The sequence below is a fragment of the Pseudomonadota bacterium genome (assembly GCA_027624955.1).
Lineage (GTDB): Bacteria > Pseudomonadota > Alphaproteobacteria > UBA828 > UBA828 > PTKB01.
The window spans coordinates 115,344-163,173 of sequence record JAQBTG010000002.1; the positions used below are offsets into that span (position 1 = coordinate 115,344).

The 47,830-nt window shown below is 59.2% G+C and carries 56 protein-coding genes and 1 pseudogene (1 of these 57 running past the window's edge); 34 read left to right on the plus strand and 23 right to left on the minus strand.

Annotation, left to right across the window (positions count from 1 at the left end):
* Nucleotides 1-848, plus strand: partial view of an FAD binding domain-containing protein gene (locus O3A94_01375; GenBank protein MDA1354900.1) — the 3' portion only. 370 nt of this gene lie to the left of the window's left edge; 848 of the gene's 1,218 nt are visible here — the last part of the coding sequence; its start codon lies off the left edge, out of view; its stop codon occupies nucleotides 846-848.
* A 104-nt stretch (nucleotides 849-952) separates the two neighbouring features.
* Nucleotides 953-1,957, plus strand: coding sequence for an isopenicillin N synthase family oxygenase (locus tag O3A94_01380; protein ID MDA1354901.1), 1,005 nt, complete (start codon nucleotides 953-955; stop codon nucleotides 1,955-1,957).
* A gap of 6 nt (nucleotides 1,958-1,963) precedes the next feature.
* Here O3A94_01380 and O3A94_01385 read toward each other — a convergent pair whose 3' ends face one another.
* Nucleotides 1,964-2,434, minus strand: a complete 471-nt coding sequence (locus tag O3A94_01385) for an isoprenylcysteine carboxylmethyltransferase family protein (GenBank protein MDA1354902.1) — start codon at nucleotides 2,432-2,434, stop codon at nucleotides 1,964-1,966.
* Between the two features lie 39 nt (nucleotides 2,435-2,473).
* Complete coding sequence (locus O3A94_01390) at nucleotides 2,474-2,944, minus strand: Spy/CpxP family protein refolding chaperone (GenBank protein MDA1354903.1); 471 nt, start codon at nucleotides 2,942-2,944, stop codon at nucleotides 2,474-2,476.
* Nucleotides 2,945-3,054: 110 nt separating this feature from the next.
* On the opposite strand from O3A94_01390, the gene O3A94_01395 reads away from it, so the two are divergent.
* The 3 genes from O3A94_01395 (at nucleotide 3,055) to O3A94_01405 (ending at nucleotide 5,976) form a co-directional block, all read left to right on the plus strand.
* Nucleotides 3,055-3,570 (plus strand): MarR family transcriptional regulator, encoded by a 516-nt coding sequence (locus tag O3A94_01395; GenBank protein MDA1354904.1) that lies wholly within the window; start codon nucleotides 3,055-3,057, stop codon nucleotides 3,568-3,570.
* An 87-nt stretch (nucleotides 3,571-3,657) separates the two neighbouring features.
* Nucleotides 3,658-5,094: an amidase gene (locus O3A94_01400; GenBank protein MDA1354905.1), complete on the plus strand. Its 1,437-nt coding sequence runs from the start codon at nucleotides 3,658-3,660 to the stop codon at nucleotides 5,092-5,094.
* 99 nt (nucleotides 5,095-5,193) lie between these two features.
* Entirely contained in the window at nucleotides 5,194-5,976 is a 783-nt protein-coding gene (locus O3A94_01405; protein MDA1354906.1) for a PhzF family phenazine biosynthesis protein, read from the plus strand.
* A 9-nt stretch (nucleotides 5,977-5,985) separates the two neighbouring features.
* Here the strand turns inward: O3A94_01405 and O3A94_01410 are convergent, their stop codons facing one another.
* Nucleotides 5,986-6,828 (minus strand): carbohydrate ABC transporter permease, encoded by an 843-nt coding sequence (locus O3A94_01410; GenBank protein ID MDA1354907.1) that lies wholly within the window; start codon nucleotides 6,826-6,828, stop codon nucleotides 5,986-5,988.
* Nucleotides 6,829-6,989: 161 nt separating this feature from the next.
* Between O3A94_01410 and O3A94_01415 the strand changes: the two genes are divergently transcribed.
* The 3 genes from O3A94_01415 to O3A94_01425 all read left to right on the plus strand — a co-directional run bounded on the left by O3A94_01415 (nucleotide 6,990) and on the right by O3A94_01425 (nucleotide 9,461).
* Nucleotides 6,990-7,544 carry a cupin domain-containing protein gene (locus O3A94_01415; protein ID MDA1354908.1) on the plus strand — a complete coding sequence of 185 codons (555 nt, stop codon included), beginning with the start codon at nucleotides 6,990-6,992 and terminating at the stop codon, nucleotides 7,542-7,544.
* Between the two features lie 129 nt (nucleotides 7,545-7,673).
* Nucleotides 7,674-7,949 carry an usg protein gene (locus O3A94_01420; GenBank protein ID MDA1354909.1) on the plus strand — a complete coding sequence of 92 codons (276 nt, stop codon included), beginning with the start codon at nucleotides 7,674-7,676 and terminating at the stop codon, nucleotides 7,947-7,949.
* Nucleotides 7,950-8,057: 108 nt separating this feature from the next.
* Nucleotides 8,058-9,461, plus strand: a complete 1,404-nt coding sequence (locus O3A94_01425; protein ID MDA1354910.1) for an FAD-binding oxidoreductase — start codon at nucleotides 8,058-8,060, stop codon at nucleotides 9,459-9,461.
* 111 nt (nucleotides 9,462-9,572) lie between these two features.
* On the opposite strand, the gene groL is transcribed toward O3A94_01425, so the two are convergent.
* The 5 genes from groL to O3A94_01450 form a co-directional block, all read right to left on the minus strand.
* Nucleotides 9,573-11,225 (minus strand): chaperonin GroEL, encoded by a 1,653-nt coding sequence (groL, locus tag O3A94_01430; GenBank protein ID MDA1354911.1) that lies wholly within the window; start codon nucleotides 11,223-11,225, stop codon nucleotides 9,573-9,575.
* A gap of 122 nt (nucleotides 11,226-11,347) precedes the next feature.
* The gene (locus tag O3A94_01435; protein MDA1354912.1) at nucleotides 11,348-11,665 is read right to left on the minus strand and encodes a co-chaperone GroES; all 318 of its coding nucleotides are present in this window, start codon (nucleotides 11,663-11,665) and stop codon (nucleotides 11,348-11,350) included.
* A 244-nt stretch (nucleotides 11,666-11,909) separates the two neighbouring features.
* On the minus strand, nucleotides 11,910-13,172 hold the full coding sequence (locus tag O3A94_01440) for an adenylate/guanylate cyclase domain-containing protein (GenBank protein MDA1354913.1): 1,263 nt from the start codon (nucleotides 13,170-13,172) through the stop codon (nucleotides 11,910-11,912).
* A gap of 66 nt (nucleotides 13,173-13,238) precedes the next feature.
* On the minus strand, nucleotides 13,239-13,703 hold the full coding sequence (locus O3A94_01445; GenBank protein MDA1354914.1) for a nucleoside deaminase: 465 nt from the start codon (nucleotides 13,701-13,703) through the stop codon (nucleotides 13,239-13,241).
* 36 nt (nucleotides 13,704-13,739) lie between these two features.
* Nucleotides 13,740-14,099, minus strand: a complete 360-nt coding sequence (locus O3A94_01450) for a rhodanese-like domain-containing protein (GenBank protein MDA1354915.1) — start codon at nucleotides 14,097-14,099, stop codon at nucleotides 13,740-13,742.
* Between the two features lie 243 nt (nucleotides 14,100-14,342).
* Here O3A94_01450 and O3A94_01455 point away from each other — a divergent pair, with 243 nt between their 5' ends.
* Nucleotides 14,343-14,831 (plus strand): PilZ domain-containing protein, encoded by a 489-nt coding sequence (locus O3A94_01455; protein ID MDA1354916.1) that lies wholly within the window; start codon nucleotides 14,343-14,345, stop codon nucleotides 14,829-14,831.
* Here O3A94_01455 and O3A94_01460 read toward each other — a convergent pair.
* On the minus strand, nucleotides 14,788-15,948 hold the full coding sequence (locus O3A94_01460; GenBank protein ID MDA1354917.1) for a class I SAM-dependent methyltransferase: 1,161 nt from the start codon (nucleotides 15,946-15,948) through the stop codon (nucleotides 14,788-14,790). The genes O3A94_01455 and O3A94_01460 overlap by 44 nt on opposite strands.
* A gap of 258 nt (nucleotides 15,949-16,206) precedes the next feature.
* Between O3A94_01460 and O3A94_01465 the strand changes: the two genes are divergently transcribed.
* Nucleotides 16,207-17,370, plus strand: coding sequence for a sphingomyelin phosphodiesterase (locus O3A94_01465; GenBank protein MDA1354918.1), 1,164 nt, complete (start codon nucleotides 16,207-16,209; stop codon nucleotides 17,368-17,370).
* 45 nt (nucleotides 17,371-17,415) lie between these two features.
* Here O3A94_01465 and O3A94_01470 read toward each other — a convergent pair whose 3' ends face one another.
* Nucleotides 17,416-17,703, minus strand: coding sequence for a hypothetical protein (locus O3A94_01470; GenBank protein ID MDA1354919.1), 288 nt, complete (start codon nucleotides 17,701-17,703; stop codon nucleotides 17,416-17,418).
* Between the two features lie 282 nt (nucleotides 17,704-17,985).
* On the opposite strand from O3A94_01470, the gene O3A94_01475 reads away from it, so the two are divergent.
* Nucleotides 17,986-18,606 (plus strand): cytochrome b/b6 domain-containing protein, encoded by a 621-nt coding sequence (locus O3A94_01475; GenBank protein MDA1354920.1) that lies wholly within the window; start codon nucleotides 17,986-17,988, stop codon nucleotides 18,604-18,606.
* A gap of 134 nt (nucleotides 18,607-18,740) precedes the next feature.
* On the opposite strand, the gene O3A94_01480 is transcribed toward O3A94_01475, so the two are convergent.
* A complete protein-coding gene (locus O3A94_01480) occupies nucleotides 18,741-20,087 on the minus strand; it encodes an aspartate aminotransferase family protein (protein ID MDA1354921.1) in 1,347 nt (448 codons plus the stop codon).
* Between the two features lie 155 nt (nucleotides 20,088-20,242).
* On the opposite strand from O3A94_01480, the gene O3A94_01485 reads away from it, so the two are divergent.
* Complete coding sequence (locus O3A94_01485) at nucleotides 20,243-21,082, plus strand: NAD(P)-dependent oxidoreductase (GenBank protein ID MDA1354922.1); 840 nt, start codon at nucleotides 20,243-20,245, stop codon at nucleotides 21,080-21,082.
* Here O3A94_01485 and O3A94_01490 read toward each other — a convergent pair.
* Complete coding sequence (locus tag O3A94_01490; GenBank protein ID MDA1354923.1) at nucleotides 21,079-22,071, minus strand: LLM class flavin-dependent oxidoreductase; 993 nt, start codon at nucleotides 22,069-22,071, stop codon at nucleotides 21,079-21,081. The genes O3A94_01485 and O3A94_01490 overlap by 4 nt on opposite strands.
* Before the next feature lie 116 nt (nucleotides 22,072-22,187).
* Here O3A94_01490 and O3A94_01495 point away from each other — a divergent pair, with 116 nt between their 5' ends.
* On the plus strand, nucleotides 22,188-22,568 hold the full coding sequence (locus O3A94_01495; GenBank protein ID MDA1354924.1) for a hypothetical protein: 381 nt from the start codon (nucleotides 22,188-22,190) through the stop codon (nucleotides 22,566-22,568).
* A 71-nt stretch (nucleotides 22,569-22,639) separates the two neighbouring features.
* Nucleotides 22,640-23,239, plus strand: a complete 600-nt coding sequence (locus tag O3A94_01500) for a DUF4197 domain-containing protein (GenBank protein ID MDA1354925.1) — start codon at nucleotides 22,640-22,642, stop codon at nucleotides 23,237-23,239.
* A gap of 25 nt (nucleotides 23,240-23,264) precedes the next feature.
* Here O3A94_01500 and O3A94_01505 read toward each other — a convergent pair whose 3' ends face one another.
* Together O3A94_01505 and O3A94_01510 are read right to left on the minus strand one after the other, a co-directional pair.
* The gene (locus tag O3A94_01505; GenBank protein MDA1354926.1) at nucleotides 23,265-23,909 is read right to left on the minus strand and encodes a nitroreductase family protein; all 645 of its coding nucleotides are present in this window, start codon (nucleotides 23,907-23,909) and stop codon (nucleotides 23,265-23,267) included.
* Between the two features lie 19 nt (nucleotides 23,910-23,928).
* Complete coding sequence (locus tag O3A94_01510; GenBank protein MDA1354927.1) at nucleotides 23,929-24,840, minus strand: phytanoyl-CoA dioxygenase family protein; 912 nt, start codon at nucleotides 24,838-24,840, stop codon at nucleotides 23,929-23,931.
* Nucleotides 24,841-24,955: 115 nt separating this feature from the next.
* Between O3A94_01510 and O3A94_01515 the strand changes: the two genes are divergently transcribed.
* The 4 genes from O3A94_01515 (at nucleotide 24,956) to O3A94_01530 (ending at nucleotide 27,851) form a co-directional block, all read left to right on the plus strand.
* The gene (locus tag O3A94_01515; GenBank protein ID MDA1354928.1) at nucleotides 24,956-25,432 is read left to right on the plus strand and encodes a pyridoxamine 5'-phosphate oxidase family protein; all 477 of its coding nucleotides are present in this window, start codon (nucleotides 24,956-24,958) and stop codon (nucleotides 25,430-25,432) included.
* Nucleotides 25,433-25,505: 73 nt separating this feature from the next.
* Complete coding sequence (locus O3A94_01520; protein ID MDA1354929.1) at nucleotides 25,506-26,132, plus strand: LysE family translocator; 627 nt, start codon at nucleotides 25,506-25,508, stop codon at nucleotides 26,130-26,132.
* An 85-nt stretch (nucleotides 26,133-26,217) separates the two neighbouring features.
* The gene (locus tag O3A94_01525) at nucleotides 26,218-27,516 is read left to right on the plus strand and encodes a sulfite oxidase (GenBank protein ID MDA1354930.1); all 1,299 of its coding nucleotides are present in this window, start codon (nucleotides 26,218-26,220) and stop codon (nucleotides 27,514-27,516) included.
* On the plus strand, nucleotides 27,516-27,851 hold the full coding sequence (locus O3A94_01530) for an aldehyde dehydrogenase (protein ID MDA1354931.1): 336 nt from the start codon (nucleotides 27,516-27,518) through the stop codon (nucleotides 27,849-27,851). Before O3A94_01525 ends, O3A94_01530 begins: the two co-directional genes overlap by 1 nt.
* 407 nt (nucleotides 27,852-28,258) lie before the next feature.
* Here the strand turns inward: O3A94_01530 and O3A94_01535 are convergent, their stop codons facing one another.
* Nucleotides 28,259-28,666 carry a hypothetical protein gene (locus tag O3A94_01535; protein MDA1354932.1) on the minus strand — a complete coding sequence of 136 codons (408 nt, stop codon included), beginning with the start codon at nucleotides 28,664-28,666 and terminating at the stop codon, nucleotides 28,259-28,261.
* Nucleotides 28,667-29,045: 379 nt separating this feature from the next.
* Here O3A94_01535 and O3A94_01540 point away from each other — a divergent pair, with 379 nt between their 5' ends.
* The 6 genes from O3A94_01540 (at nucleotide 29,046) to O3A94_01565 (ending at nucleotide 35,438) form a co-directional block, all read left to right on the plus strand.
* Nucleotides 29,046-29,930: a DMT family transporter gene (locus O3A94_01540; protein MDA1354933.1), complete on the plus strand. Its 885-nt coding sequence runs from the start codon at nucleotides 29,046-29,048 to the stop codon at nucleotides 29,928-29,930.
* Between the two features lie 186 nt (nucleotides 29,931-30,116).
* Nucleotides 30,117-30,665 carry an MCP four helix bundle domain-containing protein gene (locus O3A94_01545; protein MDA1354934.1) on the plus strand — a complete coding sequence of 183 codons (549 nt, stop codon included), beginning with the start codon at nucleotides 30,117-30,119 and terminating at the stop codon, nucleotides 30,663-30,665.
* On the plus strand, nucleotides 30,662-32,242 hold the full coding sequence (locus O3A94_01550; protein ID MDA1354935.1) for a methyl-accepting chemotaxis protein: 1,581 nt from the start codon (nucleotides 30,662-30,664) through the stop codon (nucleotides 32,240-32,242). The genes O3A94_01545 and O3A94_01550 overlap by 4 nt, the downstream gene beginning before the upstream one ends.
* 157 nt (nucleotides 32,243-32,399) lie before the next feature.
* On the plus strand, nucleotides 32,400-33,668 hold the full coding sequence (locus O3A94_01555; GenBank protein ID MDA1354936.1) for an aromatic ring-hydroxylating dioxygenase subunit alpha: 1,269 nt from the start codon (nucleotides 32,400-32,402) through the stop codon (nucleotides 33,666-33,668).
* 10 nt (nucleotides 33,669-33,678) lie between these two features.
* Complete coding sequence (locus O3A94_01560; GenBank protein ID MDA1354937.1) at nucleotides 33,679-34,701, plus strand: leucyl aminopeptidase; 1,023 nt, start codon at nucleotides 33,679-33,681, stop codon at nucleotides 34,699-34,701.
* 92 nt (nucleotides 34,702-34,793) lie between these two features.
* A complete protein-coding gene (locus O3A94_01565) occupies nucleotides 34,794-35,438 on the plus strand; it encodes an SDR family oxidoreductase (GenBank protein MDA1354938.1) in 645 nt (214 codons plus the stop codon).
* A gap of 6 nt (nucleotides 35,439-35,444) precedes the next feature.
* Here O3A94_01565 and O3A94_01570 read toward each other — a convergent pair whose 3' ends face one another.
* Together O3A94_01570 and O3A94_01575 are read right to left on the minus strand one after the other, a co-directional pair.
* Nucleotides 35,445-35,975, minus strand: coding sequence for a tetratricopeptide repeat protein (locus O3A94_01570; protein ID MDA1354939.1), 531 nt, complete (start codon nucleotides 35,973-35,975; stop codon nucleotides 35,445-35,447).
* Nucleotides 35,976-36,007: 32 nt separating this feature from the next.
* Nucleotides 36,008-36,583 (minus strand): tetratricopeptide repeat protein, encoded by a 576-nt coding sequence (locus tag O3A94_01575; GenBank protein MDA1354940.1) that lies wholly within the window; start codon nucleotides 36,581-36,583, stop codon nucleotides 36,008-36,010.
* Nucleotides 36,584-36,743: 160 nt separating this feature from the next.
* On the opposite strand from O3A94_01575, the gene O3A94_01580 reads away from it, so the two are divergent.
* The 6 genes and pseudogenes from O3A94_01580 (at nucleotide 36,744) to O3A94_01605 (ending at nucleotide 39,914) form a co-directional block, all read left to right on the plus strand.
* Nucleotides 36,744-37,310 (plus strand): carboxymuconolactone decarboxylase family protein, encoded by a 567-nt coding sequence (locus O3A94_01580; GenBank protein MDA1354941.1) that lies wholly within the window; start codon nucleotides 36,744-36,746, stop codon nucleotides 37,308-37,310.
* A 78-nt stretch (nucleotides 37,311-37,388) separates the two neighbouring features.
* Entirely contained in the window at nucleotides 37,389-37,637 is a 249-nt protein-coding gene (locus tag O3A94_01585) for a hypothetical protein (protein MDA1354942.1), read from the plus strand.
* Between the two features lie 15 nt (nucleotides 37,638-37,652).
* Nucleotides 37,653-38,033: pseudogene (locus tag O3A94_01590) on the plus strand (redoxin domain-containing protein).
* 163 nt (nucleotides 38,034-38,196) lie between these two features.
* Nucleotides 38,197-38,619, plus strand: coding sequence for an alternative ribosome rescue aminoacyl-tRNA hydrolase ArfB (gene arfB, locus O3A94_01595; GenBank protein MDA1354943.1), 423 nt, complete (start codon nucleotides 38,197-38,199; stop codon nucleotides 38,617-38,619).
* Nucleotides 38,620-38,716: 97 nt separating this feature from the next.
* Nucleotides 38,717-39,604, plus strand: a complete 888-nt coding sequence (locus tag O3A94_01600) for an aminotransferase class IV (protein ID MDA1354944.1) — start codon at nucleotides 38,717-38,719, stop codon at nucleotides 39,602-39,604.
* Between the two features lie 52 nt (nucleotides 39,605-39,656).
* Nucleotides 39,657-39,914 (plus strand): GIY-YIG nuclease family protein, encoded by a 258-nt coding sequence (locus tag O3A94_01605; protein ID MDA1354945.1) that lies wholly within the window; start codon nucleotides 39,657-39,659, stop codon nucleotides 39,912-39,914.
* A 44-nt stretch (nucleotides 39,915-39,958) separates the two neighbouring features.
* Here the strand turns inward: O3A94_01605 and O3A94_01610 are convergent, their stop codons facing one another.
* On the minus strand, nucleotides 39,959-40,165 hold the full coding sequence (locus O3A94_01610; protein MDA1354946.1) for a hypothetical protein: 207 nt from the start codon (nucleotides 40,163-40,165) through the stop codon (nucleotides 39,959-39,961).
* A 337-nt stretch (nucleotides 40,166-40,502) separates the two neighbouring features.
* Here O3A94_01610 and O3A94_01615 point away from each other — a divergent pair, with 337 nt between their 5' ends.
* On the plus strand, nucleotides 40,503-41,561 hold the full coding sequence (locus tag O3A94_01615) for a substrate-binding domain-containing protein (protein MDA1354947.1): 1,059 nt from the start codon (nucleotides 40,503-40,505) through the stop codon (nucleotides 41,559-41,561).
* 286 nt (nucleotides 41,562-41,847) lie between these two features.
* Nucleotides 41,848-43,128 carry a porin gene (locus O3A94_01620; GenBank protein ID MDA1354948.1) on the plus strand — a complete coding sequence of 427 codons (1,281 nt, stop codon included), beginning with the start codon at nucleotides 41,848-41,850 and terminating at the stop codon, nucleotides 43,126-43,128.
* Between the two features lie 143 nt (nucleotides 43,129-43,271).
* Here O3A94_01620 and O3A94_01625 read toward each other — a convergent pair whose 3' ends face one another.
* Together O3A94_01625 and O3A94_01630 are read right to left on the minus strand one after the other, a co-directional pair.
* Nucleotides 43,272-43,559, minus strand: coding sequence for a DUF1330 domain-containing protein (locus O3A94_01625; protein ID MDA1354949.1), 288 nt, complete (start codon nucleotides 43,557-43,559; stop codon nucleotides 43,272-43,274).
* A gap of 72 nt (nucleotides 43,560-43,631) precedes the next feature.
* Nucleotides 43,632-44,174: a TIGR02444 family protein gene (locus O3A94_01630; GenBank protein ID MDA1354950.1), complete on the minus strand. Its 543-nt coding sequence runs from the start codon at nucleotides 44,172-44,174 to the stop codon at nucleotides 43,632-43,634.
* Between the two features lie 118 nt (nucleotides 44,175-44,292).
* Between O3A94_01630 and O3A94_01635 the strand changes: the two genes are divergently transcribed.
* Nucleotides 44,293-44,682 (plus strand): nuclear transport factor 2 family protein, encoded by a 390-nt coding sequence (locus O3A94_01635; GenBank protein ID MDA1354951.1) that lies wholly within the window; start codon nucleotides 44,293-44,295, stop codon nucleotides 44,680-44,682.
* A gap of 43 nt (nucleotides 44,683-44,725) precedes the next feature.
* On the opposite strand, the gene O3A94_01640 is transcribed toward O3A94_01635, so the two are convergent.
* Together O3A94_01640 and O3A94_01645 are read right to left on the minus strand one after the other, a co-directional pair.
* Complete coding sequence (locus O3A94_01640) at nucleotides 44,726-45,043, minus strand: hypothetical protein (protein ID MDA1354952.1); 318 nt, start codon at nucleotides 45,041-45,043, stop codon at nucleotides 44,726-44,728.
* A gap of 98 nt (nucleotides 45,044-45,141) precedes the next feature.
* A complete protein-coding gene (locus O3A94_01645; protein ID MDA1354953.1) occupies nucleotides 45,142-46,047 on the minus strand; it encodes a cation diffusion facilitator family transporter in 906 nt (301 codons plus the stop codon).
* A gap of 229 nt (nucleotides 46,048-46,276) precedes the next feature.
* Here O3A94_01645 and O3A94_01650 point away from each other — a divergent pair, with 229 nt between their 5' ends.
* Complete coding sequence (locus O3A94_01650) at nucleotides 46,277-46,939, plus strand: peroxiredoxin (GenBank protein MDA1354954.1); 663 nt, start codon at nucleotides 46,277-46,279, stop codon at nucleotides 46,937-46,939.
* A 287-nt stretch (nucleotides 46,940-47,226) separates the two neighbouring features.
* On the opposite strand, the gene O3A94_01655 is transcribed toward O3A94_01650, so the two are convergent.
* Nucleotides 47,227-47,673 carry a hypothetical protein gene (locus O3A94_01655; GenBank protein ID MDA1354955.1) on the minus strand — a complete coding sequence of 149 codons (447 nt, stop codon included), beginning with the start codon at nucleotides 47,671-47,673 and terminating at the stop codon, nucleotides 47,227-47,229.
* Between the last annotated feature and the right edge of the window lie 157 nt (nucleotides 47,674-47,830).

Below are 47,830 nucleotides of genomic sequence, written 5' to 3' on the forward strand. Positions count from 1 at the left end.
CCGACGCCGGGGTGCGGGCGCTGTTTGCCAATAGCACGGTGATCGACGCGGATCTGTTGATTGGCGCCGACGGTATTTATTCCACGCTGCGCCGACAATATTGGCCGGATGCCAAGCCAGTCTATGCCGGCTATGTCGCCTGGCGCGGCATCGTGCCGGAGGCTGCGGTTTCACGTGAAACTCATGATGCGTTGTTTTCGCTCTACGCCTTCTGCCTGCCGTCCGGCGAGCATATGCTGGGCTATCCGATTACCGGCGAGGGCGGCGACGTGCGGCCTGGCCACCGGCGCTATAATATCGTCTGGTACCGCCGGGTAGAGGATAACGGTGCGCTGCGTCGCCTGATGACCGACGAAACGGGCAAGCATCATCCGTTCGGCATTCCGCCCGGTTTGATCCGCGGCGAAGCCGTGGCCGAGCTGCGCGCCGCGGCTGACGCCAATTTGGCGCCGCAGTTCCGCGAGATGGTGGAACTGATCGAGACGCCGTTTTTTCAAAGCGTGGTCGATATGGATGTGCCGGCGATGGTTTCAGGCCGCGCCCTGTTGCTTGGAGATGCGGCGTTTCTGGCGCGCCCGCATTGCGGCATGGGCGTGACCAAAGCGGCGGGCGATGCGGTGCTCCTGGCTGAGCTGCTGACGGTGTTCGCAGATGACATCAGCCACGCGCTCGAGGTGTACGACACCGAACGCTGCCGCTATGGCCGCTATCTCACCGCCCATTCGCAGCGTCTCGGCTCGCAGATGAAGCGGAGCTACGCCACTGAGGAAGAGCGCGCCGAGGCCGAATATTACCGCCGGCCCGAGACCTGCCTGCGCAATATTTCGCTACCGCCTGACCCGCCGTGACTCCAGGGCCTCACCGCCTTCGGCCTGACCACAATTAAATTCCGTGTATCGCCTTCGGCAGCGCGATATGTTATCTCTGAGCTAGAAATAAATAGGGTAGGGACATGAGCGATCAGACTGTTCCCTTGATCGATATCGCGCCGTTTCTTAAGGGAGGCGCTTCGGACAAGGCGGCTGTGGCGGCAAAACTAGACAGCGCCTGCCGCGAGATCGGTTTTTTGGTGATCGAGGGGCATGGTGTGTCACCGCAATTGATTGCCGACATGCAGGCGGTCAGCCACGAATATTTCGCCTTGCCCTATTGGGAGAAGATGGCGCATCAAATGCCGCCAGACCGCTACCGCGGCTACACGCCGCCGGGCGGCGAGACGTTGGCACTTAGCCTCGATGAAGAAACGCCGCCGGATTTGAAGGAATCCTATTCCTGCGGTCCGTTCGGCGTTGATTTTGACGAATATCATTTCGGCGCCAAAGGTGCGCGCCTGTTCGCGCCCAATATCTGGCCAGAACGCCCGCCCGCCATGCGGGCCTTGTGGGAAACATATTATGGCGAAATGGAGCGTTTGGCTGCGGACCTGATGCGCATTTTCGCCGTCGCTCTCGATCTGCCGGAGCGCTGGTTCCAGGACAAGATCAACAAGCAGATCGCTAATTTCAGCGTCATTCACTATCCCGGCCAGGACGACGCGCCTAAATCCGGGCAGCTACGCGGTGGCGCCCACACCGATTATGGCAGCCTCACCATCGTCCAAACCGACACCGATGTTGGCGGGCTGGAAGTGCTGCGCCGCGACGGCGGCTGGTCTCCGGTGCCTTGGATCGACGGCACATTTGCCGTCAATCTCGGCGATTTGATGTCGGAATGGACCAATGATATCTGGGTGTCAACGCTGCACCGCGTTGCCAATCCGCCGCGCGAAAAAGCGCATATCAGCAAAACATCGCTGCTGTTTTTCCATCAACCCAATTATGACGCAGTGGTCGAGTGTATTCCGACCTGTTGCAGCACCGAGCGTCCCGCCAGATATGACCGCACCACATCGGGCGAGCATGTCACCATGAAGGTGATGAAGCACCGCCAGCAAACGCTGGAAGATGCGGCCGAGTAGGACGGCCTATATCCAGCGCCGCGTGCGCTGCTTAAAGGCGCGGTATTCCTCGCCGAATTTGGCTTCGAGGAAAGGCTCCTCGCGGGCGATCACGCCCCAGCGGATGATTTGCTGAAACACTGCCGCGGCGGCGATTAGCCAGATATTGTCGAGAGTCACGGCGAGGCCGACGATCAGCAGCAGCATCGAGAGATAGATTGGATTGCGGGTCAGGCGATAGACGCCGCTGGTGACCAACGCCTGTGGCGTGCGGTATGTCGGCACCGGCGTCTTGGCTTTGCGAAACAGCCGGAAGGCGCTCGCAACCAGCAGCACGGAGCCGGCGATAATCGGTCCGCCGGCGACGTACTGCCAGGGTGCGGGGATGATCTCGACCGGCCAGATCTGGCCGACCACCACGCCGAGCACCGCCAGCGCCAATCCGATGACGGGTGGCGGCGCGATGGCGCCGGAGGAATCACTTTTTTGATCTGCCATGCGAGATGATCCTATGGTTTGGCGGCCAAGGCTATTCCTTTAGCGATGGCCGAAGCTGTCGAGCTTGCCTTGTTGTTCGACGTTGAGCGTGGCGTGAAACTGCTCGAACGCCGGACGCAGCGTGCGGACGGCAGTGAGGCCGGATTCCATTTGGATTTCAGCGCGCGCCAATAATCCGCCCACGCCCTGGGTCTCGGCGCTGTTCTCGATCGCAGCGCAGCTCGCGCGCATCGTGGTTTCGCTGTGTCGCCAGACGGAGGCGAGGTCGTCCCATGCCGCTAACTGGGCGCCGTCGAGATCAAGCTCGGATTTGAGATGGCCCGATAGGCGATCAAAATGCGCGCCTTGGTCTGACGAACAGAAATGCATCATGCCACCTGACATGCTGCCCGCCATGTGATGCCCGCCGTGCGCCCAGGCCGAATGGTGGCTCACTTTAAGCCCTACAAAAGTCAGCGCTAACGCCACTGCGGCGACGCCGCCGCCGATGAATAAGGTCCTGCGTCTCATCTTCATGCTCCCTTGTTAGGTTTGAAACAAAAGTGACAAGTTTGTTGTCATAATGACAATATAGGTGCCTATTATTGCTTTTCAAGGGGCGGCACGATACGGTTCGGGCGATGGCCAAGCATGACGCAAAGAGCGCTGATAGGGTGCCCTCGACACCCGAGGGGCGCGCCCTTATGGAATTGATGTGGGGGCTGGCGCAGGCATTTTTCAAGATGCGCGCTGCCGGCAAGGAGATCACCGCACCCGCCGCCGGCGGCGCAACCATCGGCGCGGTCACCCCTACGGGCGCTGGAGTGTACGGCTTGTTGCGCTCGCTGGTGGAGAACGGGCCGCAGACCGTGCCGGCGCTCGCCCGTGTGCGCCCGGTGGCGCGCCAGCATATTCAGCGCATGGCCAACGAGATGGTGGCGCTCGGGCTGGTCGAATTTATTGCCAATCCGGCGCATAAACGCTCGCGCCTGCTGGCGGTCACGCTGGCGGGCGAGGAGTTTTACGCCGGGTTGAGCACGAGCTTCGAGGAAATGGCGGAACGGCTGGCGGCAGATATGGATCTCGGCGATCTCGAAACGACTGTGGCGACTCTCCGCACTCTCGCGCGCAAGTTCACCTGCAAGGAAGATGGCTAGCCCGTAGCATGGCTTTCGCGGCAGCGCGCACGGGCGTATGTTGAGCGCCGACGTATGCGCAGCCCACACGAACAAACTGGAGATGACATGTCCTTCCCAGAATATGGCGACCTCGACGGCATCGGTCTGACTGAACTTGTCAGCAAGAAGGAAATTACGCCGAGCGAGATCATGGAAGAAGCGATCCGGCGCGCCGAGGCGCTCAATCCGGAGCTCAATTTTCTAACCAATGACGCGTTCCATGTGGGTCGGCATATGGCCGCCGATCCAGCGCTGCCGGACGGCCCCTTCAAGGGCGTGCCGTGGCTGATCAAGGAGCTAGCGACGGCCTGGGAAGGTCAGCCGATGACCAATGGCTGCCCATATATGAAGGATTTGGTGGCGCCGTTCGATTCACACACGGTAACGCTCACCAAGGCGGCGGGGTTTACGCTGCTGGGCAAAAGCAACGTGCCGGAGCTTGGCTGGGCGCTGGCCTGCGAGCCGAGGCTGTTCGGTACTGTGCGCAGCCCGTGGGATACATCGCGCACACCGGGCGGCTCTTCGGGCGGTGCGGCGGCGGCGGTAGCGGCACGCGTGTTGCCGATTGCCGAAGCCAGCGACGGCGGCGGCTCGATCCGGGTGCCGGCTTCGCACTCGGGATTGGTCGGCCTCAAACCATCGCGCGGCAGAGTATCCGGCGCGCCGGCGGCGGTTGATTTCTGGTATGGCGGCGCGGTCTTCCTGTGCCTGTCGCGGAGCGTGCGCGACACGGCCCAATATCTTGACGTGGTCAACGGCTCGCTGCCCGGCGAGCCCTATACCGCGCCCAAGCCGGCGGTGCCGTTTCTCACCGAGGCCGGTACGTCGCCCGGCAAGCTCAAAATTGCCATGGTCGCGGAATCGCCCGACGGCTGCACACCGATCGACGGCGACGTGGCCAAGGCGTTGCAGGCGACGGGAAAACTGCTGGAGGAGCTTGGCCATACGGTGGAAGCGCAGCCAATTCCTTATGATTTTTGGCCGCTGATGGACGCTTATATGCGGATCACCGCAGTGCAAACGGCGGGCTGGATCGATGCCATGGGCGCCCTTGTCGGCCGCCCGCCTAAAGATGGTGAATTGGCGCCGCTTTACGTGAGCATGGTGGAACAAGGCCGCAGCATCTCCGGCGTCGAGCATTCCAACGATGTCGAGAGAATGCGGATGATGTGCCGCGATATGGCAGGAAAAATGGCGGCCTACGATACCTGGCTCATGCCGTCGATCCCGGTGCCGGCGCGCAAACATGGCTATTACGACATGTCGCTCGACGTCGAAACCTACAACCGCACCAAAATGTTGCCCGATTGCCCTTTCACGGCGCCGATGAACGCCTCAGGCCAGCCGGCAATTTCGCTGCCGTTGCATACCACCGCCAGCGGCCTGCCGATCGGCATGCAATTTGTCGGCCGCGACTTGGGCGAAGCGATGCTGTTGCGCCTCGCCGGGCAGCTCGAACAGGCGCTGCCGTGGAAGGACCGCAAACCGGCGATGGTGGATTAACCCGCCCAACGCCACCGCGCGTTTACGCGTCGGACGGCGCCAACCCGCTAGCCTAACCGCTGGCTTGTTCTGCTGCGCAAATTACGGCATATCAGAGCCATGAAGATAACGATGTATCAGGTTGATGCCTTCGCCGACGCGGTGTTCAAGGGAAATCCGGCGGCGGTATGCCCGCTCGATGCCTGGCTCGACGATGATCTCCTGCAGGCCATCGCCGGCGAGAACAATCTGTCGGAGACCGCTTACCTGGTGGCCAAGGGCGATGCCTATGAGCTGCGCTGGTTCACCCCCGTGGCGGAGGTCGATCTCTGCGGTCACGCCACCTTGGCGTCGGCGCATGTGGTGTTCGAGCATATTGAGCGCGACGCCGGCGCGGTGAATTTCGACACCAGGAGTGGCCGGCTTTCAGTGGCGCGCGGCGCCGGCGGGTTGTTGGCGATGGATTTTCCGTCGCAGCCCGGCAGCAAATTGGCTGTGAGCGAAGACATCATTCAGGCGCTTGGCGCTGAGCCAAGTTTTCTCTATGGCGGGGCGGATTTCATGGCGGTGTTTGAGCGCCAATGCCAGATCGCCGCCATCGCGCCCGATTTTAACGCGCTTAAGAGGCTTGAGCGCCGTGGCGTCATCATCACCGCGGCAGGCGACGATGTCGATTTCGTCTCGCGCTTCTTCGCGCCGAAACACGACATTCCTGAGGACCCGGTGACCGGCTCGGCGCATTGCATGTTGACGCCCTATTGGGCGGGTCGTCTTGGCAAAACGGAGATGCGGGCGCGTCAGATATCGGCGCGCGGCGGCGACCTTACATGCGTGTTGAACGGCGAGCGAGTCGGTATCTCCGGGCGCGCCAGCGAATATATGAAGGCCGAAATTACCGTTTAGGCCCAGCGATTACTGCTTGATCGCGCCAAAAGTAAACCCCCGGCTGAGATGCCGCTGAATGGCAATTCCGAGAACCAGCGGCGGCAGCGCGGCGAGGACCGCGAGGGCGACCTGTACATGTGGGCTCGCGACCTTGTCGGCGATCTGCACCGGGATGGTGACATAGCGCCCGGCCGCCAGCGCTAGGGCAATCGCCCCCTCGCTCCAATTTAGAATGAAGATGAACAATATCGTCGCCGCCAAGCCGCCGCGCATCAGCGGCAGCGTCACCCGAAAATGCGCATGCCAGCGCGACAGGCCGTCCATCATCGCCGCATCTTCAAGCTCGCGCGGCGTCTGGTCGATGAAACTTTTCAGCATCCAGGTCGATAGCGGCACGGTGTAGGCGATGTAAACCAGCGTTAGCAGGACCGGCGTGAATGTGGCGCCGATGGTGGTGCCGAGAATGGCAAACGGCACCGCCACGGCGATTGGCGGCACCATGCGGAAGGAGAGAATCTGCAATGCCATGAAGTTTCCGCCGATGCGGTAGCGCGAGATGGCGAGGGCCGCGAGCAAGCCGATGGCAACCGAGAAAAAGGTGGCAGTGACGGCGATGATGGTCGAGGAAAGCATGGCGCGCCAAGACGAGCTTTGCGGCCAGCCCATCAAATTTACATAGTCGAAGAAGACGTCGTGGTAATTGTCGAGCGTGGGATTAGACGTCACCCAAATTGCCGGATTGGCGGAATATTCGACCCATGGCATGAAGGATTTCGACAGCAGCCAAAGAATCGGGAAAATGGCAAATACCAGTGCCGCCGCAAGGCCGAGGCGACTGAGCGGCGACAACCGCCGCGCTTCATTCAACATGATTTGGCCAACATGATTTGGACGAAGCCACCATGGCGGCTGACAATAGAGAAGTTGTGGCCCGCCTCATATCAATTATCGGCCGCACATCCTGCCCCTTCCAGCCTGCCCTGTGTTCATGCGATATTGCGCGAGGTTGAAAACAGAAAAGGATCGGCGACATGGTGGAACGGATCGACGCCAGCCCGGAATACATCGAGAGCGAGCGGGTCGGGCGCTACAAGGAGCTGAAGCTGAGCACTCGGGCCTTCGTCGACGCTCTGATACCCGGCTATGAGCGTGATATTTACAGTATTATCGGGCGCGGTGTGGTCGAGGACAAAGACCTCATCCCGCCGATCATCGACAACCGCGATTTCAATGTCGGCATCATCCGCTGCGATCCCGGCAAGGGCTCGTCGCGTCATATCCATGCGACGATCGAGTGTTTCTTTATTCTGAGTGGCACCTGGTCCATCGATTGGCAAAATTCCGACGGCACGGTGTATGAGGCGATTCTTACCCAGTACGACACGGTCTCGGTTCCGATTGGTCTCAGCCGCGGCTTCAAGAATGTCGGCGAAGAGAGCGCGATGATGCTGGCGATTATCGGCGGCACCGATCCGGGCAAGGTGCTGTGGCCACAGGAAACCATCGACCAGGCGAAGAAACTCGGCATCGAATTCGATGTGACCGGCGATCTCGTCTATCGCGGCGACGACGCGGAGTCGCCCTAGAAGCAGGTTGCGGCCAGCCCAACCTCACGCCGTCAGAAACTATGTTAGGCATTGAAATTAAACAATAATAATAGTTTGGTCGCAAATATTCATAGATTCTTAAAATGAACATGCTAGCATTTTGAGATTATGAGCCTTTCAGCGAGTGACTTCGAAAAGCAGCTCAACGACTTCCGCCTCACCACGGCGGAAATCCTCTACCACATGCCCGACGCCTACCATCTGCTGCAAACATTCGTTTGGCAGAAGCTCGACAAGGCGCCGGAGTTTCCCGCCCTGCATGATTTTCTCGAATATTGGGAACGCAATCTGGACGGCAAGCTGCATTCCGTGCGGATCGCCCATTCGCGCGTGATTCACCCCGGTGAGGTGCGCAAGGTCGACGGCGAATTCCGCCTGCACTGACTTTTATCCGAGAGACGAAATTTATCCCATCCGGCGTTTGACCGGCCGGCTAATTTCGCGCACATAAGGCCTTCAATTTTTCGTATCGGAGCGACCGAAGGAGGGCGTGTGGAGAATATTGCGGATCAGCTGGCTGCCGAACTGGGCCAGCCCGGCCTGGTGCTGAGCGAGCCTGAGGAAGTCGCGGCCTATACCACTGACTGGACGCGCAAATTTAGCGGCACGGCACCCTGTGTGCTGCGCCCGCACAACACCGAAGAAGTCGCTGCGTGCGTGCGCGCCTGCCGCAAGCTTGGCCTGGCGCTGGTGCCGCAAGGCGGCAATACCGGGCTGGTCGGCGGCTCCGTGCCGCGTGCCGGTGAAGTGGTGCTCAGCCTGTCACGCTTGAACGCGATTGAATCTTTCGATGCCGCCTCTGCCACCGTCCAGGTGGAAGCCGGCGTGGTGCTGCAGGCGTTGCATGAAGATTTGGCGGCGCGCGGCCATGTGCTGCCGGTTGATCTCGGCGCGCGCGGCACCTGTCAGATCGGCGGCATGATCGCGACCAACGCCGGCGGCATCAAAGTGCTGCGCTATGGCCATATGCGCGAGCAGGTGTTGGGCCTTGAAGTGGTGCTGGCCGACGGCACCATTCTCTGCAATCTCAATAGCCTGAAGAAGAACAATACCGGCCTCGATCTCAAGCATGTGTTTATCGGTTCGGAAGGCATGTTGGGCATTATTACCCGCGCCGTGCTGCAGGTCCGACCGGCGCCGCACGCGGTGCAGACGGCGTTGCTGGCATTGGATACGCGCGATCGTCTCCCCGAACTGCTAACTATGGTGCGCGAGCGGCTGCGCGGACTGTCATCGCTTGAGATCATCACCCGCGATTCGATTGCGCTCTATAAGGAAGTTGAGCCCGCGGCGCGTGATCCGTTCGACAAGGCCTATCCGGCTTGCGTTATCGTCGAGGAAGAAACCGGCGCCGGCGAGAATGAGCGCGACGCCTTTTTGGAGCGCTTGGCGGGCGTGATTGAAAGTGGCCTTGCCGTCGATGCCGTGGTGGCCGACAGCTATGCCCAAGCGCAACACATTTGGCGCCTGCGCGACGGCGTGACCGAGGCGATCAGCCGCGCTGGGCTTACGCATAAATTCGACGTCACGGTGCCGCCCGGCGCGCTACCTGGTTTCCTCGACCGGATGGAGCAATTGGGCGAGGAGACGGGCGATTTACGCGTTCTGCTGTTTGGCCATCTCGGCGATGGCAACGTGCATGTCAACATGATCCAAAAGCCGGGACTGTCGACGGAGGCGTTTTACGCCAAGGGCCCGGCACTGGCAGAGAGCATTTATTCCCATGTCGCTGAACTCAAGGGCAGCATCAGTGCCGAACACGGTATCGGCATTGCTAAGCGCGCCTATCTGCATTATTCGCGTACGGCGGAGGAAATTGACCTCATGCGCGGCATGAAACGGTTGTTGGACCCGGCCGGATTGCTCAATCCGGGTGTCTTGTTCGAAAACCCCTAGATTCGGCACATCCCCCAGGCACCGCACATCCGCCAAACTCCATACGACAAAGCATAAAAAAAGAGGCCGCCCGAAGGCGACCTCTTGATTTCGAAGGCGGTTGGCTTGGGATTACATTCCCATGCCACCCATGCCGCCCATGCCGCCCATGTCGGGGGCTCCGCCGCCGGCCGCGCCTTTCGGCTCCGGACGTTCGGCGATCATCGCTTCCGTGGTGATCATCAGACCAGCCACCGAAGCCGCGTCCTGAAGCGCAGTGCGCACGACCTTCGCGGGATCAATGATGCCCGATTTGATCATGTCGCAATATTGTTCCTTCTGCGCATCGAAGCCCCAGGTGTTGCTCTTCTGCTCGAGAAGTTTGCCGATCACCAGCGACCCGTCGACACCGGCATTCTCGACAATCAGACGCGCCGGGGTGCGGAGCGCTTTACGGATCACTTCGACGCCGACATCCTGATCGGCATTCTCGCCCTTCAGATTATCAAGCGCCTTGATGGCATACAGGAGCGCCATGCCGCCGCCCGGGACGATGCCTTCTTCGACAGCAGCGCGGGTGGAATTGAGCGCGTCCTCGACCAGGTCCTTGCTCTCTTTCACTTCGATCTCGGTGGCTCCGCCGACCTTGATCACGGCAACGCCGCCGGCCAGCTTGGCCAACCGCTCTTGCAGTTTTTCACGATCATAATCGGATGAGGTTTCTTCGATCTGAGCACGGATCTGGTTGCAGCGTCCGGCGATGTCGGCTTTCTTGCCAGCGCCGCTAACAATCGTGGTCTCTTCTTTGGTGATGTTGACGCGCTTGGCGGTGCCGAGCATGTCCAACGTGACGTTCTCGAGCTTGATGCCGAGATCTTCACTAATCACTTCACCACCGGTCAGGGTAGCGATGTCTTCGAGCATCGCTTTGCGGCGATCGCCGAAGCCCGGCGCCTTGACGGCGGAGACCTTGAGGCCACCACGCAGTTTGTTGACCACCAGTGTGGCAAGGGCTTCACCCTCAACTTCTTCGGCGATGATCAGCAGCGGACGGCTGGACTGAACGACGGCCTCGAGGAGCGGGATCATGGCCTGCATGTTCGAGAGTTTCTTCTCGTGCAGGAGAATATAAGGATTCTCCAGATCACAGGTCATCTTGTCGGCATTGGTGATGAAATAGGGCGACTGATACCCACGGTCGAATTGCATGCCCTCGACAACTTCAAGCTCGGTCTCCAGGCCTTTGGCCTCTTCAACCGTGATAACGCCTTCTTTGCCGACTTTCTCCATGGCTTGGGAGATCATTTGGCCAACATGGGCGGCGCCATTGGCTGAAATCGTACCAACTTGGCCAATTTCTTCACTGGTTTTGACCGGCTTGGAACGCTTCTTAATGTCGGCGACGACGGCTTTCACCGCGAGTTCGATGCCGCGCTTGAGGTCCATCGGGTTCATCCCAGCGGCGACCGACTTATGGCCTTCGCGCACGATGCACGCGGCCAAGACCGTGGCTGTCGTGGTGCCGTCTCCGGCTTCGTCATTGGTCTTGCTGGCGACTTCGCGGATGAGCTGAGCGCCCATATTCTCGAATTTGTCGCTGAGCTCGATTTCCTTGGCGACGGTTACGCCATCCTTGGTGATGCGCGGTGCGCCGAAGGATTTGTCGAGCACTACATTGCGGCCTTTGGGCCCAAGTGTCACCCCGACCGCGTTGGCCAGGATATCGACGCCGCGCAGCATGCGCGTGCGAGCATCGGAGGAAAAAATTACTTCTTTAGCAGCCATGTTACTTGCTTCCTTACTTTGTTTCGTTGCACCGAAGCGCTTGAACCTGCGCTATCGGCCTGTGGTCCTGAGCGCGGGCCAATTGGTTTTGAAGATGTCGGCTTTGCGGATAAGCGCTTGGCCTACGCGGCCTTCTTCTTGGCTGCGGCCTTGCCTTCCAGCACCGCCATGATGTCGGATTCTTTCATGATCAACAGCTCTTCGCCATCGATCGAGACTTCATTGCCTGACCATTTGCCAAACAAAACGCGGTCACCCGCCTTCACGTCCAGCGCATAAACTTTACCGTCCGTGCCGCGTGCGCCGGGGCCGACGGAAATGATTTCACCTTCTTGGGGCTTCTCTTGTGCCGAATCCGGAATGATGATGCCGCCGGCTGTCTTCTCGTTCTCGCTAATACGGCGAACAACGACCCTGTCATGCAGTGGCCGAAATTTCATAGTACCCTCCAATTGCTGCGTTCTGTGATGAATAACCGAATGTTCGAGCCTTGTTAGCACTCGTTGAGGGCGAGTGCTAGCATCGATTTGGGCAGTGATTCAAGTGTTTCAAGGGGCCGCAGTCGCGATTTCTCGCCGACTGCCGCAGACATAAGAAATAAGCTGTTGATCTGGAACGACTTATATCGAAATTCTAAGCTTTATTTCGAGCCGGCGGACGGTCGCGGCGCGGTGAACTAAGGGTTTATTTCCGGCCGGTTAGCCACCAGGTTTGCATCTCGCCCCGGCCCTTGACCGAGACCATGCCGCGCGGCTCCAGGACAAAATCTTCCCTTAATCTTTCGTGCGCCGCGTCGCTCACTTGAATTTTCCCGGCCTCGCCCAGGCTTTCCATGCGGCTCGCGACATTTACCGTGTCGCCCCACATGTCGTACAGAAAGCGGCTCTCGCCAATCACTCCGGCGATCAACGGGCCGCAATGGAAGCCGACGCGAATGGCCAAATTGCCGCCGTCAGGGAGCGCTATTCGCGGCGCCGCGCGTTGCAGGTCGAGAGCGAAATCCGCGATCGCCTCGGCATGATCGGCGCGTGGCTCGGGCAATCCGGCGGCGACGAGATAGGCGTCTCCGACGGTCTTGATCTTTTCCAGCCCGTGCTTTTTTACCAGCGCGTCGAAAGCGGCGAACGTGCGCTCCAACAGGCCCAGCACTTCTTCAGGTTGGAGTTTTGCTGACAGGCTGGTGAAGCCGACAATATCGGTGAACAGCACGCTCGCCTCGTCAAAGCGGTCGGAAATATGCTGCTCGCCGCCGCGCATGCGCTCGGCGATGGAGGCCGGCAAGATGCGCACCAACAAGTCGTGATAGCGCGTTCTCTCGGTGTCGATTTGGTTGAGGTTTAAATATTCCTGCCGGCGCAAGCGCTCCAGGCGGTAAAGCGTGAACATGCCGAGGCTATTCACCGCCATCAACTCGCCGGCCAGAATGATCAGCTCGACCAGGGTTAGCAGCTCCAAGCCGGCGATAAGGCCGAGAAGGAGCGCCGTGCCGGACCAACCGAGCAAGACTGCCTCGGCGTAGCGCAATGGCGCGATCGCGTAGACGCCAAAAAATAGCATGACGACGCCGGAAACATAGAGCGGCGGAGCGTGCGCGACTTCACAAAAAAAGGCATAAAAAATTACGTAAGAAAATGTCGCCGTGAAAAATAAGAGAGCGGAGCGCTGTGCCAGATGGGGGACGAAAGTGAACGCCAGGAGCGCGACCAACACCGCATTCGCCATCCCGAGGCGTAGTAATAGGAGATGTATCAAAATCTCCGGGTACAGCCAGACATCGACCACGGCAAAGGAACTGTTGACGGCGATGAACAGAAACAGCGTGGCCCGCGTATCGCGCAGCTCGACCGCCGCGCGAGAGGCGCGAAAGCCCACTTCTTCCGCCCGATCGCGTAAATTCGGGATGAATTTCCCGATAAGTGCGGTGTTGAGTGAGGTCTGTTTCTGCAAGCTATTCTGCCCCGAACATGTGCCGGCCAATTCGCGCGCCGCCCAACCGCAAGGGACGGGCGGGCGCTAGCTGTTCAGTGAACTGGCCCACTCCAGCAGCAGCGCGCGGCCTTCTTCTGCCATCAATTGTTGATGTGCCATCGCGCGCTCGGCGACCGGCTTGCCGACCTCGCGGCGCAAGCGGCTGGGGTCGCTGCCGAACAGGCTGGGATCCTCGGCGGAAGCGGCATAATAGAGCTTGGAAATACCGGCGAGGTACATGACGCTGGTGCACATCGGGCAGGGCTCGCAGCTCGTATAAAGTTCGGCGCCGGACAAATCCAGGGTCTTGAGGCGGCGGCAGGCGTCGCGAATGGCTTCGACCTCGCCATGCGCCGTCGGGTCGTGATCGCGGTCCATGGAGTTGCAGCCCTCGCCGATGACCTCGCCGTTCCTCAGGATCACACAGCCGAACGGCCGGCCCTCGCCGGAGAGCATCATTTGCCGCCCCAGCTCGATCGCACGGCGCATCGCTTCATCGCTGTTCATCATCGCCTCCCACTTGCGTTCCGGTCTCTGGATCGGCGGCTAAATTTGCTCGACGGCGCCGCCGCTCTCCGCCCATCCGCTGAAGCCGCCGAGGTTGCGGACATCGGTATAGCCATTTTCCAGCAGGATTTTGCCCGCCAGCGCCGCACGTCCGCCCGAGGCGCAATAGAGCAGGATTACCTTGTCCTTGTTCACAACCGTGGCAAATATATTTACGAATTGATCGAGTGGGACATGAAGCGCGCCGGCAATTTTGCCGCTTTGCGCCACCTCGCCGTCATTGCGCACATCGACCACCACAGCGTCGCCGGCAGCCATCAGTTTGGCGGCCTCTTCCGGCGCGATGGCGGGCACCATGCTCTTTGCCTCGGCCACCATTTCCATCATCGATTGATCCATTTTTATTCCTTCCCGCTGAGAACTGATTTCACGTCACGATAGCTTTTTTTCGGTGGTTTGAATTCACTTTTTGGATGCACGGCAATTCGCCAGGTTTCTAGCGTCAGCGCAGGGCCGAAATATCCCGTAACGCCACGGTGCATTAATACATTTGCTTTACGATGGGTGTTACCAAGGCTGCGTTGCGCATGTGCCGCTACCGTTCTCGGCGCGCCGGCAATCTCAGCGCCAGGGGAGTATCTGTTGATCATCCAACCCGTCAGAGGGGGTTTCGCCGAGGCCGCGAGGCAGCGCGAACACGCGCGAAACTATGACAAGAAACGCCAGCTCCGGATCAAATCGGGCCAGCGTGAGGGGCGCTCCAGCAATTGGTCGCAAGGCGGCTTTTTGTCGAGCGGATTGGACGATTACCATGCCAACGATCATGTCGAAGGCACCATGCAAGGGCCGGATGGCAGGCCGGTGGCATTCGCCGGCAGGGTTGTCCGCGTGCATGAAGACGGCATGCGTGCGGTTCAACTGGTCGGCCTTGATAGTGCCACGCTGTTGGCCATGCAGGGCGTCGACGATGATGATCCGTCGCCGCTTCCTAGCGCTTCCAAGGAAGCTGGTTCTTCGGCAAATAGCGGATCAAACGGTCGCAATTCAACAATGCAGAGCGTCGCCGATGGTTATCAGTCGCCGCTTCCTAGCGCTTCCAATCGAGCTCGTTCTTCGGCAAATAAAGTATGAGGCGGTAGCAATCGAGAGCCTTGACCATGAATTCATAGGCCGCGCCCCATAGATACAGGCGGAATTTGCGGTACTCGATTTCGCCGAAATTCTCGCAAATGAAATCCTTGCTCTCTTCCAAATTCATCGCCCATTGGCGGAAAGTCAGAAAATAGCTGTGTCGGTCGTTCTGCACTTCGAGGATCTCGAACGGCGACCGATTGAGCTTTTCCATGAAGTCGTGCAGCACGAAAAACGAATGATTGCCGGGATAGATATGGCGCACCATGAATGTTGAAAGTTCATATTTCTTACGCGCCGCGCTGGCATCAACAAATACCAGCCCGCCGGGCTTGAGCACGCTTTCGAATTTTTTCAGCACCGCTTCGTAATTGGGCAGATGTTCGATCACGCCCATGATCACGATGGCGTCGAATTTTTGCTTGGGCTTGTAGGATAAAATATCCACGAAATCGATCTGGAAATGATCGGCAAACTCACCAAGAAATTCGTTGAGATAGGTTTGCGATTCGGCTGAGATGGTGACGCCGGTGAGCTCGACGCCCTCGCGTAGCGCATGACGGGCAAAAGCACCCCAGCCAGGGCCGATCTCAAGTACGGTCTTGCGCGGGCCGAGCTCGCACATGTCCATGACGTATTTGAACTTGCGCTCGGTCGCTACCGCAAGCGTTTCATCGTCGCTTTCATAGGTGCCCTGGGTGTAGGCCGGCATCTCTTTATCGAGAAAGCTCAGGAACATTCTTGGATCGGCATCATAATGCGACGAGATCGCTTGGCGATTGGTATAGACTTGGCCGAACAATAGCGGCTGGATGAAGCGCCATGCTGCGACCATCGGGTGGCGGTCATCCATCGAGCCGCGCAGCGAGAACATCTCCAGCAAATCGCCATTGATATCGAAATCGCCTTGCAGATAGGCCTCGCCGATATTGGCTTCGTCGAGCGAGCCCATGGCTTTTACGGCGCGCTGGTTGTTGAGGACGATCTCAAATTTCGGCTCGCCATTGCCCAGCACGCGCTCCGAGCCGTCAGGCATCTTGAGCATGAAGCTCGATTCCATGTCCTTCAGGCGATTGGCGAATTTGTCGATCATACCGCTAGCTGATATTCCAAGCACCCTCTAACTCCTTCAATTATAGTGTCTTTCCGCTGCCCGGCTTAGACGGCAAACGACGACAAAACGGCGGCCCAAACGCCCAGCCAGCGACTCAATTTGTGGCAGGCCGCGCGAAGCTAGCATGTCCTCCGCGCCGATTGAAATGCCGGAAAATGCAAAAGCTGGCGACGGCACCCGAAATAGCGACAAATTTCATTTTTTGTCGAGTTTATCCGGCGCGCTGGACATCGCGGTGTCGGCGCTCCAGGCTGCCGCGCGATGACAAGGCTCTCAACCGGATTGATGCTGGCACTTGCGCTTTTGCTCGCGCTGCCCTCCAGCGTGGGAGCGGCGCGCCAATGCGCCGGGCCGGGGATCAACTATCAGCCCGAGGCCTACAGCGCCGCGGATCGGCTGAGCGTCATCGCCTATAACACCTATCTGTTGCCAATCAGCGCCCGCGATATTCCCTTCATGGGGGATAAATTCGCGGTTGCTCAGGAGGAGCGGGCAGCGCTGATCGCGCCTTTTCTCAGTCCGTTCGATGTTGCCATCCTGAGCGAAGTTTATGACGATGATGCGCGCCGCGTACTTCTTGAAGGACTGCGCGCCGAGGGGTTTCTTTACAGCACGCATATTCTCGCCAGCGCTTACCGCGACCAGGATTCCGACAGCACCAATCGCGTTCATGCCCAAGACCCGCCGATCCGCGCTTGCGCCAAAGGTGAAAGCTGCGGCTTCGGCGCGGCCGGTGAGGGCGATAGCTTCGTCGATCAGGACGGCGGCGTCATCATTGTTGCCAAATATCCGATCACCGAGGCTAAGGAACTGGTTTACGGCGATTGTGACGGTCGCGATTGCCATGCCGCCAAGGGGTTCGTCTATGCGGCAATCGAAAAATTTGGGCGGCGCTATCACGTGATTGGGACGCATGCACAATTCGGTTGGAATTCCGAGCAAAGTGCAGCGAAGCGGAAACAGTTCGGGCAGATCCGCGAGTTTGCCACGCGCAGCTCCGGCATTCCCCAATCTGAACCGATCATCGTCGGCGGCGATTTCAACATGCTGCGCCGGGAATTCGCTGAGCTGGAAGATGATTCCCTGCTCGGCGCCATCGCACCGAATTTTCTCGGCCACCGCTATACGCGAGAGATGCGCAATGATTGGGTGAGGCGCGGCAACGGCTATGTCGATTATGTCTTCGCGCTACGCGGCTTTCGCGCCCCGGCCTACAGCAGCAATTGCCCGCTGGTGTTCCGCACGCGTTTTGACTTTGAAGACGGCACGCTGTTTTCCAGCGTCAGTGGCGAAGACCTTTGCGATCTCTCCGACCATTTTTCCGTCTGGGGCTATTTCGATTTCAGCGATACGCCGACCGACGCACCGAGCGACGCTCTGGCCGCCAGCGCGCCACACTGCCCGCTACCGGAATTGTCCGAGTAAGCGGGGCTGGGGCGCCTGGCGGGAAGCCGATTTTGGCGGGCTCGCTTAGCCCAATACGGCCTTGGTGCTCTCCGCCATGATTTCGACGATGCGGTCGAGGGGGGCGTCGTTGGTGACGATGGGCGGCGCGATGTAATAGGCGTCACCGCGCACGCGGCTGAACATGCCGCGATCCATGGTTTCGGCGTTGACCTTGGCGCCGATGCCGTCGGCGGCATCGAACACTTTTTTGGTCGCCCGGTCTTTAACGAATTCCACCGCGCACATCATGCTGAGGCCACGAACTTCGCCGACATTCGGGTGATCGCCGAGCGCGGATTTGAGATTGGCCAAAAGCCGCGCGCCTCTTCGTCTGCGGCGGCATGGCGATATCGGTGCTGCTATCTGTTTCTGAAATTCGTGATCGATGTTCTGGTGGCGGGCGAAGAGTTCGGCGAAAGGGCCTCATGAAAACATGGTCTGGCTGGTAATCTTCGTTATCGCGCTGATTGTTTTTGTGGTGGAGTGCACACTTGCGAAACATACTGCCGTGCTGAAGCAAGAATAGCGGGGTCGGAGCGTGGATTTCCGGCGCATCGTGAGGTCAGTAAAAACAACGAAGGGGAGTCTGGCGCCATGACCGAACAATCGACCGGTGGTACAGCTCGACAAGTACGGGTTTGGGATATTTTCGTCCGCTTTTTTCACTGGATTTTGGTCGCGGCCTATTTCATCGCCTATCTGACCGAAGATGACTTGATGGTCGTGCATGCCTGGGCGGGATATGTGGTCGGTGGGCTGATCGTGCTGCGGATCGGGTGGGGATTTATTGGCCCGCGCCACGCGCGCTTTAGTGATTTTGTCACTGGGCCGAAGGTTGCCGGGCGCTACCTGTTGCAACTTTTCACCTTTCGCGCGCCGCGCCATCTCGGCCATAGTCCGGCCGGTGGTCTTATGGTCCTCCTGATGTTGGCCAGCCTGCTGGTTGCGGTCGGGACCGGCCTTGCCGCTTACGGTGCTGAAAACCGAGGCCCGCTAGCGCCGCTATTCGGCGAAAGTGGCAGCGCCCAGGGGGAGCATACGGGGGAAGGGGAGGACGAGGACGAAGAAGAGGAATTTTGGGAAGAGCTGCATGAAACTTTCGCCAATCTGACGCTCATCCTCATCATTGCCCATGTTGGCGGGGTCGCGCTTGCGAGCCTCGTGCATCGTGAAAATCTCGCCAAATCAATGGTTACGGGCCGCAAACGGGAGTAGTACCGCAAACGAGAAAAGCGCCAAAGAAAATTGCAAACGTCTCAACAGCAATATTTCTGCCGCATCTCGAGCCGCAATTCGCCGCCGGGCACGCGCCAAACTACCCGGCGGACGATCGCTGCCTAACCGCTAATTCAGCCCAGTACGGCCTTGGTGCTCTCCGCCATGATTTCGACGATGCGGTCGAGGGTGGCGTCGTTGGTGACGATGGGCGGTGCGATGTAATAGGCGTCACCGCGCACGCGGCTGAACATGCCGCGATCCATGGTTTCGGCGTTGACCTTGGCGCCGATGCCGTCGGCGGCATCGAACACTTCTTTGGTCGCCCGGTCTTTAACGAACTCCACCGCGCACATCATGCCGAGGCCACGGACTTCGCCGACATTCGGATGATCACCGAGCGCGGACTTGAGGTTGGCCAAAAGCCGCGCGCCTTTCTCTGCTGCCTGGGCCGGGAAATCCTCTTTCTCGATCAGGTCAAGCATGGCGCAGGCGATGGCGCAGCCGGTCGGATGGGCGCTGTAGGTATAGGCGTGCATCCAGGGCTTGCCGCTTTCGTTCATGGTGTTGGCGATTTCATCGCTGACGCCGATGCCGCCGAGCGGGAAGTAGCCCGAGGTGATGGCCTTGGCAAACTGCATCAGATCGGGCTTCACGCCCCAATGTTCGAGGCCGAACATCTTGCCGGTGCGCCCGAATCCGGTGATCACTTCATCGGATACCAGCAGAACGTCATATTTGTCGCAAATTTCGCGAATACGCGGGAAATAATCATCCTGTGGCACGATCACGCCGCCCGCGCCCTGCACCGGCTCAGCGATGAACATCGCCACCGTATCGGCGCCCTCTTCGAGAATGGCTTTCTCCAACTCATTCGCCGCCGCGATGCCTTGGCTCTCGGCGCCGTCTGGGGCTTCATAGAAATAGGGATAGGGGCTCGGAATATGCCTGAAGCCCGGGAATCTCGGCTCGAACGCCGGCCAATACATGCTGATGCCGGTGGCGCACATCGCGGCCATTGTCACGCCGTGATAGCCGAGGATGCGCGAGATTACTTTGGTCTTTTCGGGCTTGCCCTTCAGCTTCCAGTAATAGCGCGCCATCTTGATATTGCTGTCCGTCGCTTCGCCGCCGCCGGAGGTGAAAAAGAACTGATTGATGTTGGGATAGGTGATTTTGGCGATCTTCTCGCCCAGTTCGATCGCGCGCGGATTGGAACTGCCGGCATAACCCGAGGCATAGGCCATCTCCGCCAACTGCTTGCTGCCGGCTTCAACCAATTCGCTGCGCCCGTTGCCGGCGGTGTTGTTCCACAGGCCGGACAACCCATCGATGAATTTATCGCCATTCGCATCCACCAAATAGGCGCCCTCGCCGCCGACCCAAACCTTGCCGGTCGCGTGGACCGCCTTGCTGTGCAGCGGGTGGATCAGATGTTGCGCATCGCGCTCGAGCAAATCAGCTTCGGCATTGTTGGACATGGACTTATTCCCCTTTATTTGTGCGGCTTTGCCGCCATACTTGATGGTCGATTTTGCTGGCCGGGAGTGTGCGTCGCCACGCGGTAAAAGATCAAGAGGAAGTGTGCCGCATCGGCTTTTTTTAGGTTAGGTTCACTCCATGTTAGGGTCACGCAATGAATGAGAATTCCGCAAGCCTGATCGGCCCGATCGGCGTCGCCGGATGTGGGCGGATGGGCGCGCCGATGGCGCGCGCCCTGATCCGCGCCGGATTTGATGTCGCTGGATTGGATGTCCTGCCCGCCGCATCATTCGGCGATCTCGCGCCGCGGATGACCGATGCCGAAGGATTCGCCGCCGGTCGGCGTATCATATTGAGCGTGGTGCGCGATGCGGCGCAGACCGAGCAACTGCTATTCGATGATCAAGCGCTGATCACACGGCGGCCGTCGGCTATCGACACGGTGCTGATCTGCTCGACCCTGTCGCCGCGCTATATCGCGGAACTGCGCAGCCGCATTCCGGCGGAGATTGCGCTGATCGATGCGCCGATGTCGGGCGCCAGCGTCTCGGCCGAGGAGGCGCGCTTGAGTTTCATGCTCGGCGGCGACGAAAAATTGATCGACCATTTGCAGCCGCTGTTTGCTGCGATGGGGGATAAGATTCACCGCTTGGGTCCACTCGGCGCGGGCATGACGGCCAAGGTGCTCAATAATTTTTGCGCCGCTAGCTCCGTCGCGGCAACTCGCACGGTGCTGCGCTGGGCGAAGACTCTCGGCGTCGATGAGGACCGGCTGTTGGCGGTGGTGAACGACAGCTCCGGCCAAAATTGGCTGGCGTCCAATTTCAACCGCATTGAATTCTCGCGCCACGGCTACACGCCGGAAAACACCCTCGGGATTCTCGCCAAGGATCTGGACAGCATGATGGACGCGCTGCCGCCAGAGGAGGCCGAGGGCCTCCCGACCGCCTTGATATCCCTGATTCGCGATTTGAAGCCGTGGCCGACCGGCTAGTCTTTAGCGATCCCCACATCAGCGATGATTTCGAACGAGCGCAGGCGCTTGTCGTGATCGAAAATATGCGACGTCACGATCAATTCATCGGCGCCCGTGCGTTCGGCGAATTCAGCGATGCCGGCGCGCACCGTTTCGGGTGAGCCCGCTGTCGAGCAGGAGAGGACTGAGTCCAGCACGTCTAACTCCTGCGCCGAGAGTGTCTGAGTGAAATTTTTGATGGGGGGCGGCAGCGGGCCGGGGTTGCCGCGCCGGAGGCTGAGGAAACTTTGCTGCGCGGAAGAGCGCAAAAAATCCGCCTCTTCTTCGCTATCAGCGGCGAAGGCGTTGAAGCCCACCATCACATAGGGCGCGGCCAATTGTTGCGACGGCTTGAATTCGGCACGGTAAATCTCGATCGCTTGCATCAGCGCGGCGGGGGCGAAATGCGATGCGAAGGCGTAGGGCAGGCCGAGCATTGCGGCGAGCTGGGCGCCGAACAGACTTGAGCCAAGTATCCAAATAGGCACATTGAGGCCGGCGCCCGGCACCGCCTGCACGAACTGGTCGGGTTGAACGGGCCCGAAATAATGCTGCAGCTCCAACACATCGCGCGGAAAATCATTGACGTCGCCTTGCAGCGTTCGGCGCAGTGCCTGGGCGGTGCGCTGGTCAGTGCCCGGTGCCCGCCCCAAGCCAAGTTCAATGCGTCCCGGATAGAGCGCTTCGAGCGTGCCGAACTGCTCGGCGATTACCAACGGCGCGTGGTTGGGCAGCATAATGCCGCCGGAGCCCACCCGGATCGTCGAGGTGCCGCCGGCAACATGGCCGATAACAACCGCCGTCGCGGCACTGGCGATGCCGGTCATGTTGTGATGCTCGGCCAGCCAAAAGCGGTTGAAACCCCAGGCCTCAGCATGACGCGCGAGATCGAGGGTATTGGCGAAGGCGCGCGAAGCGTCGCCGCCCTCGATGATGGGAGAAAGGTCGAGAACGGAGAGCGGAATCATGCGCGGCATACTGCGCGACCCTTGGCTCCGCGCCAAGCGGAAAGTGGTGCCGCGCGCCGTATAGCCAAATTGCCAGCATTAACACTCTAGGCAGAATGAATTTTGGCGCTAAAATTATGGCTATGAAAATATTCTCGAAGTTCGTATTTCTCACCCTCTTATTCATCCTGTCCGTTGGCGCCGCCGTATCTGTTGGCGTGGCGGCCCGTGCCGCCGACGAGCCGCGTTATCAGACTTGGCAAGGTGACGATCCCGCCCGGGCGGCGCTTGTTGAGCGCCTGAACAGCCTGATCGATGACGCCGAGCGCGCGCGCTCTGCCGATCCTAACTTTCTCGCCGACCTCCGCGCCGCCATCGACGCGCAGGGTCCGACGGCGCGATCTGCGAGTGAGCCGGTGGAGAATGCAAGCTCCGCCAGCGCAGACGCGGCGCGTGCCGCGGCGCCGAAAGCGACGGCTCGTTTCTCTCGACGATCACCGATAACCTTGACGGTTTAACCAGTGGCGGCGGCGGGCTGTTAGACAGCATTACCGGCGGATCGAGCTCTGGCTCGGACGGCGGCGGTGTCCTGAGCAATGCCGACATCGGTGCCGGTCTGCGCCAGGCGCTGCAATTCGCCTCTGAGCATGTGGTTTCGCAGTTGGGCGCCGTCGATGGGTTCAACCTTGATTCGCTTATTCATATCCCGTTGCCCAAAAGCCTCGACAAAGTGCGTGACGCGCTCGAAATGGTGCGCATGGCGGGCCTGCTGGAGGATTTGGAACTCCGCCTCAACCGTGCCGCCGAGCTCGCGACACCGCGCGCCAAGGAGCTTTTTCTCGGCGCTATCGAGGATATGACGCTCGACGATGTGCGCGGAATTCTAAGCGGGCCGGACGACGCGGCGACGCAATATTTTCAACGCACGACCTCAGCCGGCCTGAGTGACGCCATGCGCCCGATTATCGACAATGCGCTCAACGAGGCGGGCGCGGTGCAGGTTTATGAGCAGACGATGGGAGAATATGATTCATTGCCGTTCATGCCCGACGTCAAAGCGGATTTGACCGCCCATGTGCTGACGCTCGGCCTGAAAGGCATCTTCCACTATATCGCCAAGGAAGAAGCCTCGATCCGCAACGAGCCGGTGAAACGCACCACTGATCTATTGCGCCGCGTCTTCGGCTAGAGGCGCCGCCTCCCACGCATCCGGCCTACCACGCGTCCCAGTGCAGGATTTCATCGAGCGGCCGACGCTTGGCCGGCTTGAAATCGGTGCCGAGCGTATAGGCAACCGGCAGCAGACCTGCTTGCCTGATATCGTCGGGAATGCCGAGCAGCGCCGCTGCTTGATCAGCGCAATTGAGATGCAAGGTGGTGTAGGTTGAGCCCAGCCCGCGCGCCCGCAAGGCCAGTTGAAAGCTCCAGACGGCGGGCAAAATTGAGCCCATCAGGCTCGGCCAATAAATCTCCGGTTTATCGATCAACTCGTCGCGCACTTTGATGCAGGGTATGACGAGGACGGGGACGTCTTCCATCCGATCGAACAGATAGCGTGCTGAATCATAGACCCGCACATCCTGCGCCGCGCCGGCCTCTTTGGCCGCGCGGTATCCGTCTTCCAAATAGGTATCGGTGCCCTTGCGGTAGATGTCGGCGAGGGCACGGCGTTTTTCACCGTCTGTGACCACGATCCAACGCCAGCCTTGGACGTTGGAGCCGCTCGGCGCCTGCATCGAAAGCTCCAGGCAGTCGCGGATGATTTCGCTCGGCACCGGGCGCTCAAGGTCGAGGCGCTTGCGCACCGATCGGGTGGTGGAAAGCAAGGCGTCGGTTACAGTGAGATCGAAGACACTCATCTCATTCCCTTTCGTGAGATCATGATTTTATTGGCACCGGGCCGGCAAAGTTGGGCCGCGAGATATATTCGACCCCCGGGTCATCGAGTTTTCCGTAGCCATCCCAAACACGAAAGCCCAGCAGTGCCAGAAGTTCAGGCGACGCGGTGGCGACAATATCGTCCGTCGCGCCGAGTGTGTAATTTTCCATCGGCCGGAATTGTGGGCCGCAATAGACATTGATGATGCCGATGCGCGGCGCATCCGTGCGGTTGGCGCCGGTCGCATGCCACATCCGGCTGTCAAATATAAGCGCCGCTCCGGCACTGGCGGCACCGGCTATGGTTTCCACCTTGTAGGGCACCGCTGGGTCGGGCTGTTCGCCCAACAGATGGCTGCCGGGAACCAGACGCGTTGCGCCGTTTTCTTGAGTGAAGGCGCTCACCATCCACATGACGCTGCAGGCGGCGGCCGGGTTGATCGGCTTGTCGGCATCGCCGCTATCGGCGCAGTGGGTAAAGCGCTGCATTTCTCCGGCGCGGTGCGCCGGGCGCTGGTTGCGCGGCGTCGGCTCGGGAAGCCACCATTGATCGCTATGCAGCGGCATCTCCTTGCCGCCCGGCTTGCACAGGATCGCATCGCTTGCCGACAGCAGATATGCCGGCCCCAACACATGGCCGACCATGTCCAATATTGCGCGGTGCTGCACGAGATCGAGAAACACCTGGCCCTTATTGATCATCATGTAAATATACTGGTTGTCGGTTTTGCCCTGCGCTTGGTCGTGGAGGCTGCGCGCCCGTTCCTCCGCAGCAAGCTGCGGCACGCGCGACTGCATGTCAGCAATGTCAGCGGCGTCCAACAGGCCGGTCAAAATGCAATAGCCGTGCTTGTCCAAATCGCCTTTGGCTTGGGCGCTGTCGGTTGTCGGTTGCGGCAGGGAAGACATCATGCGATTTATTTTACTGCATTCTCGCGCAACAGCGAAGCACTCGGGCTTTCGCTCGTTCGTGCGCGCAGCTATCATCTGGCGACCGCCGTAAGTTCTTTAGCATTGAGGAAACAGCATGAGTTCGAAGACCACCGCGACCAAAGAAAATGCGCTAAGCAAACAGGAGATCGACGAGCGGCTCGGTGCCACCGCGCTCGCCCGCATGGCGACCTATCGCCCGGACGGCATGATTCACCTGACGCCGATTTGGTATCATTGGAACGGTGAAGTCTTTCGCCTCACCATGGGAGCGGGCCGGATTCATCTGAAAAACATCGCCGCCGATAAGCGCGTATCGATATTGATCGATGAAGATCCCCGTCTTGAGCAAGGCGTCGCCGCTGGTGCCTGGGCCATCATGTGCCGCGGCAATGGCGTACTGTCCCAGGATAAGGGACTCATCCGTGAAGTGACACTGGCGGTGCTCGGCAAGGCGCTCGGCAAGGAAGACGCGGACGCTTATGTCGAACCGGTGATGGCCGAAGGCCGCACCATCATCACCATCACGCCGCAGGATTGGCTCACTTGGGATTACAACAAGGGCGATGACTAACCGGCCGACACCGGCGCGCTAATCCACCGCTAAGTTCGCGGCCTGCTGGCCGCCGGCTGGCGCAGAGGTCTCTATGGATTTGGAAATCTGGCTCGCATTTGTGTTGGCGAGCCTGGTCTTGTTGGCCATTCCAGGGCCAACGGTGATGCTTGTGGTCAGCTATGCCTTGGGGCGCGGGCGGTCTAGCGCCTGGGCCACGGTTCCGGGCGTCGCGTTGGGTGATCTTAGCGCCATGACCGCGTCGCTGTTGGGTGCCGGCGCACTTCTCGCCGCATCCGCCACTTTGTTTACGGTGTTGAAGCTGGTGGGCGCGGCCTATCTGATTTGGCTCGGCATCCAACTGTGGCGCGCCAAACCGTCGCTTGATGGGTTGGAGGGCGGCAAATTTGCCACCGCCGGTTACGGACAGATGTTCTGGAACAGCTATGTGGTGACCGCCCTCAATCCCAAAAGCATTCTATTTTTCGTCACCTTCGTACCGCAATTCATCGATCCTCAGCGCCCGCTCGTCATGCAACTCGTCATATTCGAGGCGACGTTCGTGTCCCTGGCGGCGTTCACGCTTGTCCTTTGGGCGCTGTTGGCCGGCGAAATGCACGCCCGTTTTAAGCGCGCCGCCACGATGCGCCTGATCAACCGCCTCGGCGGCAGTTTCCTGATCGCCGCCGGCGTGCTCGCCGCGACATTGCACCGGGCCTAGATCGGTCCTCGTCATCACATGGAATTGACGCCGCTCTACTGTATAATTCTGATATCCCGTAAATTTTGCAGCGAGGGTCTTGATCATGAACAAATCTGAACGCGGCTTGTTTGAACTCTATCGAGACGATCCCGAGCGCGGCGATGCGCTGGCATTTGGTCGGCGCGGTTTTCTCAAAGGTGCGGGGCTCGCCGCGATGGGCGCGGCCTTGGGCACCACGATTCCCTTTGCGCGGAACATGCCGGGCGGGCTTGTACCGGCGGCGTTCGCCGCGGAGGACGCGCCGTTCATCATCGACGGCAAGGACGGCCTGCGTCTTCTTAATGACCGGCCGCTGAATGCGGAAACGCCGGCGCATCTCTTGGATGACGCGATCACCCCCAATGCCCGGCATTTCGTGCGCAACAACGGCTTGGTGCCGGATGCCGCCCGGGCAGGAGATTCCTCAAACTGGACGCTGGCCATCGATGGCGAGGTCGACAATCCCCTGACCCTATCGCTCGCCGATTTGAAACAAAACTTCGCGCCGCAGACCTTGGCCTTGCAGATAGAGTGTGGCGGCAATGGCCGTGCCAGCTTTGATCCGCCGGCCAGAGGCAATCAATGGAGCACCGGCGCGGTCGGCTGCGCGCGCTGGACCGGCGTGCGCGTGGCCGATGTCCTGCGCGCCGCCGGAATTCGCGAAAATGCGGTCTATACGGGCTATTACGGCAATGATCTGCACCTTTCCGGCGATGCGTCGAAGGAAGTCATCTCGCGCGGCGCGCCAGTGTGGAAGATGATGAATCCGCACACCCTGCTGGCTTGGGACATGAACGGCGAGGCGCTGCCCTATTGGCATGGCTTTCCTGTGCGCATTGTCGCGCCCGGTTGGCCGGCTTCGGTTTCAGGCAAATGGGTGCGCCGCATTTGGGTGCGCGATCAGGTGCATGACGGCGCCAAGATGACCGGCAAAGCCTATCGCACGCCGGGTTATCCGGTGGCGCCGGGCGAGAAAATTCCCGACGAAGATTGGCGCATTATCGAGGCCATGCCGGTCAAATCGCTGATCACCTATCCGCAATCCGGCGCCTCACTGGGCGCCGATAACCGGGTGATGGAGGTGCGCGGCCATGCCTGGGCCGGTGACGATGCGGTGGAGCGGGTGGAAGTCAGTTATGATTTCGGCGCCACCTGGCAACGGGCCGAGCTCGATGCGCCGGTCAATCGCTATGCTTGGCAGAACTGGCGGACCCGAATCCGCTTTCCGTCCAAGGGCTATTACGAGGTGTGGGCGCGCGCCACAGATACCGGCGGGCGCATGCAGCCCTTCGCGGTTGCCTGGAACGCCAAGGGATATCTCAATAATTCCATGCATCGCGTGGCGTTGCGCGTGCCGTCGTAGTGGTGCGTGCTCACCTGGCGCTCCGGCTGCTGTTGCTCTCCGCGAGCCTCATCCTGCCGCTTTCCGCTGGAATGGCGGAAGATGGGATGGCGGAAGAGGTAGGTGAAGATTATGGCGGGCTGCCGCCCGGCACCGGGCGCGAGGTCACGTTCGACACCTGCAATGCCTGCCATTCAACAATGCTCGTGGCGCAACAGCGCCTGACGCGGGATAGCTGGGACGAGACCCTCGAATATATGGTCGAGGAACATGGCATGGATGCGTTGGCGCCGGAAGATCGCAGAGAAATTCTCGACTATCTCTCGACCAATCTTGCGGCGGATACGCCGCGTTAAGAATCCACCGCGCCGCTCTGGCTCAGCCTCGACTCGGCTGTGTGCCGTCTCCGCGACGCGAATTGCGCCAAACACGGGCCGATATGAAGCCAAATCGGACGCCCGAGAATGTCAGTTTGGCGCAGGCGGACATAGTCGCGCAGTAACCCGCCGCCGCAGGCGTGACAACGCGCGTCCGAGGGCCGCTCTGGTGAGAATTTTTGGCGCCAGCGTTCCATTCCGGCTTCGACGGCTGAAACGATGCAGCTCGCAACATTTGTTGTGACGCGGGTGGTGTCGGACATGGTGGTCTCCCCTGTGAAATCTTCCTCACAGGGTAGCCAGGGCGTAGGAAATCCGAAGTCCTGCGCATTGCCAGCTTTTGATATTTGGGAAAACTGGATGCTATGTCAGGGACTTAGAGAGGTTTAGGCGGCGCGGCGGGACCAATCGACGATGCCGAGCCAAGCCGGGCCGTTACCCTCAGAATTGAGTACGGGAACGGCTGCGACGCGGTAATGGATGCGCTGCCCGCGGCGCGCAATGGCGCCCTGGCCCAATTGCGGGCTCTGGTCGGCAATGAGACGATTGCCGAGGGATGAAAGTTTCTGCATCACCGCTGCGGCGACGCCGGGCTCATCGGTGGGCGCGCGGTAGCGCTCACCCAGCCGGTTGACTAGATGGGAGCCGACTTCGGCCACTTGGACAGTGCGCTGCTTGCGGTTCAATTCGCCATAAACGCAATATTCCCGCTCGCCATTGAGGCTTTTCAGCAAACTATCGACGGTCACGGCGTTATCGCCGCCGCCGAGGCTTTGCCATAGGTTCGTAAGCATTTCTGTCTTACGTGTGTTTTTATGTGACTTTACAGGCAAATTAGCCATCCTGCGGTTCCTCCAAATTGATCCGTGCGGGCCATCAAAGCGGAATCTGGCGCTACGCGGCTTTGAAAATATGTTAACGGGCGTTACATCAGATTTAACAGAAATAATTTATGTTAACAACGGTTACATTTAGGCGCCGTTAAGTATCACGTGTTGAGGCGCGGCGCCGGATGTGATGCGAATTGGCGCTGGCGTACTTCTAATCAGGCCGACATAATCCGCCGGCCCCATAATCCGCTGGCCACATGTCAAATTCCCTTTACGCTTGCCTTCCGGCCCACCCGTTCCGCGGCTTTATTCGCCGGTGCGGTAGCCTGTTTGGCCGTTTCTGATGGAAGGCGGTTCGGTATTATGGGGCGCCGGCGCCGCTGTTTCCTGGGGCTTTGCCGATTTTGTCGCGCGCTTCACCGGGCGCTCGGTCGGCGTGGCCGCCTCTTTTCTCGCTGTCTCAGTGCTCGGCGTGGGCGCCCTTCTGCTCTTCATGTGGCTGCGCGGCGATACCATGCTGTGGCACAACCCCGATGCGGTCAGCGTTCTCGGCCTGGGGCTGCTGGTCGGCGCCGGCGCGACCACGGCGCTGGCCACGGTGCTGCTGTATGAAGCGCTGACCAAGGGGCCGGTCTCCTTGGCTTCGCCCGTGGTCTCAAGCTATCCGGCGCTCGCCATGCCGATTTCGCTGGCGCTTGGCGCGAGTCCACATTGGTGGCATTGGCTCGCCATGTTGTTGACCCTGCTCGGCATCTGGGTTGTCGCGATGGTGGTGTCTTCGGGCGGAAGTTGGCGGGGACAATATGACGGCACGGTGATCCGCCGGACGATCTTTCTGTCTCTCGGTGGTGCGCTCTGTTTCGCCGTGACTTTAACCACCGCCGGCGAGGCCATCGAAATTTACGGGCCCTGGCAAACCATGATCGCGGTGCGCCTGGTCGGCGCCATTCTGTTCATTTTGTGGTTCTTGATGCGCCGCGAGGCGCCGCGGTTTTACCCGCGGTTGTGGCCGATCCTGATCGTGCTCGGCCTGCTCGACACCATGGGTTATCTCGGCGTCTATCTCGGCCTCGGCTACGTCAATGGCGAGTTCGCCATTGTCGCCAGCTCGGCCTATTCGGTGGTTGCCGTGATTCTCGCCCGCGTCTTCCTGCGCGAGCCGGTGAACCTCGCACAATGGGGCGGAATCGCCCTCGTGGTGGGCGGCATCGCTCTGTTGAGCATCTGAGTGCGCCACCTGATTCCGTTAAAACTATTTAATATTGCATAGTTTAATATTAACCTTCTCTTAAGCCTAAAATATTATTCTGCACCCGTAATTGCAGAGCCAATGCGCATGTCCTATTTAATGATATTCATATAGTAATACGCATTTAGGTTCATGAAATATCTATTCATGGAGAATGTATTAGCTATGAAGATTTCTGGGTTTAGTTTCAAACGCAACATCGGCGGGCGTTTGGCGTTAGGATTCGCAGCCGTATCAATTGTTCTCGCGCTGGCAGTCGGTGTCACCCTGATCAAGATTAACCATATCGACAGCAGTGTGGCGCTTATCTCCGAACAGCGTGTACCGACAGCAATCGCCAGTGCCACCATGGTGGATAATGTTCATGCCTCGCTTGCCGGCCTGCGTGGCTGGATGTTGACGGGCAACGAACTCTTCAAGGTTGAGCGCGCCGCTGTGTGGCGCGATATCGCCCATCGCCGCAGCGATTTGGATGAACTTTCCCAACACTGGACAAATCCGGAAGAGGTCGCGGAATGGAACACGTTCAAAACGGTGTTAGACAAATTCGAGATCGCGCAAGCCAAGGTCGAGAGCATTGCCAACACGCCAGAGGAACATCCAGCCACTCAAATGCTGGTGACCGAGGCTGCGCCCCACGCCAGCGTCATGCTCGGCGCCATAACCGCGATGATCGATGCCGAAGCCGAAGTGGAAATGGACTTTTCCACATGAATGATCGCCGCGCCCTGCTCACCATCATGGCCGATGTGCGTGGCACGCTGGCTCAAGGCGTTGCCAACATCCGCGCCTATCTGTTGACCGGCGAAGAGAGTTACAAAGAAAAATTCGACACCCTGTGGGCCAAGAACGAGCTGCGTTTCAACGATCTTAACCAGGCCTCCGGGCTGCTCTCGGCCACGCAGGCCAAGCAATTCGATATCTTCAAATCTGAGCGCGCGGAGTTCTCTCCCTTGCCCGGAATGATGTTCGAGATTCGCGGGTCAGCTCAGTGGAACACAGCCAATTACATTCTGGTCACCGAGGCCGCGCCAAGCGCGAACATACTGCTGACCACGCTTCTTGGGCCGGAAGACGCCAATGGAGAGCGCGCCGGCGGCATGGTGGAGAATCAGGAAGCGCTTCTCGAATTGGATGCCGCTGCGGCCAGCGCCGCGGTCCACCAACTGACGATTATCGAATGGGCATTGCTGGCTATCGGAATGTTCATCGCGGTTGCCGTTGCCTTCGCCACCAGCCGCGCCATCGCCAAGCCGATTGCCGCTATGACGTCGGTTATGAAGGACCTGTCGAATGGCGATAACACCGTCGAGGTGCCGGCGCGGGAGCGCGCCGATGAAATCGGCCAGATGGCCGCTGCGGTGCAGGTGTTCAAAGAAAATGGCATCGAGAAAGAACGCCTCTCCACCGAGCAGAAAGTTGAAGCAGAGGAACGCGAGGCGCGCTCCCAGCGCGTAGACGATCTCTGCCGCACATTCGACAGCAATATTTCCGGGGTCGTCGATGCGGTGAGTGCCGCCTCAACCCAATCGGAAACGACTGCCCAATCCATGTCAGTGACGGCGGAGCAGACCAGCCAGCAAAGCGCGGCCGTAGCTTCGGCGTCGGAAGAGACAACGGCTAATGTTCAGGCGGTCGCGACCGCCACTGAGGAATTGGACGCTTCGATCGCCGAGATCGCGCGCCAAATGGGCGAGTCTACCCGCAACGCGCAAAATGCGGTTGCCGAAGCCGAAAAGACCAATGAGACGGTCAAGAGCTTGTCCGAAGCTGGGAAGAAGATCGGCCAAGTTGTGGACCTGATCAACGATATCGCCAGTCAGACAAACTTGCTGGCCCTCAACGCTACCATTGAAGCGGCGCGCGCGGGCGAGGCGGGTAAGGGTTTTGCAGTGGTCGCGTCCGAAGTGAAAAGCCTGGCCAACCAGACCGCCAATGCGACAGAGGAGATCGGCGCGCAGATTGCCACACTACAAGGCGCGACCGAGGACGCGGTGACTGCTATCGGCGGCATCGGTGTCATGATTGGCAGCATCAGCGAAACCTCGACGATGGTGGCCGCGGCTTTCGAAAAGCAGCGCGCCGCGACCGGCGAAATTTCGCGCAACGTCCAACAGGCCGCCGTCGGCACTCAAGAAGTCGCGTCGAACATAACCAGCGTACATGCTGCAGCGCAGGAAACCGGTTCCGCCGCCGTGCAGATGAAGAGCGCGGCCAGTGAATTGTCGGAACAGTCCGCTCTGCTGCGCAAAGAGGTCGGAGGTTTTCTTAGCGAAATTCGCGCCGCCTGAACCGCAGAAAAATTCATAGGCGACACGACCCTCCGGGCAAATCCGCCCGGAGGGTTTTTCTTGTGCCAAACCCCCGAATCTTGTTTGGATGACAAACCGATCCGGCTCTTGTTAACTTAGGGTAATCATTCATCGAGTTTTGCAGGGGGGGTCGAAGATGCCGGCACACGGTTTTCAGGTCGACGAGAAAATTCTGGCGGAGGTCGCGCAAACCCGCGCCAGCCTGCTGGAATCAAAGCATTTGCCAGGCTGGTTCTACACCTCGCCCGAGCTGTTTCAGCACGAAATCGATACCATCTTCATGAAGGATTGGCTGTGCGTTGGGCGTCTCGAGGAATTTCCCAATGCCGGCGATTACGCCGCACTCCGCATCGCCGGCGAGCCCCTGCTGATATGCCGTGGCAATTCAGGCGAGATGAACGCGTTTCGCAACATTTGCCGCCACCGTGGCGTCGAAGTGGCGACCGGTGAGGGAAATCTCGCCAAATTCACCTGCCCCTATCACGCCTGGGTCTATGATCTCGAAGGCAAATTGATGGGCGCGCCGCATGTCAAGGAATTGAAGGCCTTCGACGTTGCAGAGTGCCGCCTGCCGCGCGTGCAGATCGACAATTGGGGCGGCTATATTTTCATCAATTTCGATGCCGATTGTCAGAGCCTTGGAGATTATCTGGACGAAGACGGGATCCGCGATTTTGCCGCTTTTCTGCAGCCGGAAAACACCCGGGTGTCGCATAAATTCGTGGTCGATGTGCCGTGCAATTGGAAGTTCGTGCCGGAAAATCTGATGGACATGTATCACGTCGGCGTCATCCACAAAGAATCCTTCGGCGGCCATTTCCCGGTCGCCAATTTCCGCTTTAACTTGCAGAAGAGCGGCTACAACGCGACCTATGAAAGCTACACCATGGCGCCGAAGGGCGTGACCTTGTTTGGCACCATGCCGTGGCTACGCGGCAAGGTGGAGGAGCTGTTCGCCTGCACGACATGGATCCGCCCGACGATGAATTTGTTCGGCCGCCATGACCTCATCCAGCCCTGGGTAGCCCATCCGATCGATGAGAAAACCACGCGCGTGACGATATACACCCAGCTGCCGGCGGAATATTTCGACACGCCGGGATTTGCAGAAAAGAACAAGATTTACGGCGACTTTATCAAACTCGTCGCCACCGAGGATTTGGGGATGCTGGAATCCTTGCAAAACGGCGTCGGATCGCGCGGTTATGTTCCCGGCCCGACGGTGAAGTTGGAGCGCGCCATTCACCATCTGCTGAACTATTATCTCGACCGTTTGCTGCAACAAGACGATGGCGCGCGGGCGCGCCGCCACGAAGACAGCCGCGAAGCGCTGAAACAAGCCGAGGCCGCACATGGCGCAGCGCGCGACGGCGGCTATACCAAATCCTTTCAGGCCGCTGAATAAGGAACTCATCATGACCAGTGAAAGCGATGTGACAGCTCTCTTCCGCGCCAATTTCGAGCTTTGTGAAATCGGCCCCGGGCAAAGCGTGGCCGTTCTTTCTGAAGGCAGTCTTCTGCCCGAATATCGGGCTGCCTCTTTAAGCGCCATCTCGTCGCTCGGCGCCGAGGCGCTCGACGTCAATATACCCTCCGAGGATGCCCAGGACGCCAGCTACCGCATCGCCAATCTCGGCGAAAATCCGCTGTCGCGCCACCCCGAAGCCCTGCAACGCTGCAAGGACGCCGACATGGTGGTCGACCATATGCTGCTGCTGTTCAGCCATGAACAAATCGCCATGCAGGAGGCCGGCACGCGCATTCTGCTAATCGTCGAGCCGGTCGAGATATTGGAACGCCTGTTTCCGAGCACCGCGTTGCGCCGCCGCGTCGAGGCGGCCGAGGAAAAATTCACCGCCGCCAAGACGCTGCGCTTCACCAATGAGGCGGGCAGCGACGTGACCTATCGCCTCGGTGACAAACCGATGCTCACCGAATATGGCTATACCACCCAGGCTGGTCGTTGGGACCATTGGCCGGGCGGCTTCATCGCCTCGCTCGCCGCCGAGAACGGCGTTGACGGGCGGGTCGTGATGGCGCCGGGGGACATCGTCTTCCCGCTCAAATGCTATGTTGAGGAGCCGATTGAATACGTCATCAAAGGCGGCTGGGTGAAGGAGATCAACGGCGGTAAGCAGGCGGCGGAGCTACGCCAATTCATGGACGGCTATAACGACCCGCGCGCCTATGCGGTCTCCCACATCGGCTGGGGCCTCAACGAGAAATGCGAGTGGAACCCCGATCTGCCGGGCATTGGCATGGATGGGCGCGCGCATTACGGCAATGTGCTATTTTCGCTCGGCCCCGATACCGAGTTCGGCGGCGACAACGACACGCCGTGCCACCTCGATCTGCCGATGCAGAACTGCAACCTGTGGCTCGACAAGGAACTGATCGTCGAAGGCGGCGACGTCATGCCGGCGGCGATGCGGGCCTAATCACTCTCACGCGTTAGGTGGCGGAGCCCGAACACGACCGCTACGACGCCGTGAAATAAAACGCGCTCCACAACAGGCGTCGAGGTGACGGCATGGATGTTTTGATCGTTGGAGCCACCGGTAAAACCGGCAGGCTTATCATTCCCTTGTTGCTGGCGGCGGGGCATCGGCCGCGCGCCATGATCCGTGCTGAAAGCCAGAGTGAGACCATGTTGGCGCTTGGCGCAGAGCCCGTTCTCGGCGATCTCGAAGGGCCGCTGGCAGACGTCGTGCGCGGTCATACCGCGGTGATCTTTGCCGCCGGCTCAGGCTCAAAGACCGGGCCGGAGAAAACCATCGATGTCGATCAAATCGGCGCCATATCGCTGATCGATGCTTGTGTGGCGGAGAACTGCCGGCGCTTTGTGATGTTGAGCGCAATGGCCACCGGCACGCTCGAACGTGCGCCGAAAAAACTGCATCATTACCTCACTTCCAAAGCCATCGCCGATGCCCATCTAAGCGCCAGCAGCCTGGATGCGACGATCGTCCGCCCAGGCTATCTTTCCGACGATGCTGCCACCGGGCGCGTCCGCATCGGCGAGAATCTTGGCGAGGTCGCCGAAGGCGGCGCTATCAGCCGCGCCGACACCGCCCATATTCTCGTCGCCTGCCTCGGCCTTACCAACACCATTGGCGCCTGCTTCGAAGTGCTCGCCGGCGATACGCCGATCGAAGATGCGCTAGCGGCGCTCTAAGGGGGGCTACCAGGCTTCTCCGTTGGCGGCCAGCATCGAGGTTTGGGTGGTTCGTTTGTGGCGCGCCAGGGCTTTGCGGAGTTTCATCGCTTCGCTGCAATTGCGGCAAATTTCCTTGAGCGAATTCAAGTGGATCGCGGCCTGGTCCGGATCGCCGATCAGTAGATAAGCCTCGCCAATATATTCATGCGCGCCGCGGTGGCGCGGGTCCAATTCCAGCGCCTGGGCATAGTTGCTGAAGGCGAGATCGAGTTGGCCGAGCCGGCGGTGGGAATAGGCGAGCAGATTATAGGCGTTGGCGCTCGGTGAACCTGATTCGATTGCGCGCTCAAATTTTTCCGCAGCATCCTGCCAATCGCCTGCGTCCAACGCGCGCTGGCCGGGCGCAAGGGTTGGATCGCCGCCGACATAACTGCCTGTTACCTGGGCGTCGCCGCCGGTCCCGCCGTCGCCGGCCGCGTTGGTCGGAGCGAAGGGAACTAGAGCGATCAAGAAATTGGCCGCGAGCGCCGCGATTCTAACGTCGAGTTGCCTCATCCGGGCATCCTCCCTTTTGGTGGCGGTGGTGGCTAGGGCGTAGGCTTCCATTCGCGCGCCAGTCGGTCGGCCTCAGCAATTTCCTCTTCGTTCATGCGGTAGGTGAGGTGATTGCGGAACATGACGGCGATCATTTGATTCTGCTGGCCGACGATAGCATTCCACTTCAGCGCCTGAACAAAATCCCGCTCTACGCCGCGCCCCTCGGTGTACATGAAGCTGAGGGCGGTTTGCGCCACTTCATGGCCTTGCGCCGCTGCTTTTTGGTACCACGCCGCCGCTGTTTCGTGGCTTCGTGCAACGCCCTCACCGGCGGCGTACATTTCCGCCAGCAGGGACTGCGCCCGGGCATGGCCTTGTTCGGCGGCGGCGCGGAATTGCTTTGCCGCCTCGGCAAAATCCTGCGCCACGCCTTTGCCGCGGTAATACATGACGCCGAGAAAATGCTGCGCCTCGGCGTCACCGGATGCGGCAAGCGGGCGGAAAACATCAAGCGCCGTCGCGAAATCGCCGCGTTCGAAGGCGGCTTCGCCGCGATCCATATCGGCGTATGCCGGCGCGACGGAGAGCAGCGACAAAACCGCCAGCGCATAAATCCAACGCATCATGCCTCCTCCCGCTCTCGGCAGTCAGTTACCCGGCCGACGGCGGAGACAGCATAACAATCGCCTGTTACAACCGCATGTCACGAATTCGTCAGCGCCGCACCTCGCGCGGCCCACTGTCGCGCGTTATATATTGCAAAACAGCCAGAGGGGGAGAGACAGTATGACCAGTTATCGGGAACGCCAGGTGGTGGCGCCAGCGAGCTTAGGCGAGGCGGCGCCGGCGGCGCGGGGAATATTCGATCACGTCATGTCGACGCGGAAGCTTGGCTTTTTGCCGAATATGTTCGCCGTCATGGGGCGCAGTCCGGGTGCGCTTGAAGCGGTCGCCGCGGTTGGAGAGCATGTGCGCTTTCATTCGGCGCTGGATGAGGATCTGCGCGAGATGGTGATTTGCGAAGTCTCGGCCATCCTCGGCAATAAATACGAGTGGCGTCATCATATTCATAAAGTGCCGGAGCGCTTGCGCCCGATCATCGGCAATGCCGCGATCGAAAACGAGCCGGCGCCGACCGGCCCGGCGCTGCGTTTTGCCCGTCTGCTCGCCAATGGCGACACTGTGCCTGATGAGCTGATCGATTCCCTCAAGGACATATTAGGCGATGAAGGCCTGATCGATCTCACCGTCATGGTCGGTTACTACCAGCTGCTCGCCACGTTCTGCGCGACGCTCGGCATTCAAGTCGAGGACGCGGTGCCGCAAGCGGCGATGCCGCTCAAGGGAACTTGAAGCTGGTCGCTACGAAACACTGCGGCTCTTAGCGCCAATCATGCTAGGTTGAAGCGCAAATTTTGAAGGAGGACAACGATGAGCCTGGCAGAAAAGCTGGCGGACATTAAGGCCGGCGGCGTCAAGAATATACCCAAGGACTGGCAAACCGTGATGGGGCGCTCGTTAGACGAGCTGCGCGCGTCCGGCATTATGGAGGGCGTGATCAAGGCCGGCGACAAGCTGCCGGATTTCACGCTCAACAATGATGACGGCAGCGCCATTAGCTCTAAGGCATTGTTGGCCGATGGGCCGCTCGTCCTGACGTTCTTCCGCGGCCACTGGTGACCCTATTGTAATGCAGAGCTGTATGCTTTGCGTGACATTGTGGAGGAGTTGAAACTCCACAACACGACACTGGTGGCGCTGACACCGCAAATTGCTGAGCACAGTGCCGGCATGCGGAAGAAACACGGGCTCGACTTTCCGATACTGCATGATCCGCGCAATGATTATGCGGCCAAGCTTGGTCTCCGCTTCCCGTATTCTGACGAGCTGAAGAAAGTCTATGACGGCTTTAAGGTCGATCTGGCGAAGGTCAATGGCGACCCGAGTTGGACCATGCCGATGCCTGCCCGCCTGGTGGTGGACCAAAGCGGCATCGTTCGCGTTGCCGATATCGACCCGGACTACACTGTGCGGCCGGAGCCGCAAAAAACGCTGGACGACGTTAAAGCTCTTTAGTTAGGCCCTCAGACGTCGGGCGGGTGCGTCCGCGCCCTTTTGGCTACCTCGTATTAACTCGGGCGCGCGGTCACGCTTGCCGGAATGCAAAGTAGCATTCCGGGGGCGGTTCCGCCTGGAAGAATCTTGTCGGGTTCTTTTGTGAGCCAGTCAGTCAAAAGTGATGATTGAAATTACCGAGCATATCGCCCTCGAACCGGCCGAGATCAGTGAAACATTCATCCATGCCGGCGGGCCGGGTGGGCAGAATGTGAACAAGCTTTCGACAGCGGTGCAGCTGCGCTTCAACCTCGCCCGTTCGCCGGCCCTGCCCGAGGATATGCGCGTCCGCGCCGCCCGCCTGGCCGGCCGCCGGCTGACCAAAGATGGCGACATCGTCATCACCGCCCGGCGCTATCGCACACGTGAACAAAATCGATCGGATGCCCTGGCCCGTCTGGTAGCGCTGCTGCGCCAGGCGGCCGAGCGCCCGATTCACCGCCGCCCGACGCGACCCGGCAAAGCCGCCAAACAGCGCCGCGTCGACACCAAAACCAAGCGCGGCCGTACCAAGCAATTGCGCGGCGTATACCGGGGTGAGGTGTAGGCGCAAACGCGTTGGCTTGCCGGCACGGGAAGGGTCCGTTGCGGCGGCGATTTCTGATAACATCGGAGCGACATAATGAGCAGGGGAGTGGTGGGCCATGAGTGAGCAGCCGATTATTTATATGAACGGCGATTATGTGCCGTTGAGCGAAGCGAAGATTTCGATTCTCGATCAGGGCTTTTTGCTCGGCGATGGCGTGTTCGATGTGGTCTCGGCCTGGAAAGGCGTGATCTATAAATTGGACGGGCATATCGAGCGCCTGTTCCAATCGCTGCGGGCAGCGATGTTGAACACGTCGATGAGCCATGACGATTGGCGGCAGGCCATCATCGAGACCATGCGGCGCAACAGCTTCCGCGACGCCACCATCCGCTTTATCGTGACCCGCGGCGTCTCGTCCAAAGTGGTCGCGGACCCGCGCGAGTTTGAGCCGACGATCATCATCTGGCCGGCGCCCTATATCTTCCTCGCCGATGAAAAGAAACGCGCCGAGGGCATTCGCCTTTTTATTAGCCATCTCCGCGCTTTTGCGCCCGATACCTTGGACCCGCGCTACAAATGCCTCGACCGCCTGCATTTTCAGTTGGCCAAGATCGAGGCGCTCGATGCGGGCTGCGATGATGTGATTTGGCTCGCCCAGGGCGGCCATGTCGCCGAAGGGCCAGCGTCAAATCTTTTCATGGCCAAGGGCGGCAAGGTTTATACGCCGGGCGAGGGGGTGTTGCGCGGCATCACCCGCCAGGCTTTCATGGAGATTGCCGCCGAGGCCGGTATCGAATGTATCGAGGCGAATCTCACGCCGTTCGATCTTTATTCAGCGGATGAATTATTCACTTGCAGCACGGCCGGCGGCGCCCTCGCGGTGCGGGAAATCGCCGGCCGCAAGATGCAGGGCCCAGTGCCGGGCCCGATCACCCAAGAGCTAGACCGGCGCTATTGGGAAAAACGTGAAACCGGCGCCGACGGCACGCCGATCGACGGCTAACCCGGTGCCTCAGTTTCCGCTCCCAGCTACCACCCTGTGACGGTCGCCTTTAATGGCCTGTTACGTCTATGTGCTGGGGAGTGGGGACGGTGGCGGGTTTCGCACTTATGTCGGCTGGACGACCGATTTGGAAGCGCGGCTGCAGAAACATAATTCAGGCAAAGGCGCGCGCTCGACCCGCGGGCGGGCCTGGCGATTGCTCTATGCCGAGCGCTTCCTCAATCGAGGCGAAGCGATGAGCCGCGAATGGCACCTCAAGCACGACCGCGAATTCCGCAAGCGGTTGAGCATACAGGCGGTTTCGCCCTAGCGCCGGCCCTGGAGCGCTTGCGTTGCCCTTCCGGCCGAGGCGATTTAACTGGTGAGGACCGTAGAAGGCATAAAGCCGTTCTTTCCATTGACTTCGTCATGATGGGCGATCACATCCGCGGAGGTGATGCGTTTCACCTGGCCGGAATTGATGAAATTCTGAATTGCTTGCGCTTGATCATCCGCCGTCATTCCTGGCGCGGCTTTGATACGTCGAATCCGTCGCATGGCGTGGCCTGAAGCATAAGACATGGTCGCTACCTTTCACTGGTAAATGAACAGAGAGATTCCATGAGTACAAAGAACGCTAGCCAAATTATTTCATGAATAATGTGACTAAAATCACAATTTTTAGTTGCTGTGAGGCAACTATTTTGGCGGCTTGTGTCGAATGCTAGAGGCTAAGTCGGCGAAGTTGGTCAACTCTCCGCCTTGCATTTGGATTCCGTAACAGAGTTGTCACGCGACGGTCTCCAAGCTGTCTTAAGTTCTTATTAAATTTCCCGTGCCGGCCGAAAACCCGCGCCGCCTGGCGCAATCAGGTTCGGTTGTCTGAGTGTCTTAGAATTTTTGCAAGGGAAAGAAGCTTATGTACAAAGCACTGCTTCACGCCGCCTTGATCTTGGCGGGCTCCGTGGGCATCACCGGAGCGATCAGCGCTGCCGCGCAGGCCCGCGATCAGATTCACATCGTCGGTTCGTCGACGGTATTTCCGTTTGCGGCCGCCGTGGCCGAGGAATTCGGCAAGACCACAAACTTCAAAACACCAGTAGTCGAAAGCACCGGGTCGGGTGGTGGCCTCAAACTGTTTTGCCGAGGGGTGGGCGTTCAGCACCCCGATATCGCTAACGCGTCACGGCGCATCAAATCCACCGAAGTTGAAAATTGTGCCTCCCATGGCGTGGCGGATATCACCGAAGTGAAGATTGGCTTCGACGGCATCGTTATGGCCGGGTTGAAGGCGAGCCCGCGCATGAACTTAACACTGCAACATATTTGGCTGGCCCTAGCTTCCAAGGTGCCGGAGAACGGACTGGCTGGCGGTAAGCTGATCGAGAATCCTTATCGCAACTGGGCGGACATCGATCCGGCGCTGCCCGATCGCGCGATCGAAGTGCTGGGACCGCCACCGACCTCCGGCACACGCGATGCCTTTGTCGAACTCGCTATGGAAGGTGGCTGCAAGGGGGTTGCCGAAATCGCGGCGATGAAGAAAACCGACAAGAAATCCTACAAGGCGATTTGCCATACGATCCGCGAAGACGGCGCCTTTATCGAGGCTGGCGAAAACGACAATTTGATCGTGCAAAAACTGGTTGCCAACGCAAATGCTCTTGGTGTGTTTGGCTTCAGTTTTCTCGATCAAAACCGCGACAAGATCCAGGCCAGCGCGATCAATGGCGTCGAAGCGACCTTCGATAGTATTTCTGATGCCAGCTATCCGGTTTCGCGCTCGATGTATTTCTACGTGAAAAATGCCCATGCCGGCGTTATCCCGGGCATTGCTGAATATCTGGGCGCCTTCACCAGCGAAGATGCGTGGGGCGCGTACGGCTATCTTGCCGACAAGGGATTGATCCCGCTTCCTGATGCCGAGCGGGAAGCGATGCGCAATGCCGCATTGTCTTTCACGCCGCTGAACTTGTAAGACGCCGGCTAATAAGGCGCCGGGCCGACGAATTTCATCCCGGCGCGAAGAGATGACGCCCGCTCTGGCTTCGGCCGAGCGGGCGTTTTTTTTGTTCGCCGGTACGCTTCTTTGAGAGTCACGAAACCGTCATCAAGACGAAACATTGTTGTCTCGAAACGGCGATAACTTCCTGCCACCGAGGGCCGGAAAATAGCCGATGACGGACCCGATTAAAACTAGCGATCGGCGCAGAAATTATGATCAGGAGTCAGAGATGCAATTGTTTAAGACGGCGTGCGCGTGTGTGAACAGGCCCAAGAGGGCGAACCGTGCCGTCCTCACCTTGGCGTCGTTGGCAACCATACTGGGACTCTCCATCGCGCACCCAGCGATGGCGGATAATGCGACGTCAGATTTGAAATTGGAGAATCAGGCGCTGCAAAACCGCGTCGAGGATCTTTCCCAGGAACTCCAAATTCTCAAAAAAATGGTTGTGCAAAATCAGCAGGCGGTGGCCAAAGCGACCGAGGACGCCGGGTCCCCCTTGAACATCGTGACGAGCGGAAATAAAGATGTTTCGCTCAAGATATCGGGGCAAGTGAGCCGCATGGCGCTCTATGCCGATGACGGCGATGAATCGCGTTGGTTCCAGGCTGACAATGACAATTCCTCGACACGCATCCGGCTTGAGGGAAAGGCCAAACTGGATGATGAATGGTCGGCCGGTACCAATATAGAGATACAGTTCGAATCAAATTCAAGCGCCGATGTGACCATTGACCAGAGCGCATCCGTGATCGGCAGCGATAGTTTTACCGAACGCAAGTTGGAACTTTTCCTGGCAAGCGCAGAATTCGGCAAACTGTCTTTAGGCCAGGGCGATAGCGCTTCAAATGGCACCGCCGAAACTGATCTATCCGGCACGGCCCTTGCTTCGAAATCTGAACTGGCCACACTCGGTAAGAAAATAAACTTCACGCGGAGCGGCACAGAGGGCACCAGCGCAGGGACCACCATCGGCGACATGTTCAACAATCACGACGGCCTCAGTCGGGATGATCGCTTGCGCTATGATTCACCGAGTTTCTCCGGCGCCAAGCTTTCGACTTCTTGGGTGGACGGAGACGAATGGGATGTCGCGCTGCGCTATGCCAAGAAATTCGACGGCACCGAGGTCGCTCTCGCCGGCGCCTATTGGGATGCCGGCTCGACCAGCCTGATCGACGGCTATAGCGCGTCGGGCTCGGTCATGCTGCCGTTCGGAACCAATCTCACGCTCGCCTATTCGGCGCTAAACAATCAAACAGTTGGACGGAATGATGAGGATTTTTTCTTCGCCAAACTCGGCCAACAGTTCAAGGCAACGAGCCTCGGCAAGACGTCCATCTCGATCGACTACAGCCAAACCAACGACCAGAAGGTCAACAATGATAGCGGAACTGTTGTTTCAATGGCGGCGGTGCAGAAGATCGACAAGCTGGGCGCGGAACTCTTCGCCGTAGTGCGCCAGTACGATGCGGACATTCCCAACGTTTTGACCGAAAATATTATGGTCGGAGGCGTCGGGGCGCGTGTGAAGTTCTAGCCCCCTCAGAACGGTAACCGCGAAACTTGGCGGGACGGTTCGCGATGGTGCGACGTCCCGCCCTTTCTATTTCTTGGTTTTATGTCTTGGCAGGTCGGCGGACCTTGGCGTTCGTCGAAACCGCCGCCATTGCAGGCGCCGTCTCAGGCGCCCTCAACCATGACAAAATCACCGTTTGAGGCTTCGAGGCGCATGGGCAAGATTTCTTGATACTCCGCTGAGTTGTACCAGCCCTTCGCCGCCGCCATATCGGGAAATTCGATGACGACGAGTCTGTTCGGCCGCCAATCTCCTTCAACAACGTCCGCTTCAGCGCCGAGCACGATGGCCTTGCCGCCATGTGCCTCAACTGTGGGTTTGGCTTTGGCGGCATACTCTCCCATGAGACCCGGGTTTGTTACTTCGATGTTGGCTATCACGTATGCGGCCATAGCTCGTTCTCCCTGGATTTAAAGCTGAAATGATATTCTTTTACGTTTGCTGGTCGCCGAATTGTACGTCCTTCAATCCTCAACGCCTAATGCGCGCCGCAAGTCCGCTTTAATGTCGTCCTCGACACCGTCTGGAAATGCCGCCACGACCAGCGTTTTGAGCATATCCTGTACCTCTCCCCCCGGTGCTTTCTCTAGCAGCTTGAAATATTGCGAGAGATTTTGGACGGCCGCTTGTGGCGAGGGTGGGTTGGTCTCGCCATGTTCGAGGCTGTGACGCGACAACATGGCGTGCTGCAGCTTTTCCGCTTCGAGTTCGAGAGCGGCAATTTTTGTGCGCAAGCTGGAGGCCGGTTTGGACAGCTCACCCAATTCCGCAACCATCGGTTTTAGGGTGCGCCGTACGCTGCGGAGTCCGTGTACGACGTCGCTCTGCCAAGGCGCCAAATATGCGAGCAATTTGCGCATCTCGCCGTCGGCAAAACCACCGCGCCAACAGCAATAGAGCAGCATGTTCACGTCGGCGCCCACGCCATCCTGCAATTCCAAACAGGCATCTTGAACGCCCGGACGCCGGTAAGTTTCTAGGGAGAAATTCCAAAGTGAGCCGGGCATATCGTTGCGCCTTGGCGGATCGGTAAAAATGGCAAATTGGGCGCATGTGTTGTTGCGCCGAGGCACGCTATCCCACATTCTGCGCCGGCACCACTCACGCTTCAGGGAGAGACGCTAGATGGCCAAATTGGCCGCCGAACAGATGATTGAATTGGTGGAAAAATCCTATTTCTACAATGTGGATAACAAGAATTTAGACGCCGCCGTCGATTGTTTTACGGAAGATGCGGAGCTGACTGTGCAAACCGCCCACGTTACGCATCGTGGGCATGATGCAATCCGCCGCATGTTTGGCGATTTCATGCGCGATACGCCGGTGATCTATCATGGCGATTATGGCCATGTCGTGGACGTCGACAAGCAGGTGATCGCCTCCGAATTCCTGGCCCGCAACAATCTTGCAGATGGCAGTGAAGTGGCGATGCGAAACTGCAATTTTTTCGTTGTGCGCGACGGCCGTTTTTCGAAGGTGACCGTCTATATGAGTGGCGATAATCCCCTGGTTTGAGCCGGGGGTTTAGGCCAGAGCTTAGTCCGACGGGAAAGCCGGATTAACCGGAAATAGGTGCCTCCAGCAACAATAGATGATCGAGTTTGATTTCGGCCATCTTCACGACGCGCGCGCCATCTTCGTCAACTCGCAAAACCTTGCCGACGAATGGGATGTCGGGCCGCGTGCCCGACCCCACCACGACACCGGTAAAGTGGTCTTTCTTGTCGTATTGAAATAAACCGTAGGAGCGAAACCCGCCGAGCGACCAATTCTCGGTCGATATCGTTTCGCCGTCGATCAAGATTGAAAGCTGCTTGGTTGGGTCGAGCTCGCGTTGATGGTCGCGGCGCTCGTCCGTGTGTGCCATGGCCTGCATGGGCGCCTCTCTTTCAAAGATTTCGCCTGTGTAGTTCAGCGATGGCATGAATAGTGAATAGATTTTGTTTTCATTTCGTTAACGATGAATCTAGATGGTTAGTCCAAATCGCTGTATTCAATTTCGACCGTGGCATGGGTCACACCAAAGCGTTCCTTGAGGCGGCTTTTTATTGCGGCAACCACCTCGCCGGCGCGGTCCGGCGACGCGTCAAGTCTGGCGGATTTGGGCGCGATTCGGGCATGAAGGGTCATCATCGGCCGTTCCTGCGTGATCGACCAGGCATGCACATGATGCACAGCGATGATTTCCGCAATATGCGACGTAAGATCGGCGGCGACGGTTTGCGTATCGAGCCCCTCGGGCGCGCCTTCAAGTAGAATATGGCCTGATTTTTTCACCACCAACCAGGCGCTTCTGAGAATTATCAGCGCTACCAGCACGGACAAAATCGGATCGGCCGGCAGCCAACCGGTCAATAATATGACAAGCGCCGCGAGGATCGCGGCAGCGGACCCCAACAGGTCGCCCATCACATGGATCGCCGCGGCGCGGATGTTGAGATTTTCGCGCTCGGTGTCGGACAGGCCGCCGGACAGGATTACGAATGCGGCGATGTTCACCATCAGGCCGACGGCGGCGAAGGCCAGCATGGTATCGCCGAGAATTTCATTGGGCGTGCGCAATCTGCCAATCGCTTCAAAGATGATCCAGCCGGCGATGGCGAACAGGCTGAGCCCATTGACGAACGCGACGAGGATTTGAAAGCGGTCGAAGCCGAAGCTGTGCCGCCAATCCGACGCCCGGCGCGCGGCGCGGAAGGCTGCCCAGGCCATTGCCAAGGCAATGAAATCGGCGAGCATGTGGCCAGCATCGGCGAGCAACGCCAGGGAACCGGAAATAATCCCGCCGGCGATTTCGCCAAGCATGAAAAGCCCGGTGAGCACCGCCGCCCAGGCGACCCGGCGTTCATTCTTGCGATGATGTGCGTGTCCGCCCGTCATGGTGCAATAACTTACTCTCAGCCGGCGCCAAGATCGCAACATTTCGCCGCCCCCGAGGATGGTGCGCCTGCTCCCTGGCGGCTATGCGGGCGCCGGAAGACGTGATTGCGATCCCCCGGCACATTATATCGTCGGCCCGCCTCAGGTTTTCCCGGCACAAACATTGGCGACCGGCGGGGATTAATGCCATATAGTCGCCGCCAGGAAAAAATCACAGGAGAACGAAACTATGGCACTAAGAATTAACGACGTAGCGCCCGACTTTTCGGCAGAGACGACGCAAGGCACCGTCAATTTCCACGACTGGATTGGTGACGGATGGGCGATTCTGTTTTCGCATCCCAAGGATTTCACGCCGGTTTGCACCACCGAACTCGGATATATGGCCGGGCTGCAACCGGAATTTGAGAAACGCAATTGCAAGATCCTTGGCCTCAGCGTCGACGGCGTCAGTGATCACGTGAAATGGTCGCGCGACATCGAGGAAACGCAGGGCCACAAGGTGAATTACCCGCTGGTCGCCGATCCCGCGCTGAACGTGGTGAAACTCTATGACATGCTTCCGGCGGACGCCGGCGATACCTCCGAAGGGCGCACACCGGTTGACAATGCGACCGTCCGCTCGGTGTTCCTGATCGGACCGGACAAGAAGGTCAAAGCCATGCTCACCTACCCGATGAGCACGGGGCGCAACTTCGATGAAGTGCTGAGACTACTGGATTCATGCCAGCTGACGGCCAAACATCAGGTCGCGACGCCGGTGAACTGGAAGCAGGGCGATGACGTCATCATCGTCCCAGCAGTTTCCGACGCGCAGGCCAAGGAGAAATATCCGGGCGGCTGGAAGTCACTCAAGCCCTACATTCGGATCGTTCCACAACCGGGCAAGTAGGTCCTAAGACAGTCGTTTATGGGCCGGTAGAAACCAGCGCTGCCGGCCCACTATCGTCGAGGGAGAGGCGGATTGCGGCGTAACAATTGTTCGTGGTGACTCTACGGGCCTTATTTGCCGCGCCTTCAGCATGTGCCGAGAACCGGCAACGGATATTTTCTTATCCACCGAAAGAACCGCCTTTCACCATGCCGCCGGTGAAATCATTTGCCGGGCCGGTGCCTGGTTGGTGGGGATATTACCCGCATCTAAAGTTGATGATGGAGCGCGGTAAGCTCGCCAGGTCCTCACTCAAGTCGGTGTTCAGGCGCTTGGTGAATAGCTGTTGTGCCGGCGGCGACAATCCGGCGGCGCGTCAGGAAACTGAATAGCCCTTCACTCGCAAACATGTCGCAACTTCGCATCTTAAATTCTCTGATGGATTCGACGGCGCCCATGCCGATCCTGGCGCCTGTGCCGACGATGGCGCCAAAAATTATGCCCTCAGCTTTGCCGCTCACGGTAAAGCCCAGGTAAAGCCCGTGATACGCGCCGAAGAAACTGCCCCACAGTCCGGCGCCCGTGGTTTCAGGCGCCACCTCGATCGCGCTTTTGCCGTGGCATCGGTTCACATCGCTGCAATAGGCTTTGTTGTCGAAGCCAGCAGCTGCCCGGTCCACATTGGGCGCGGCGCATGCCGCCAGCGCAGTGACTAGCAAAAGCGCAAATATCCCGCCAATTCTGTCGCGCGTCATGAGGAGATTTGCTCGAGCAGTCCGGAGATGAAGTCAAGACGCGCCGATGTGCCGCGGCAACTCGGTGCGCCTGTCCGTCGTCATATAATTTGGAACAATCTACGGCCTGATCTAAAGGAGGATTTGGCCCACCTAGTTCAAGATATTAAGCGGCGTA

What these genes read in the sequence shown, in the direction of transcription:
- O3A94_01545 (MDA1354934.1), top strand. Translation starts at nt 30,117, where the DNA reads ATGAAGATTTCTGGGTTTAGTTTCAAACGCAACATCGGCGGGCGTTTG.
- O3A94_01420 (MDA1354909.1), top strand. Translation starts at nt 7,674, where the DNA reads ATGAGCCTTTCAGCGAGTGACTTCGAAAAGCAGCTCAACGACTTCCGC.
- O3A94_01645 (MDA1354953.1), bottom strand. Translation starts at nt 46,047, where the DNA reads ATGACGGGCGGACACGCACATCATCGCAAGAATGAACGCCGGGTCGCC.
- O3A94_01655 (MDA1354955.1), bottom strand. Translation starts at nt 47,673, where the DNA reads ATGACGCGCGACAGAATTGGCGGGATATTTGCGCTTTTGCTAGTCACT.
- groL (MDA1354911.1), bottom strand. Translation starts at nt 11,225, where the DNA reads ATGGCTGCTAAAGAAGTAATTTTTTCCTCCGATGCTCGCACGCGCATG.
- O3A94_01480 (MDA1354921.1), bottom strand. Translation starts at nt 20,087, where the DNA reads ATGTCCAACAATGCCGAAGCTGATTTGCTCGAGCGCGATGCGCAACAT.
- O3A94_01385 (MDA1354902.1), bottom strand. Translation starts at nt 2,434, where the DNA reads ATGGCAGATCAAAAAAGTGATTCCTCCGGCGCCATCGCGCCGCCACCC.
- O3A94_01650 (MDA1354954.1), top strand. Translation starts at nt 46,277, where the DNA reads ATGGCACTAAGAATTAACGACGTAGCGCCCGACTTTTCGGCAGAGACG.
- O3A94_01540 (MDA1354933.1), top strand. Translation starts at nt 29,046, where the DNA reads ATGGAAGGCGGTTCGGTATTATGGGGCGCCGGCGCCGCTGTTTCCTGG.
- O3A94_01515 (MDA1354928.1), top strand. Translation starts at nt 24,956, where the DNA reads ATGAGTTCGAAGACCACCGCGACCAAAGAAAATGCGCTAAGCAAACAG.
- O3A94_01520 (MDA1354929.1), top strand. Translation starts at nt 25,506, where the DNA reads ATGGATTTGGAAATCTGGCTCGCATTTGTGTTGGCGAGCCTGGTCTTG.
- O3A94_01610 (MDA1354946.1), bottom strand. Translation starts at nt 40,165, where the DNA reads ATGTCTTATGCTTCAGGCCACGCCATGCGACGGATTCGACGTATCAAA.
- O3A94_01405 (MDA1354906.1), top strand. Translation starts at nt 5,194, where the DNA reads ATGAAGATAACGATGTATCAGGTTGATGCCTTCGCCGACGCGGTGTTC.
- O3A94_01575 (MDA1354940.1), bottom strand. Translation starts at nt 36,583, where the DNA reads ATGATGCGTTGGATTTATGCGCTGGCGGTTTTGTCGCTGCTCTCCGTC.
- O3A94_01615 (MDA1354947.1), top strand. Translation starts at nt 40,503, where the DNA reads ATGTACAAAGCACTGCTTCACGCCGCCTTGATCTTGGCGGGCTCCGTG.
- O3A94_01415 (MDA1354908.1), top strand. Translation starts at nt 6,990, where the DNA reads ATGGTGGAACGGATCGACGCCAGCCCGGAATACATCGAGAGCGAGCGG.
- O3A94_01585 (MDA1354942.1), top strand. Translation starts at nt 37,389, where the DNA reads ATGAGCCTGGCAGAAAAGCTGGCGGACATTAAGGCCGGCGGCGTCAAG.
- O3A94_01380 (MDA1354901.1), top strand. Translation starts at nt 953, where the DNA reads ATGAGCGATCAGACTGTTCCCTTGATCGATATCGCGCCGTTTCTTAAG.
- O3A94_01555 (MDA1354936.1), top strand. Translation starts at nt 32,400, where the DNA reads ATGCCGGCACACGGTTTTCAGGTCGACGAGAAAATTCTGGCGGAGGTC.
- O3A94_01465 (MDA1354918.1), top strand. Translation starts at nt 16,207, where the DNA reads ATGACAAGGCTCTCAACCGGATTGATGCTGGCACTTGCGCTTTTGCTC.
- O3A94_01495 (MDA1354924.1), top strand. Translation starts at nt 22,188, where the DNA reads ATGGCTATGAAAATATTCTCGAAGTTCGTATTTCTCACCCTCTTATTC.
- O3A94_01625 (MDA1354949.1), bottom strand. Translation starts at nt 43,559, where the DNA reads ATGGCCGCATACGTGATAGCCAACATCGAAGTAACAAACCCGGGTCTC.
- O3A94_01580 (MDA1354941.1), top strand. Translation starts at nt 36,744, where the DNA reads ATGACCAGTTATCGGGAACGCCAGGTGGTGGCGCCAGCGAGCTTAGGC.
- O3A94_01485 (MDA1354922.1), top strand. Translation starts at nt 20,243, where the DNA reads ATGAATGAGAATTCCGCAAGCCTGATCGGCCCGATCGGCGTCGCCGGA.
- O3A94_01535 (MDA1354932.1), bottom strand. Translation starts at nt 28,666, where the DNA reads ATGCTTACGAACCTATGGCAAAGCCTCGGCGGCGGCGATAACGCCGTG.
- arfB (MDA1354943.1), top strand. Translation starts at nt 38,197, where the DNA reads ATGATTGAAATTACCGAGCATATCGCCCTCGAACCGGCCGAGATCAGT.
- O3A94_01560 (MDA1354937.1), top strand. Translation starts at nt 33,679, where the DNA reads ATGACCAGTGAAAGCGATGTGACAGCTCTCTTCCGCGCCAATTTCGAG.
- O3A94_01600 (MDA1354944.1), top strand. Translation starts at nt 38,717, where the DNA reads ATGAGTGAGCAGCCGATTATTTATATGAACGGCGATTATGTGCCGTTG.
- O3A94_01400 (MDA1354905.1), top strand. Translation starts at nt 3,658, where the DNA reads ATGTCCTTCCCAGAATATGGCGACCTCGACGGCATCGGTCTGACTGAA.
- O3A94_01450 (MDA1354915.1), bottom strand. Translation starts at nt 14,099, where the DNA reads ATGGATCAATCGATGATGGAAATGGTGGCCGAGGCAAAGAGCATGGTG.
- O3A94_01390 (MDA1354903.1), bottom strand. Translation starts at nt 2,944, where the DNA reads ATGAGACGCAGGACCTTATTCATCGGCGGCGGCGTCGCCGCAGTGGCG.
- O3A94_01505 (MDA1354926.1), bottom strand. Translation starts at nt 23,909, where the DNA reads ATGAGTGTCTTCGATCTCACTGTAACCGACGCCTTGCTTTCCACCACC.
- O3A94_01475 (MDA1354920.1), top strand. Translation starts at nt 17,986, where the DNA reads ATGACCGAACAATCGACCGGTGGTACAGCTCGACAAGTACGGGTTTGG.
- O3A94_01605 (MDA1354945.1), top strand. Translation starts at nt 39,657, where the DNA reads ATGGCCTGTTACGTCTATGTGCTGGGGAGTGGGGACGGTGGCGGGTTT.
- O3A94_01395 (MDA1354904.1), top strand. Translation starts at nt 3,055, where the DNA reads ATGGCCAAGCATGACGCAAAGAGCGCTGATAGGGTGCCCTCGACACCC.
- O3A94_01640 (MDA1354952.1), bottom strand. Translation starts at nt 45,043, where the DNA reads ATGCAGGCCATGGCACACACGGACGAGCGCCGCGACCATCAACGCGAG.
- O3A94_01565 (MDA1354938.1), top strand. Translation starts at nt 34,794, where the DNA reads ATGGATGTTTTGATCGTTGGAGCCACCGGTAAAACCGGCAGGCTTATC.
- O3A94_01510 (MDA1354927.1), bottom strand. Translation starts at nt 24,840, where the DNA reads ATGATGTCTTCCCTGCCGCAACCGACAACCGACAGCGCCCAAGCCAAA.
- O3A94_01490 (MDA1354923.1), bottom strand. Translation starts at nt 22,071, where the DNA reads ATGATTCCGCTCTCCGTTCTCGACCTTTCTCCCATCATCGAGGGCGGC.
- O3A94_01435 (MDA1354912.1), bottom strand. Translation starts at nt 11,665, where the DNA reads ATGAAATTTCGGCCACTGCATGACAGGGTCGTTGTTCGCCGTATTAGC.
- O3A94_01635 (MDA1354951.1), top strand. Translation starts at nt 44,293, where the DNA reads ATGGCCAAATTGGCCGCCGAACAGATGATTGAATTGGTGGAAAAATCC.
- O3A94_01630 (MDA1354950.1), bottom strand. Translation starts at nt 44,174, where the DNA reads ATGCCCGGCTCACTTTGGAATTTCTCCCTAGAAACTTACCGGCGTCCG.
- O3A94_01445 (MDA1354914.1), bottom strand. Translation starts at nt 13,703, where the DNA reads ATGATGAACAGCGATGAAGCGATGCGCCGTGCGATCGAGCTGGGGCGG.
- O3A94_01525 (MDA1354930.1), top strand. Translation starts at nt 26,218, where the DNA reads ATGAACAAATCTGAACGCGGCTTGTTTGAACTCTATCGAGACGATCCC.
- O3A94_01550 (MDA1354935.1), top strand. Translation starts at nt 30,662, where the DNA reads ATGAATGATCGCCGCGCCCTGCTCACCATCATGGCCGATGTGCGTGGC.
- O3A94_01570 (MDA1354939.1), bottom strand. Translation starts at nt 35,975, where the DNA reads ATGAGGCAACTCGACGTTAGAATCGCGGCGCTCGCGGCCAATTTCTTG.
- O3A94_01410 (MDA1354907.1), bottom strand. Translation starts at nt 6,828, where the DNA reads ATGTTGAATGAAGCGCGGCGGTTGTCGCCGCTCAGTCGCCTCGGCCTT.